Genomic DNA, 48185 nt, shown 5'->3' with positions numbered 1-48185 from the left:
CTTTGTGCAGGTCAGCCAGCAGCTCGTGCGCCAGCTTGGTCATGCGCACTTCGGTGTATCGCATCGCCGCAGCGTTGTCGCCGTCGACCGAACCGAAGTTGCCCTGACCGTCTACCAGCAGGTAGCGCAGGGAGAAAGGCTGGGCCATACGAACGATGGTGTCGTACACCGCGGTATCACCGTGCGGGTGATACTTACCGATCACGTCGCCGACAACACGGGCAGATTTCTTGTACGGCTTGTTGTAGTCGTTACCCAGCTCGCTCATCGCGAACAGTACGCGACGGTGCACGGGCTTGAGGCCATCGCGCGCATCCGGCAGTGCACGGCCGACGATTACGCTCATCGCGTAGTCGAGGTAGGACTGCTTCAGCTCGTCTTCGATATTGACCGGGAGGATTTCTTTGGCCAGTTCGCCCATGAGAAGCCTGATTCCTTTTTCTGGTGAAACTTCGTCATATCCATATGGGACCAACGAAGCTCGTCGGGGCCGGCCGAGTGCCATGCGCCGACTTACGACAAATCAACATTGGAGCGTGGATTTGCGCAGTAAAGACAGCTTCGTGAAGCTGCCTCGGAAAACGCCGGATGTTATCACAAAGGCCGCCACGCACCTATCCCCCAGATGCGCATGGAGCATAGTTAGTTGACCGGTGACAGGCTTAACGGGGACGAGAGAGGCTTAGAGCTTCTTTGAATGCAGAAATGGGGCTTGGTTTAGCGATGTTTATTGACATTTAGGGCCTCATCGCGAGCAGGCTCACTCCTACAGGTTCTGCGTTCGATGCAAGACCTTGTAGGAGTGAGCCTGCTCGCGATAGCGGTCTTCCATGCGCCACAGCCAATCAATGCAGGCGTTTGCGGCACATCAACTGGGCCATTTTCGCGGTATCCGGGCGCTCGACGATGCCTTTCTCGGTGACGATCGCGTCGATCAGATCCGCCGGCGTCACGTCAAACACCGGGTTGAACGCTTCAACGTCGGCACCGACGCGCTTGCCGCCGACTTCCAGCAACTCGGCGCCATCGCGTTCTTCGATCGGGATGTCGTCGCCGCTGGCCAGGTTCATGTCGATGGTCGAACTCGGCGCCACCACCATGAAACGCACGCCGTGGTGCATGGCGTTGACCGCCAGTTGATAGGTGCCGATCTTGTTGGCCACGTCACCATTGGCAGTGATGCGGTCAGCACCGACGATCACCCAGGTCACGCCTTTGGTTTTCATGATGTGCGCAGCGGCGGAGTCGGCATTCAGGGTCACCGGAATGCCTTCGTTGGCCAGTTCCCACGCGGTCAGACGCGAGCCTTGCAGCCACGGACGGGTTTCGTCGGCGTAAACGCGCTCGACCATGCCTTCAATAAAGGCTGCGCGAATCACACCCAGCGCGGTACCGAAACCGCCTGTGGCCAGCGCGCCAGTGTTGCAATGGGTCAGAATCGCCTGAGCATTGCCCTGATGCTTGCGGATCAGGTCGACGCCGAGCTGCGCCATCGTCAGGTTGGCCTCACGGTCGCTTTCATGAATAGCGATCGCCTCGGCTTCCAGCGCCGCCAACGGATCGGCGTTTTCTCTCACGCGATCCAGGCGATCGTGCATACGACCGAGCGCCCAGAACAGGTTGACCGCAGTCGGACGGGAATCGGCCAGCAAGGCGAAATCCTCTTCCAGCGCCGCGTACCAGTCGCCACCCTCAGCGATCCGCGCGCGCGCGGCGAGCACGATGCCATAGGCCGCACTGATGCCGATGGCCGGCGCGCCACGCACCACCATCGAGCGAATCGCCTCAGCCACGCCGGCGGCGCTGGTGTAGGCAATCCACGTTTCTTCAAACGGCAAAATACGCTGATCCAGCAGGTGCAGCGCGCCGTCTCGCCAATCGATGGCCTTCACTTTCTCCGCAGCCAACAGTCGATCGCGCATCCCACACCCCGCACTCATGAACAAAAGCCGCCGATTATAGCGATCCCCCCGCGAAGACGCTCGGGTATACTTCGCCATCCTTTACAAAAGCACTGGAACCGACCCTCGATGCCGAAACCTGCCATTGCGCTCGACTTATTATTGCTGCCGACCTGGCTGGTACCCGTCGAACCTGCAGGCGTTGTGCTCAAAGAGCATGGCCTGGGCATCCGCGACGGTCGCATCGTGTTTATCGGCCCGCGCGCCGAAGCATTGAAGTGTAACGCCACGGAAATCCGCGAGTTGCCGGATGTGCTGCTCGCCCCCGGCCTGATCAATGCGCACGGTCACGCGGCGATGACGCTGTTCCGCGGCCTGGCCGATGATCTGCCGCTGATGACCTGGCTGGAAAACCACATCTGGCCGGCCGAAGCGAAATGGGTCAGCGAAGATTTTGTCCGTGATGGTACCGATCTGGCCATCGCCGAGCAGATCAAGGGTGGCATCACCTGTTTTTCGGACATGTATTTCTTCCCGAAAGTCGCCAGCGAACGCGTGCACAACAGTGGCATTCGTGCACAGATCGCCATTCCGATTCTTGATTTCCCGATCCCGGGCGCGAGCAGTGCCGATGAAGCCATTCGTCAGGGCGTCGAGCTGTTCGGCGACCTGAAGCATCACGACCGCATCAAGATCACGTTCGGCCCTCATGCACCGTACACCGTCGGCGACGAGAATCTCGAGAAAATCCGCGTAATTGCCGAGGAGCTGGACGCAGCGATCCACATGCATGTCCACGAAACGGCGTTCGAAGTCCAGCAAGCACTGGAGCAACACGGCGAACGCCCGCTCGCCCGCCTCGGCCGCCTAGGCTTGCTCGGCCCGCGTTTCCAGGCCGTGCACATGACCCAGATCAGCGATGACGACCTGGCGTTGCTGGTAGAAAGCAACACCAGCGTGATCCATTGCCCGGAATCCAACCTCAAACTCGCCAGCGGCTTCTGCCCGGTCGAGCGTTTGTGGCAGGCTGGGGTGAACGTTGCGGTCGGCACCGATGGCGCGGCGAGCAACAATGATCTGGATTTGCTCGGAGAAACCCGCACCGCTGCGCTGCTGGCGAAAGCCGTCGCCGGTTCGGCCACCGCGCTGGACGCCCATCGTGCGCTGCGCATGGCCACCCTGAACGGCGCACGTGCGCTGGGCATCGAAGCGCAAGTCGGCTCGCTGGAAATCGGCAAAGCCGCCGACATCGTCGCTTTCGACCTGTCCGGTCTGGCCCAGCAACCGGTGTATGACCCGGTGTCGCAGCTTATATACGCCACCGGCCGCGACTGCGTAAAGCATCTGTGGGTCGCCGGCAAACAACTGCTCGACGACCGCCGCCTGACGCGACTGGACGAAGCACAACTGGGCGCCACAGCCCGGGCCTGGGGCCAGCGCATCAGCGGCCACAAAGAATCGTAAAAACCCCGGAACACAAACCGGGGCTACAGCCTTTTTCAAGTTTTAGAGGATTGAACATGAGCAACGTCGACCACGCCGAAATCGCCAAATTCGAAGCCCTGGCCCATCGCTGGTGGGATCGTGAAAGCGAATTCAAACCGCTGCACGACATCAACCCGCTGCGGGTCAACTGGATCGACGAGCGGGTCAATCTGGCCGGCAAGAAAGTCCTCGACGTCGGTTGCGGCGGCGGCATCCTCAGCGAAGCCATGGCCCAACGTGGCGCCACCGTGATGGGCATCGACATGGGCGAAGCGCCGCTGGCGGTCGCGCAACTGCATCAGCTGGAATCCGGCGTCAACGTCGAATACCGCCAGATCACTGCCGAAGACCTCGCTGAAGAAATGCCTGAGCAGTTCGACGTCGTCACCTGCCTCGAGATGCTCGAGCACGTGCCAGATCCATCGTCGGTGATCCGTGCCTGCTTCCGCATGGTCAAACCGGGCGGCCAAGTGTTCTTCTCGACCATCAACCGTAATCCGAAGGCGTACCTGTTCGCGATCGTCGGCGCTGAATACATCATGAAGTTGCTGCCGCGCGGCACCCACGACTTCAAGAAATTCATCCGCCCGTCCGAGCTCGGCGCCTGGAGCCGCATGGCCGGCCTGACCGTCAAAGACATCATCGGCCTGACCTACAACCCGCTGACCAAGCACTACAAACTGGCCAGCGACGTTGACGTCAACTACATGATCCAGACCCTGCGCGAGGAGTAAGCCGATGGCCATCAGAGCGGTTCTCTTCGACATGGACGGCACCCTGCTCGACACGGCGCCGGACTTCATCGCCATCTGCCAGGCAATGCGCGCCGATCGCGGCCTGCCGCCGATCAACGACAAGCACATTCGCGACGAGATTTCCGGCGGCGCCAAAGCCATGGTCGCGGTGACGTTCTCGATGGATCCGGAATCGCCGGGCTTCGAGGAATTGCGTCTTGAGTTCCTTGAGCGCTATCTGGTCGGTTGCGCCGTACACAGCAAGCTGTTCGACGGCATGGGCGAACTGCTCGCCGACATCGAAAAGGCCAACCTGATCTGGGGCGTGGTGACCAACAAGCCGCTGCGCTTTGCCGAGCCGATCATGCAGCAGTTGGGGCTGGCCGAACGTTCGGCGCTACTGATCTGTCCGGATCACGTAAAAAACAGCAAGCCGGATCCGGAGCCATTGATCCTCGCGTGCAAGATGCTTGATCTGGATCCATCGACGGTTCTGTTTGTGGGCGATGATCTGCGCGATATCGAATCGGGGCGCGACGCCGGTACGAAAACCGCGGCGGTGACGTTTGGCTATATCCATCCGGACGACAACCCGCGGCATTGGGGCGCGGACGTGGTGGTGGATCATCCGTCGGAGTTGCGCAAGGTGCTCGATAGCGCGCTCTGCAGTTGCTGATCTGAATCAGATCTTGTGGCGAGGGGATTTATCCCCGTTGGGCTGCGAAGCGGCCCCCGCTTTCATCCAGGCGATGTGGCACACAGGTTTTGCGACGGCTTCGCCGCCGAACGGGGATAAATCCCCTCGCCACAGGGTGAAGCAGATCTTCATGAATGGATTGTGAGGTTTTTATGTTTGATTACTCCGCTCGTCCCGAATTGCTCAAGGATCGGGTCATTCTGGTCACCGGTGCCGGTCGTGGCATTGGCGCGGCTGCGGCGAAAACCTACGCCGCTCACGGCGCGACCGTGCTGCTGCTGGGCAAGACCGAAGCCAATCTGACGCAGGTCTACGACGAGATCGAAGCGGCGGGCCATCCGCAGCCGGCGGTGATTCCGTTCAACCTCGAAACCGCCCTGCCCCATCAATATGATGAACTGGCAGCGATGATCGAAGCTGAATTCGGCCACCTCGACGGCCTGCTGCACAACGCCTCGATCATCGGCCCGCGCACGCCGATCGAGCAGTTGTCCGGCGAGAACTTCATGCGCGTCATGCAGATCAACGTCAACGCCATGTTCATGCTGACCAGCACCCTGCTGCCGCTGCTCAAGCTGTCGCAGGATGCTTCTGTTGTGTTTACCTCCAGCAGCGTCGGTCGTAAGGGCCGCGCCTATTGGGGCGCTTATGGCGTGTCGAAGTTTGCCACCGAAGGTTTGATGCAAACCCTCGCCGACGAAGTTGAAACCGTGGCGCCGGTGCGCTCCAACAGCATCAACCCCGGCGCCACTCGCACCAGCATGCGTGCTCAGGCGTATCCGGGGGAAAATCCGCTGAACAACCCGACGCCAGAAGAGATCATGCCGGTCTATCTGTATCTGATGGGCCCGGACAGCACCGGCATCAACGGCCAGGCTTTCAACGCTCAGTAGTGCCATACGTCGGCTTTGTTGCCGCGGCGGATTCCCGTCGCGGCCAACATTTGCCGCTCGCGACCGTCACAATTTAGTCAATTATCCAGCGCGAATTTTCCCCGCAAGCTCGCAAGCCATTGAATAAAAACGGTTTTAACAAATATGAACCGAATGGCACGACTTTCGCTCTAATTTTCCTCAAAGCAAGCCGCGTGAAGGCAATGGGGCGAGGCCGATTTCGATAGCTTACTAATCGTCATCAGGCAGACTAAACTTACGCCAAACGTCCTACGGGACTGATGGATCAGTATGACGCGCAGCCCATAGCCGCTCTCACCCAGCCTGTAAGACAGACTTACTGCTAAGGGTTCACGCCATATGAAATCACCCTCCCAGACCAATGCAATTGACTTCGACAGCGCCAAATTGCAACGCCTGGGCTTCGGTCAACTGCCTCCCTTGCTGGAGCGACCGACCAGTCTTGCGCAGCTGCGCCAGCAACTGAGCCTGCAACTGCAAACCAGTCTTGAACCGCAACGTATCCTCGGGCTGTTTTTCCGTGAGGTTCAACGCCTCGTGCCGCTGGACGCCTTGAGCTACGTGCATCAGGGCAGCGACCTGCGCCTGGAGTTCGGCGCTCGCGGTCACCATTCGGTCAGCTACAGCTTGAGCCACGAAGGCGAGCACATGGGCGAACTGGTGTTCCGCCGCAATCAGCGTTTCAACGAACAGGATCAGGGCAACCTCGAATCACTGCTGTCGTCGCTGCTGTACCCGATGCGCAACGCCCTGCTTTACCGCGCCGCGACGCAAAGTGCTCTGCGTGATCCGCTGACCGGCGCCGGCAATCGCATCGCCATGGAGCAAACCCTGCAACGCGAGATCGACATGTCGCGCCGGCACAGCCAGCCGTTGTCGGTGTTGATGCTGGATATCGACCACTTCAAACGCGTCAACGACAGCCACGGGCACAGCGCCGGTGATGACGTGCTCAAAGCCGTGGCGGCGTCGATCAAGGGTCAGCTGCGCAACGTCGACATGGTCTTTCGTTATGGCGGCGAAGAGTTTTTGATTCTGCTGTCCAACACCAGCCGCGAGGCGGCGGCGATGGTTGGCGAGCGACTGCGTTATGCGGCGCAGGCTGCCGAGTATTACGCCGATGGCCAGTTGATCGAGTTGACGGTGAGTCTGGGTTGTTCGACGCTGCTGCCGGGGGAATCGGCGGAGAGCCTGTTGCGCCGCGCGGACAGTGCGCTGTATGTGGCCAAGCGCGAAGGTCGTAACCGCTTGGCGATGGCGGGCTAAGCCCTCCCATACACCACAAAACAACTGTGGGAGCGGGCTTGCTCGCGAAGGCATAGTGTCAGTCAGCAAATCAGTTGACTGACACACCGCTTTCGCGAGCAAGCCCGCTCCCACATTTTTTTATTGCGTAACTACCGCCCTGCGCTCACGGCTTACCAGCAATCGCTCGGACGTTTCCAGTTGCATGCACCGCTCGAGGAACAGGTACATATAGTCGTAGCTCTTGCACACCGCCTGACGCAGCTCGGTCTGCAAGGCCTTGCTTGGGTTCATCCCCGCCAGCGTGCAGATGATCTCCAGCGCTTCCCATGGATGCGCATCATCGTACTGCGCATGCATCTTCAGCCACTTCATCGCGCGCTTGCGATCCTCTTCGGGGAACGCGGCGGCGTAAACGCCCGTGGAGCACACCACCGCCGACCACTCACCCGTTGCGCCTTCAATTGCATAGTTAGTGGCGGCAATGGCCACGATCAGCGAATCGGCGGAACTGGTGTGCCAGCACCAATGACTCAAGGCATGCAGTTCCGGCGGTACTTGCTGTGCTTGCAGGTCTTCGAGACTGACACCGTGCGCGCGACTCCAGTGCACCCAATAATCGGCGTGGTTGAGTTCGACGCGGATATTGCGCATCAACCAACGCCGCGCCATGTCTTCACCCGGGTGGCGGGCGAACTTGGTTTTGGTCAGGTTCTGCGCCATGTACAACGCGAACTGCTCAACTACCGGCCAGCCCCCGACAAGGTACTGACGCATGGTTTTTGCGCTGAGCTTGTTATCACGCATGCGCAGATACAACTCATGTTCGACAACCCGGCGCTTGCTCTCGCTGCAATCCTCAATGAGCTGTTGTGCCCAGGCAGGATAACTTGCAGCTTCCATGAGTGGTCCGGTTCGGTTGAATGTGTCGATCACTGTTCGGCTCCTTTTGATTTGTGATTATAAGGATCGGCAAGAGATTTCAACGGAACGTGCCAGGCGCTTTGAATAACAGCGGCTGCGGTCTGGCGGGCCGACTTTGCAAACTGTCACAGGTAAACAACTGCGGACGCTCAATAACGTAACCCTGAGCGTAATCAACTCCGATCTCAAGCAAGGCTTGTTCGATCTGGGTTGTTTCAACAAATTCGGCAATTGTCTGCTTACCCATGACATGCCCGATGTGATTGATCACTTCGACCATTGCGCGGTTAATCGGGTCGTCCAGCATATCCTTTACGAAACTCCCGTCGATCTTCAGGAAGTCTACAGGTAAATGTTTCAAGTAAGCGAATGAAGACATTCCGGCACAAAAGTCATCCAGCGAAAAGTAACAACCTAAGCCTTTGAGTTCATTAATAAAACGTATTGCACTGCCTAAATTTGAAATAGCACTGGTTTCTGTAATTTCAAAACAAATCATTTCAGGCGGGATGGCATAGTTAACAAACTGTTCCCTCAGGAAGTGCAAAAACGCGTCATCTCCTATAGTAATGCCTGACAGATTAATCGCACACATCGCCAACGGTCCTTCATGTTCTTCTGCAATACATTGAGCAATAATCTTAAATACGTTTTGCACAACCCAACGATCTAACTGACTCATCAATCCATAACGTTCAGCGGCCGGAATGAAACTGTCCGGAAGAATCATCCGGCCGGACTCATCATGCAGGCGCAGCAAAATTTCGATGTGCGCGCGACCGTCTTGCGCAGCACCCAGTGGCGCAATTTCCTGGGCATACAGGCAGAAGCGATTTTCCTCCAGCGCCATGTGCAAGCGTTGCACCCAGGCCATCTCGCCGAAGCGCAGGGACAGCTCGGAATCGTCGGCGTGATAGACCTGCACGCGATTGCGGCCCTTTTCCTTGGCCATGTAGCAGGCCATGTCGGCTGCGCGCAGCGACGCTTCGAGGGTGGTCGGCGTCTGACCGACATGCACCAGGCCGATACTGACGGTGGTCAGAAATGGCCGGCCCTTCCACACGAAATGCAGGTTCTGCACGGTCTGGCGCAGGCTGTCGGCGATCTTCTCCGCCGCGTCCAGCGCGCAGTTCTCCAGCAGGATGCCGAACTCATCCCCACCCAGCCGCGCCAGAGTGTCGCCCTCGCGCAGGCCTGATTGCAGCAACGCGCAGATATGCCGCAACAACTCATCGCCCGCCGCGTGACCGCAGGTGTCGTTGACCAGTTTGAACTGGTCAAGATCGAGGAACATCAGCGCATGTCGCCCGCCCTGCCGCGAGAGATTGTGCAGGGCTTGCTCCAGGCGATATTCGAACTCGCGACGGTTGGCCAGCCCGGTCAGCGCATCGTGGGTCGCCTGCCACGACAGATTGGCGATGTATTGCCGCTCCTGGGTCATGTCGTGCAACACCAGCACCGTACCGCTGACTTTGCCGGCATTACGGATCGGTGCGCCGACCAGCGTCACCGACACCGTGCTGCCGTCGAGTCGCTGAATCAGTTTGGAGTGTTCGCTGCCACCACTGAGTTGGCCGCTGAGAATGTGTTCAATCAGCGTCAGCCCTTCGGCCTGCGCGTTGTCATCGAGCAAATTGAACAATGCCGCCAACGGCAAGCCGGCAGCCTGCTCGGCTTTCCAGTGGGTCAGGGCCTCGGCAGCCGGGTTCATATAGTCGATAGCGCCGTCGACATCCGTTGTGATCACGCCGTCGCCAATCGAATGCAGCGTGACATGCGCACGATCTTTTTCCAGTTGCAGGGCTTCGGCAAACGCGTGGCGTTGTTTGAGCAACTTGCGTGTGCGCAACAGCGCCAGCACGATCAACCCCAGCGCGGTGGCGAGATTGGTAAACAGCAACAGCCGCAGAATCACCCGCGAGCCTTCACCCAAAGCATCACTGAACGCTTTGGCCGCCGGCGTCACGCCGTCGTTGATATCAAAAATCTGCGCTTTCCAGAGGCGAACATCAGCATCGGACGCGGTGTTCTCGGTAATGCTGTGGTGCATCTCGCGAGCCACGTTATCCAGCTCCACCAGATAGGCATCGCCCACCGTCCAGCGGTCGATCGCCCTTTCCAGATAACTGAAATGACGAAAATTGAGGTACAGCCAGATCAGGCTGGAGACGTCATCCGGGTGGTTGCCACCCTTGAGAATGCCTTCACGCGCCGATTCCAGATCCGGCGGCTGACGATCCAGGGCCACGCGCAATTGATGACCGCCCTGCGGCACGGCAATGGCGTCCTGATACTTGAGGAAGATCGCCTCGTCACGACTGTCGGCGTACAGGTTGAGGTAATAAATGGCGTCTTTCTGACCTTTCGACCACAGGCTCTCGCCCGCCACGTAACCACGCACGGCCGACAGGACATAAAGACTCACACCGCCCAATAACGCCTGAAACAACACGACGGCAATGAAAGGCCAGACGATGCCCAACAAACGTGGCGTTCCGAGCGTCCGCTTTTGCTTCATGGGATCCCTTGTATGGCACTGCCTGATCATCCCTTCCGATCAGACCACCCACCAAGACTAGGAGGCGTTTGCGCTCCCGGCAAGCGGCATAGGCGCCATATAAATATGTACCGCCACGAAAAGCACTGACGCTACGAAACTGATGCCTTCCGTTAATTTTCGAAGGCCTTTGCGAATATGCCGCGTTCACCTGCCACACCCTTGCAACAACATCAGGCCGTGCTTGCCGAATACGATGCGCTGCTTGCGCGTTTAAGCGATGCCAAAACGACCGCCAGCCCGCTGTCGAATTACGTCTACGAGCCTGTTGCGCAATCGCCACTGCAACGTGCCCACGCAGACGCACTGGCGGCACTGGCGCCTGTGCTGAACAACCCGGTCTACGTGGCCGCCCTGACTCAACGGGATCTGGCGCCCGACTACCTGGAAGTCTCCATCGCAGCGGACCGGGTGACCTACACAAGCTATTACCTGGATGGCAGCCCTGCCCGCCTCGTACCGGAAGAATTTCCACAACTGGTCAATCTGTTGCGCCCCGTTGAACGGGCTGCCAGAACTATCGGCGGATACCTGTGCAGTGACCCCCTGTTACCGATCAGCGTTGCGCTGAAGTTTTACGATGTGCCACCGGCATTGCTGGATGACGCCGGCGCACTGGATGCGTTGATCGCTTTCCTTGAGGAGGCCCGTGCCATCCATCATCTGCGGTTGGGCACCTGCGTCGATATCGGCCGTTTGTTCACAGCGGATGATCACGCGCGTGTGCTGGATGCGGTCAGCAAACTGCTCGCACAGGGTCAAACCAGCGCCATCGCCAGCCTGGCCGCGCAAGCGTTGCCCGGTGCAACGGTCGAGCAAGTGCGCGCCAGCCCGATGAGCAGCCTCGATCGTTTGCTGAATGGCTCCAAGGCACAGGCGCTGGCCGCGCGTCTGACGCAGTCACTCGACTGGTATGGCGCAACCCTTGACGAACAGCCACCGACAGAGATCGCTGCCCACCTGGTCGCCGAAGCCTTGCGCCTGTGGTATTGCGATTCCTTTGACGACCCGGCCGACAGCCTGTTCGGCTTTCGCCTGGACACGCCTGAGCATTGGGGCAAGAGCTATCAGGCGATACGCCGCGACTTCGAAAAGCACCTGTCAGCGTGCGGGATGATCGCTGAAACAGACACGGACACCCTCGAGGAAGTGATGCTCGGTCACCTGCTGCTGTCGAAATACGCCAGCGACTTTGCGGTGCCGGACATTCCACCCGACCTGCCCTATGCCAGCTCGATGACCTGGGTCAACTTCGCCCACGGCGTCAACCTTGCTCAAGCGCTTGAACCGGGGCTGCTGCAGCGGTTGGCCTTCCAGCAACTGATTGACTTGCCGCTGCGCCAGAGTGAAAACGCTTCAGACCAGATGTTGCAGCTGATTGCCTTGACCCGCCTCGAACCGGCGCAACGCTGGGCCGCGGCCACGGGCAATGTCTATCCGGTCTCGATCAGCGAAGCGCTGTCGACGCTGGACAGCTCGACCCTGGAAATGAATCAGGCCATCCGCCAACTCGGCGCGCAACCTGAACACAGACTGGACATTGCAAGGGCGGTCATTGACCGAGGTTTTTTTCCCAACAAAATGCCCGAAGGTCTGCGGCTCACAAAAGCCGTCACGGGCAGAAGCAAGCGCGCAATCATCGACCTGCCCGACTTTAAACCCGACACCTATGAATTTGCCGAGGTCTACGCCGGAGGCGGGTTCAACAATAGCCAGAAATGGTCGGTCATCCTCGATGGCATCCCCCGCACAAACTGGATCGTTCTGAGCGGCGATCGCCAGGTTCAGACGGACGACGGCTGGGACGGCTTTCAGACGCTCGGATTGCCGCGTTTTCATGGCGAGTTGCTGCCGGACATCGAATCGCTGTTCAACGAGCATTTCCAAGGCTATTTGCGTGACAGTCAAAACGCTTACGCCTGGCTGATCAGGACGTTGCTGGTATCGCTGCCGTGGGATGATCGTCAGGCACTGACACAGCAGGAAGTGCGCATTCATTCACTCAGGCAGATCACTGATGAGATGGCAGTGCTCGCCCTCGGCGAAACCACCGCGCCTTCAAGGCTCGCGCGGATGGGATTTTTGCTGGAAGCAAAACCGCAGCGCGGCGATTCGCGCTTCTATGAATGCCTGCCACGCGCCGGCATCATCCGCCGCAGAAGCGACATCAGCGCCGAACACCTCGGGCCCGCCAGCAAAAACGTCCTGATCTTTAAAGACGTGCAACCGCTCAGCGCTCCGATCAACAGGCATTTACCCCTCGATTGGGAGGCTTACCAGCAAGGGACCGTGCCACTGCCTGGCGCCACGTGCCGCGCGTTTATCGCTGCGTTGGGCTCACTGACTGCGCCCACACCGTGGGTTAACGACGGCCTGACACTGCGCGCCGCTCGCACTCAGCAGATCGCCACCCTCGTCGCCGAAGAGTTGTTCTATTACGACATCGACGAACTGCGCTCGACCGCGTGGGGCGAAACGGTGTTCGACCGCGATCAGGCCAGACCGCACTGGTTACAGGCGATCAAACCTTTGCTGCCGTTCTGGGGCAGCCTCGATGACCTTAAATCCGACGATTTCGGCACTCGTCTGCTGGGCGTGCTCGGCCTGTTTATAGATGTGGTTTCGTTTGCCGTGCCGCTGGGAAAGTTTGCAGCAGGCTCGATCAGGTTGGTTGCGACTGCCGGCCGTATCGGTATTCGTTCAACGCTGCCCGCGTTCAGCAAGGTGTCGGGCAAGCTCATCAAGGCAACGCTGGAGAACCTCAATCCTTTCGCGATCGCCGCCGCCGGCTTCAAGCTGTCACGTCAATCCCTGTTGCTGACGGGGCGCGGACTCTATCGGGCCGGGCGCTTGAGCCTGAGCGGGGTTCGCACGCTGATGGGGGCGACGGCGCATTACGATCTGGTCAAGGGATTCACGCAAATTACCGACCCCGGACGCTGGAAGCCGCTGGTGCAGGGCGATGAACTGGCATCGTTCAAGGGTGTCGACGATGTGCCGGTGCGCAAAATCAACGCGGCCAAGGACAGCCGCTATTGTCTGATCGATCCGCTCTCGCTCAAGCCCTACGGCCCTCGTCTGCTGATGAGCTCGCCTGATCTGGCGCCGGGACGCTCCACTTTCAACTCGGCGGGGAGTGCCGATGGCCATGTCTTGGTGGAAGTCCCTGCAGAAGCGCAGATTCGCGAAATGCTCGAAGTCGATGGCCGGACAACCTTACTGATCGACGACGTGGCTTATCGTCTGGAGGGCGATGTTCTGCGCCGCGCTGACTTGATCGACGACAGTCAGCGATTGAAAACGCTGCCCTGCCGGCAACGCCGCGCACCCGGCAATCAACTCTGCCAGACCCGCTACGTCACCCGCGACCCGGCGCCGGTGCCAGCGCTCGGCAGTTTTGATGAACGCAAAGGCTGGGCGACCTGGTTGGGTGACAGTATTTACACCCCGGCTGCCGGACACAGCCCGATGCGCGTGGCCGACATCGCGCGGTTCACCGAATTGAGTGCTTTCATGGAATTTCAAAAAGGCATCTATGGCCGGGTCAGCGTCAGCCTGCCGAGGCCTGCCGGTTCGCTGGGCGACACCTTTCAGGTCGGCGCGACAATCGCTCAAGCCATGGATGACTCCAGGCGTTACGTGTTCTTGCGTCTGAACGCGGGAAACTTTTATGTTGCAGAACTTGCCAACGGCAAAAGTCTCAGAGACCCGCTGCTGTTCAAGCAGGCTGCAACGCTGCCGGATCCACTGCGTCAGGAGTTGATGACGGTCTACACCGGCTCGTTGAATGCCAACAACATTGCACGGATCTACGGCCCGACAGCGGTAGAGCGAGCGATGAAAGCCATGGATGAAATCGCGATTCCGATGGGTGGGCATGCGCATCCGCCCGACACGCTGCAATGGCTCAAAGTCGACACCAGCCCCGCAGAAGCGATTCTGTTCGACCATTCCACGCGAATGATTGTCCGGCGCTCCACTGACGGCGCCGCGACTTGGTCGTTATCGCGCTCAGCGCCAGACGCCACTCGAGACACCACCGCGCGGGTGTTCAACGCACTGTTCGAAAAAACCGTGATCACCGTAGACTTGACGGCCGCCGGGGCGAAAGCGCTGAAGATCGACGACACCATGCAGCAGCTGCAGAAACTCATCAGCGCGCGAACCGGTAAAAAACTGCACAGCCCGAGAAACATTGCCTTCGCTGAAATTATCGACAAAACCGGGAAACGCGAAGTCTATGTCAGCGTCTCCGGACAGCAGGGCGATACCGGATTTTTACCGCTGTTTGCGCGTAATCAACACTCGTCACAGGTGACTGTGGGTGAAACCACTTACGTCAATGTCGACCACGACAGCAGTTTCAAAGCAACCTCACTCAGCGTCTCCGACTCGGGGAAGATCCGCGCCATTCCGCACACCATCGATAATATCGAAACCTATTCGCCAGCCCTCACGGCACGCCCGACGTCGCTGGACACCGAGAGCAAACTGATTCGGGTGATTCGTGGCAAGTACCCCGACCCCAAGGAAATAGAGTCGATCACCATCGCCACGACCATGGCGCCGTGCGATTCCTGCGCGGTGGTGATGAAACAGTTCGGTTATGACGGCAGCCCGGACGCGATGAACGTGCTCTGGAAGTGAGCACTCAGTGGCGTTGCAAATGGCCATAGAGCTTGGCGTACAAACCACCATCGGCGATCAGTTGTTGATGATCGCCGTCTTCAGCCACTTGCCCGCCGTCGAACACCAACACGCGATCGGCCTGCTTCACCGCTGACAAACGGTGGGCAATGATCAGCGTGGTGCGACCGTTGAGAAAGCGCGCCATGGCCTGATGCAGGTTGTATTCGGTGGCGGCATCGAGGGCCGAGGTGGCTTCGTCGAGGATCACCACTTTTGGCTCGGCGAGGATCATCCGCGCAATCGCCAAACGTTGGCGCTGACCACCGGAGAGGCGCACGCCGGAGCGGCCGACGATGCTGTCGAGGCCATCCGGCAAGGCGCGGATGGTTGCTTCGAGCTGGGCGATTTCCAGCGCCTGCCAACAGGCTTCGTCGTCGCGCGTGCGACCCATGGTCAGGTTGGCGCGCACGGTGTCGTTGAACAGCGCCGGGTGTTGCAACACCACCGCGACGTTCTCGCGAACGGTGTCGAGGCCGATTTCCTGCTGGGTCGAACCGCCGAAACGAATGGTGCCGGACAGCGGCGTGTACAACCCCAGCAGCAATTGCACGAGAGTACTTTTGCCGCCGCCACTGGCACCGACAATCGCGACTTTCTCACCGGGGGCAATCGACAGATCGAGCTGATCGAGCACCAGTTCATCGCCGTAACCGAAGCTCAACCCTTGCACCTGAATACCCACGGTGTCGCGGCCCTTGAACGGATCGACGCCGCCGGGATATTGCGGCTCGTCGGCCCGCGCCAGCAGCTCGTTGATGCGCGTCAGCGCGCCACCCGCCGCGTAATAGGCGTATTGCAGGTTGAGCAGTTGTTCGACCGGGCCGATCATGAACCACAGGTAACTGAACACCGCGAGCATCTGGCCGATCGACAGGTCGGAAAACAGCACGGTGAGCATCGCCGCCGCACGGAAAATATCGATACCGAACTGAAACAACAAGCCGCTAGCGCGGTTGGAAGCGTCGGTTTTCCACTGCGAGTTGACCGCGTAATTGCGCACTTCCTGCGCGCGCAGGCCGAGCCTGCCGAGGAAAAACCCCTGCCGGTTGCCGGCGCGAATTTCCTGAATCGCATCGAGGGTTTCACTCAGCGCCTGAGTGAAGCGCGCGGTGCTGTCGTTCTCGAGTTTCTTCAGGTGTTTGACGCGTTTGCCCAACTGCACCGTGCCGTAAATCACCAGCGGGTTGAACAGCAAAATCAGCAGCGCCAGCTTCCAGTGCATCCACATGAGGATACTCGCGGTGCCGACCAGGGTCAGCATCGCTACGAGAAAACGGCTGAGGGTTTCGCCGACGAATTTGTCGAGGGTATCGAGATCGGTGACCAGATGCGTGGTCACCGTGCCGCTGCCGAGACTTTCGTATTCGCCGAGGGAAATCCGCTTGAGCCGTTCGATCAGGCGCACGCGGATGCGGTAAACGATGTCCTTGGCCAGTCGCGCAAACAATCGCGACTGCAACACGCCAAAACACAGCGAGCTGCAACGCAGCGTCAGCGTCACCACCAGCATCAGGCCGATGTAACCCGCCGCTTGCTGCCACATGCTGGGCAACACGTGGTTCATGACTTTCAGTGCCGCATCGCCGTGGCCGAGCAAGACTTCATCGACCAGCAACGGCAGCAGCAGAGGAATCGGCACGCTGCACAGCGTCGCCAGAACAGCCACGCCGTTAGCGATCCACAGGGATTTTTTGTGTGTGAGAGCCAATCGCCGGACTTCTGCCCAGCTCAGCCGGTCGACACGCTTTACGGCTGGCGTGTCATCGGCCGGATCATGCACAGGCAGCGCGCTCCAGCCAGCGGCCGAGCAACGGCGACAGTTCGCTGAGCGGTTGATAGCCATTGGTCAGTAGCGCCAGTTGACCGTTACGCTCGGCGAGCAAGGTCGGGAACCCGGCGATGCCGAGATCCTGCACCCAATTGAAATCAGCCAACGTGGCTTCGTGCTGATCGGCACGGTCGAACAATGCAGCAAATTCGATACGCGGCACGCCGGCCTGCTCGGCCAGTTCCACCAGCACGCTGGCTTGGGTGACATCACGACCTTCAGCGTAGAAGGCGTGCTGGATCAGTCCGACCAGTGTCCACGCGCAATCCGGCGCCAAGCTGCGCGCGGTGACGATCGCACGGCAGGCAGGCTCGGTGTCGTAGACAAAACCGTCGGGCAACGCGCCGTCGAACTTGAACGGCTGGCCAGTAGCCTCGGTGACCGCTTGCCAGTGTTCAAGAATGTAGCGCCGCGTGGTCGGCTCCAGCGCCGAGCCACTGCCGGTGCGCAAACCGCCGACCACCAGATGCAGCTCGACCCCGGCTGCCTGCGCCTGCTCCACCAATGCCTTGGCCACCGGAGCGAAACCCCAGCACCACGAACACATCGGATCCATCACATAGAGCAGGCGTGCAGACATGATTAAGCCTCGGTGGATGCTTGCTTATAGTTGTAGCCGATCGGGTGCGGCTGGTTGCGCGCCTTGGCCAGTTCGATCTGCTTCTGCCGGTCGATGGCGCTGCGGCGGGTCTTCTCGCTCAGCTTGTCCCAGCAATGCGGGCAACTGATGCCGGCGACGTAATGCTCGCTGGCGCGATCTTCAACGCTGACCGGTGTGCGGCAGGCATGACATTGATCGTAGTCGCCTTCGCTGAGGTCGTGACGCACGGTCACGCGGTTGTCGAACACGAAGCAGTCACCCTGCCACTTGGTTTCTTCCTGCGGCACCTCTTCGAGGTACTTCAGAATGCCGCCCTTGAGGTGGTAAACCTCTTCGTAGCCCTCGCTGAGCATGTAGCTCGAGGCTTTCTCGCAGCGAATACCGCCGGTGCAGAACATCGCGACTTTCTTGTGCACGGCCGGGTTGAAGTGTTCTTTGATGTAGTCAGGGAATTCGCGAAAACTGGTGGTTTTCGGATCAATGGCGCCTTCGAAGGTGCCGATCGACACTTCGTAATCGTTGCGCGTATCGATCAACAGCACTTCCGGGTCGCTGATCAACGCGTTCCAGTCTTGCGGATCAACGTAAGTGCCGACCTTTTTGTTCGGGTCGACGCCTTCGACACCGAGGGTGACGATTTCTTTCTTCAGTTTGACTTTGGTGCGATAGAACGGCTGCTCGTCGCAGTACGACTCTTTGTGATCGATGTCGATCATGCGTGGGTCGTTCTTGAGCCAGGCGAGCAGGCCGTCGATGCCTTCGCGAGTGCCGGACACCGTGCCATTGATGCCTTCTTCGGCGATCAGCAGGGTGCCTTTGATCTGGTTGTCGACCATCGCTTGCAGCAGTGGCTCGCGCAGGTTGACGTAATCTTCGAGGGTGACGAACTTATACAGTGCCGCCACGACAATCGGTTGTGTCATGGGTATTTCTCCAGGTGGCTACCCTCGCAAAGGGTGAACCGGATTCAAAAAAAAACGCGCCGGGTGAGCGGCGCGTTGCGGATTCTAGCAAAAACACGATGTGTTTTGGATGTACTGGGCTTTCTGTGACAACACAAAACCTGTGGCGAGGGGATTTATCCCCGCTGGGCTGCGAAGCGGCCCTGAAACCATAGAACTCGATAGACCTGAAAGACCGCATTCTCAGGGTTTGGGGCTGCTTCGCAACCCATCGGGGATAAATCCCCTCGCCACAAAAATCCCGCCACATCCAAAATCAGTGTTTGCTTCCGCCGGCACAGGTCGGCGACGCCGGGGCGGCGCCGGTCTCTGCCCATTCCTGCGGGGTGTAGGTGTGCAGCGCCAACGCATGGAACTCGCCCATCAGCTCGCCGAGCGTGCCGTAGACTTTCTGGTGGCGCTTGACCCGGTTCAGGCCTTCGAACTGCGCGCTGACCACCACTGCCTTGAAGTGGGTCTGCAACCCGCGACTGTGCATGTGGCTTTCATCCAGCACTTGCAGATGCTCAGGCTGTAACAGGCCCAGCGTAGATTCGATGCGTTGTTGCATGCTCATCACGAACTCCGCTTACGGCTTTTTCTTGGCCGGAGCAGCGCCTTTCGGGGCCAGCTCGTTGGTCATGTCTTCCAGCAGCTTGTTGACTACCGGTACCGCGCTTTCCAGCTTGGCCTGGGTCATCTGGGCCGATTGCTGAGTCAGCTGCGGCATTTTTTCCAGGACTTTTTTACCCAGTGGCGACTGGTAGAACGCGACCAGGTCTTTCAGCTCGGATTCGCTGAAGTTGGTGGTGTACAGCTTGACCATGTCCGGCTTCAGCTTGTTCCAGCCAATGGCCTGATCCAGCGCGGCGTTGGCCTTGGCCTGATAGGTTTCCAGCACGGCTTTTTTAGCTTCAGGGGCTTTGGTCTGCTCAAAGCGCTGAGCGAACATTTGCTGCACTTGCATGTACACCGGAGTGCCCAGTTTGTCAGCGTGTGCCAGGGTCAGGAAAGCTTCGGCACTGGCGTTGTGGCTGGCGGTATCGGCAAGCACCTGGCCGCTGGCGCAAACCAGTGCAACCGCGGTACAGATGGCACGAAGACGAGTCATCGAGTTTCCTTTTAAGCAAAGCGAGGTAAAACCCCAAGGGCGACCATTCTGCGCCTAAAAATCGCTGCGGCTCAACCCCCCAAGCCTTGCCGCGCTTGATTGGCGGGGTTTTACCGGTCAACAATCGATTCGATGGAACCACCCGGGCCGAACCCGGCCTAAACTGCGCAAACAGACCAACAGGAGTGTGCACGATGAGCCGTATCGAAACCGACAGCCTGGGCCAGATCGACGTCCCGGACGATGCTTACTGGGGGGCTCAGACGCAACGCTCGCTGATCAACTTCGCCATCGGTCAGGAACGCATGCCGCTGCCGGTACTGCACGCCCTGGCCCTGATCAAGAAAGCCGCGGCACGGGTCAACGACCGCAACGGCGACCTGCCCGCCGACATCGCCCGCCTGATCGAACAGGCCGCCGACGAAGTCCTCGACGGCCAGCATGACGACCAGTTCCCGCTCGTCGTTTGGCAGACCGGCAGCGGCACCCAGAGCAACATGAACGTCAACGAGGTGATCGCCGGTCGCGCCAACGAACTGGCCGGCAATCCGCGCGGCGGCAAGACGCCGGTGCACCCGAACGATCACGTCAACCGCTCGCAAAGCTCCAACGACTGTTTCCCCACCGCCATGAGCATCGCCACCGCGCAAGCCGTGCAGGAACAACTGCTGCCGGCGATTGCCGAGCTGTCCGGAGGTCTCGCCGAACTCGCCGCGCGGCACATGAAACTGGTGAAAACCGGGCGCACGCACATGATGGACGCAACGCCGATCACCTTCGGTCAGGAATTGTCCGGTTTTATCGCGCAGCTGGATTACGCCGAACGGGCGATCCGTGCCGCGCTGCCGGCGGTGTGTGAACTGGCACAGGGCGGCACCGCCGTCGGCACCGGGCTGAACTCGCCGCACGGTTTTGGTGAAGCGATTGCTGCCGAACTGGCGGCGCTATCGGGTCTGCCATTCGTGACCGCGCCAAACAAGTTCGCCGCCCTCGCCGGCCACGAACCGCTGACCAGTCTCTCCGGCGCACTGAAAACCCTCGCCGTGGCGCTCATGAAAATCGCCAACGACCTACGGTTGCTCGGCTCCGGCCCACGCGCCGGTTTTGCCGAAGTGCGTCTACCGGCGAACGAACCGGGCAGCTCAATCATGCCGGGCAAGGTCAACCCGACGCAGTGCGAGGCACTGTCGATGCTGGCGTGTCAGGTGCTGGGCAACGACGTGACGATCGGCATTGCTGCCAGTCAGGGTCACTTGCAGTTGAACGTGTACAAACCGGTGATCATCCACAATCTGCTGCAATCGATTCGCCTGCTCGGCGACGGCTGCAGCAACTTCCAGCAGCACTGCATTGCCGGGCTGGAGCCGGATGCGGAAGTCATGGCGCGGCATCTCGAGCGTGGGTTGATGCTGGTGACGGCGTTGAACCCGCACATTGGTTATGACAAGTCGGCGGAAATCGCCAAGAAGGCTTACAGCGAGGGGCTGACGTTGCGTGAGGCGGCGTTGGCGTTGGGCTATCTGACCGATGAAGAGTTTGATGCGTGGGTGCGGCCGGAAAACATGATTGAGGCTGGGGCCAAGGGCTAAAAACAAAAGATCGCAGCCTGCGGCAGCTCCTACATTGGAATGCGTTCTCTGTAGGAGCTGCCGCAGGCTGCGATCTTTTGATCTTCAGGCCATACGCATGCGCCGCGCCTTGAGCCCGGCAATCAACGAAGGCCCCAACGCCACCAGCGCCGAGCCCAATACCACCAACACCGCCCCGCCATACCCAAGCCCATTGATCTGCTCGGCATGCACGTACTCCGGCCAGATCCCCGCCGCAATCGCCACCGCGCCAAACGTCACCAACGGTGTAATCGCCAACGTCGCACTGACCCGCGACGCCTCCCAGTGCGCCAGCGCTTCGGCAAACGCGCCATAGGCAATCAACGTGTTCATGCAGCACGCGAGCAGCAACCAACCCTGCAACGGACTCAACTCCAGCGCTTCGAGCGGGTGTACCCACGGCGTCAGCAACAACGCGCAGAACAGGTAAATCACCATCATCACCTGCAACGAATTCCACACCGTCAGCAATTGCTTTTGACCCAGCGCGTAAAACGTCCAGACCGTCGACGCCAGCAGCACCAACAACACGCCAGCGGTGTAATCCGACAGTGAGGTCAGCAACTCAGCCAGACGCTGATTAAAGAACAGCACAAAACCGACCAGCAGCACCAACAACCCAATGCCCTGGCCAATGCTGAAACGCTCCTTGAACACAAATAGACTGGCGATCAGCAACATGATCGGCCCCATCTGCACCACCAGTTGCGCGGTGCCGGGGCTGAGCAGGTTGAGGCCCATCAGATACAGCACGTAGTTGCCGACCAGGCCAAGCACCGCCATCAGCACCAGCCAGCCACCCTTGGGCCCCAGCACTTTGCGGCTCGGCAGGCGTTTGACCGCGGCCAGATAAATGAACAGGCAGCTGCCGGACACCATCAAGCGAAACCAGGTCACCGTGACCGGATCCATCACCAGCAACACCTGTTTGAGTTTGATCGGCAGGATGCCCCACAGAAACGCGGTCAGCAGCGCCAGGAACAAGCCGTAAACCCAGCGACCGGATGAAATGTGCATGCGAACCCCAAAAGCCTGCTGACGAGTGCGCTCATTCTAGGCGTGCCGCCGGGCGCGACACAGGGACAGTTGGGGCCAGGACGTGAATGAAACTGTGCAGGTCGCAGCATTAAATTGACGCGCTGCCGTTGATCGGCTGGCCGCGCGGGTTAAGTGCTTCAGGCATAAGCTGATTGGATCCCGTCCAGCGCCTCAGCCAAGGAGACCGATCATGTTAGGCATGCGCGCCCAAGACAACGCCCCCGCCACGCACTTTCGCAGCGACCGCGTGTGCCGGGTCAATGGCGAACTGTATTTCAGCACTCGGGAAAACACCCTTGAAGGGCCGTTTGAGAGTGCCGAGCAGATTGAGAAGGAAATCCAGGCTTATATTGCGCGGATGCAGGGGCTGGATTCCAACCGGATATCCGGTTGATGCCATCGCGAGCAGGCTCACTCCTACAGGGGAATGCATTCCAATTGTAGGAGTGAGCCTGCTCGCGATAGCGGTCGATCAATCAACAAATCTTTCAGGGTTCAGCGCACCGCTTCAAACAACCCCGTCGCACCCATCCCGCCGCCCACGCACATCGTCACAATCCCGTAACGCAAATTACGCCGCTGCAACTCCCGCACCAGATGCCCGACCTGCCGCGACCCGGTCATGCCGAACGGGTGGCCAATCGAAATCGAACCACCGTTGACGTTGTACTTGTCGTTATCGATATCCAGCCGATCACGGCTGTACAGGCACTGCGAAGCGAACGCCTCGTTCAGTTCCCACAGATCAATGTCCGCCACCTGCAAACCTTTCGCCTTGAGCAGTTTCGGCACCGAGAACACCGGGCCGATACCCATCTCGTCCGGCTCGCAACCGGCCACGGTAAACCCACGGAAAAACGCTTTCGGCTTCAGCCCCAATTCCAGGGCTTTTTCCAGACTCATCACCAGCGTCATCGACGCGCCATCCGACAGTTGCGACGAGTTGCCCGCCGTCACCGAACCGTCCTCAGCGAACACCGGTTTCAACCCGGCGAGGCTTTCATAGGTGGTGTCCGGACGGTTGCAGTCATCGCGATCAACCACGCCGTCGAGAATTTGCACTTCGCCAGTGTTCTTGTCTTCAACGCGATACTTCACCGACATCGGCACGATTTCATCGTTGAACAGCCCGGCCGCCTGCGCCTGCGCGGTGCGGATCTGGCTTTGCAACGAATAGCGATCCTGCGCTTCACGGCTGACGCCATAACGTCGCGCAACCACTTCGGCAGTCTGGCCCATCGTGTAATAGATGCCCGGCGACTGTTGCTTGAGCAGCGGGTTGATCAGGTGATCGGTGTTGACGCTTTTCATCGTCAGGCTGATCGACTCGACGCCGCCGGCGACGATGATGTCGCTGCAACCCGAGGCGATCTGGTTGGCGGCAATCGCAATCGCTTGCAAGCCCGACGAGCAGAAACGGTTGAGGGTCATGCCGGCGGTGCCGGTGCCCAGACGCGAGAGCACCGCGACGTTGCGGCCGATGTTGTAGCCCTGCGCGCCCTCGTTGGAGCCGGCGCCGACGATGCAATCCTCGACGCTGGCCGGGTCGATGTCATTGCGCGTCAGCAGCGCGTTGACGCAGTGCGCCGCCATGTCATCGGGGCGGGTCTGGTTGAACTTGCCGCGAAAGGATTTGGCCAGGCCAGTCCGCACGCTGTCGACGATCACCACTTCACGCATGGCATACCTCATTATTGTTGTCGGTTGAGAGTGAACCGAGCATAAGTCCACCCCATTGCCGACCGCGACAATCATTCACCCCGCGTATGCGTGTCCATCGGTTCAGTCCTTGTGCTTTTTCGCGTGCTTGTCGGATTTCTCGAACGCGTCTTCGAGCGCGCGGTTGATCGTGCGCAGCACTTTCACTCGCGCCCAGCGCTTGTCATTGGCCTCAACCAACGTCCACGGCGCGATTTCGGAACTGGTGCGATCGACCATATCGCCGACGGCGGCGCGGTAGTCGTCCCACTTGTCGCGGTTGCGCCAGTCGTCCTCGGTGATCTTGAAGCGCTTGAACGGGATCTCTTCGCGCTCCTGGAAACGCTCCATCTGCGTGTCCTTGTCGATCGCCAGCCAGAACTTGACGACGATCACCCCGGCGTCGGCCAGTTGCTCCTCGAAGTCATTGATCTCGCCATACGCACGCAGCCAGTCCGCCGGTGTGCAGAAACCTTCAATGCGCTCCACCAGCACTCGGCCGTACCACGAACGGTCGAACACGGTGAATTTGCCGCGCGCCGGAATATGTCGCCAGAAACGCCAAAGGTACGGTTGCGCACGCTCCTCTTCGGTCGGCGCGGCAATCGGCACGATGTTGTATTGGCGCGGATCGAGCGCCGCCGCCACCCGACGGATCGCCCCGCCCTTACCCGCTGCATCGTTGCCTTCGAACACCGCGACCAGTGCATGGCGACGCATGCGTTTGTCGCGCATCAGCCAGGACAGGCGCGCCTGTTCGGTGATCAGTTGCTCTTCGTAATCTTTCTTGTCCAGACGCTGGGTCAGGTCGAGGCTGTCGAGCAGGTTCAGATGATCAACCGGCGTGCCCAGCGGCGCAGCGCTGACATCATGGGGATGCACGTCCGGGCGTTTCAGCGCACTTTGCAAACCTTCAAGGAGAATCTTGCCGACCGCCAGACTGCGGTAGTTCGCATCCATGCCTTCGATCACATGCCACGGCGCGTAATCGCGACTGGTGCGGCGCAGCACGCGCTCGCCGTATTTGACGAATTTGTCGTAGGTCTCCGATTGCTGCCAGTCGAGCGGGCTGATGCGCCAGCTGTGCAGCGGATCGTCGGCCAACGCTTTGAGTCGCGCTTTCATCTGCTTCTTCGACAGGTGAAACCAGAATTTGAAGATCAGCGCGCCTTCATCGCAGAGCATCTTTTCCAGACGCTCGGCGCCAGCGATCGCTTGATCCAGGCGTGGATCCTTGAACAAACCGTGCACCCGCCCCTGGAGCATCTGGCTGTACCAGTTACCGAAGAAAATCCCCATCCGCCCTTTGGCCGGGAGCATCCGCCAATAACGCCAGGCCGGTGGCCGCGAGAGTTCTTCGTCGCTCTGTTGGTCGAAAGTGCGCACCTCGATCAGGCGCGGATCCATCCACTCGTTGAGCAACTTGACCGTCTCGCCCTTGCCCGCGCCTTCGATGCCGTTGATCAAAATGATCACCGGGAAACGCTTCTGTTGCTGCAACTCGAACTGGGCTTCCAGCAGCGCTTCACGCAGTGCCGGGACGGCGGCCTCGTAGGTGTCTTTGTCGATGGCGTGACCGATTTCAGCGGATTCAAACATTGGACGGCTCCTTCCAGGGTTCAGCAAGACTAGCGGATGATGACAACCTCTGAACAGATCGCAGCCTGCGGCAGCTCCTACACTGGAATGCAATCCACCCTGTAGGAGCTGCCGAAGGCTGCGATCTTTTGACATTTTCCCTGGCCCCCTGGATCAGACCTTGCCATGGATCAAGCACCCCTCGCCTGATCGGCTAGAATGGCCGCCTTGTCGTTGCCGAGCCTGCCATGAAACCCGTATTGCCCCACGCCCAACTCGATTGGGATGAACAGGGACGCCCGCGTTCGCGAGTGTTTGATGACGTGTATTTTTCCGACAAGTCCGGTCTGGATGAAACCCGTTATGTGTTCCTCGAACAAAACCGCCTGGCCGAGCGTTTTGCTGCGCTGCCGGCAAGCGGTCGCCTGGTTATCGGCGAAACCGGTTTTGGCACCGGGCTGAATTTTCTCTGCGCCTGGCAGTTGTTCGAACAACACGCCGTGGCCGGGGCGCGGTTGCATTTTGTCAGCGTCGAAAAATACCCGCTGAGCCCGGCCGATCTGCAACGGGCATTGGCCTTGTGGCCAGAACTCAAACCGCTGGCCGATCAGTTACTCAAGCATTACGTAGCCATCCATCAAGGCTTTCAGCGCATCACCCTGGCCGACGGTCGCGTGACGCTTACCCTGTTGATCGGCGATGCACTGGAGCAATTGCCGCAACTCGATGCGCAGATCGATGCATGGTTTCTCGACGGTTTCGCCCCGGCGAAAAACCCCGACATGTGGACGGCGGAACTGTTCGTCGAATTGGCACGACTCGCGGCACCCGGGTCGACCATCAGCACCTTCACCAGTACCGGTTGGGTGCGCCGTTTGCTCAACGCCGCCGGCTTCAAAATGAAACGCACGCCGGGCATTGGCCATAAGTGGGAAATTCTGCGTGGCGAGTTCCTCGGTTGGCCGTCAGACGTTGCGCCACCCGCCGCGGAAAAGCCGTGGTTCGCCCGCCCTGCCCCAGTGGCAGGCGAACGTCGTGCACTGGTAATCGGCGCCGGACTGGCCGGTTGCGCCACCGCTTCCAGCCTCGCCGCGCGCGGTTGGCAAGTGAGCTTGCTGGAGCGCCACGATGGCGTGGCGCAAGAAGCCTCGGGCAATCCGCAGGGCGTGCTGTATCTGAAGCTCTCCGCCCACGGCACCGCGTTATCGCAATTGATCGTCAGCGGTTTCGGCTACACCCGTCGCTTGCTGGAAACCCTGCAACGCGGCACCGATTGGGACGATTGCGGCGTGCTGCAACTGGCGTTCAATGCCAAGGAAGCCGAGCGCCACGCACAATTGGCCGCAGCCTTCCCCGAAGATTTACTGCAATGGCTCGATCAGCCCGAAGCGCAACACCGCGCCGGCATCGGCCTGGATCACGGCGGTTTGTACTATCCCGAGGGCGGCTGGGTGCATCCACCGGCGCTGTGTCAGGCGCAAGCCGCGCAGCCGAGCATCGAACTGCTCAGCCATCGCGATGTATTGGAACTGCGCAAAGTCGACGATCAGTGGCAAGCCTTCGACGGTGACCGCTTACTGGCCAGCGCACCGGTCGTGGTGCTGGCCGGCGCCGCCGAGATCAAACGTTTTGCGCAAAGTGCCGAGCTGCCGCTCAAACGCATTCGCGGGCAGATCACTCGCCTCGCCGAGACCACGGAAAGCCAAGCGCTGACCACCGTGGTCTGCGCCGAAGGCTACGTCGCACCGGCACGTTTGGGCGAACACACCCTCGGTGCGAGCTTCGATTTCAACAGCGACGACCTGACCCCGACCATCGCCGAACACGAAGGCAATCTGGCGATGCTCGAGGAAATCTCCGCCGACCTCGTTTCACGCCTGCACATCCATGAACAACCCGTCGATAATCTTCAGGGCCGCGCCGCATTCCGTTGCACCAGCCCCGACTATTTGCCGATCGTCGGCCCCCTCGCCGACCGTGAAGCGTTCCTCGCCGCCTACACCGCACTCAGCAAAGACGCCCGCCAGGTTCCCGATATCGACTGTCCGTGGCTAGACGGCTTGTACGTCAACAGCGGTCACGGTTCTCGTGGTTTGATCACCGCACCGCTGTCGGGTGAACTGCTCGCGGCATGGCTCGACAATGAGCCACTGCCACTACCTCGCAGCGTCGCCGAAGCCTGTCACCCGAATCGCTTTGCCTTGCGCAACCTGATACGCGGCACCCGCTAACGCACCGGGCATAGCGCACTGGAACGCACGTCTTGTTGTTCCAGTGCGCGCTCGGTCAATCGCGCAAATTGCCCCTCACGAGCCTCGCGGTAGTCGGTTTGCAGGGCGTGCACATCACGTTGGTAAGTCGCAGCATCCGGCGCCAGCGCCTCCATTCTGGCCAGAAGGGGTTGGGTGATTGTGGCAAAGTCCGAGGCGAATTTTCTCTTCAGGTGCTGACGCCAAAAATGCTGTCGAACCAGAAACCCTTGCACCGCAGCGGACATCTCCCCTGTCGTCACATCCGCAAGCGCCTCGGCGAGATCCTCACTGCTGACACCGCCGACCTGCGTGTACAGGATATTTTTCGGTTGGCCGGGCAGCGCCAGCGAGTCGGCCAAGCCTTGACGAAAGGCGAGCCGCACACCCAGCCGGTCTACGACGTTGTGCCGTTCACTGAAGCGGTCCGCGAACGTATCCAGCCGATCCAGGCGAAACAGGCCGCGCCCCAGATCGATCAGGGTTTTATCATCCGGTACGGCCATTCCGGAGGCGTGCACAGCCTGGTCGATCATCACGCTGACCTCCATTTCGCTGAAGGTGAACGCGGCCGCGTCCACGCAGTTGGGCTCCCCTTCCGCCAGCGAAAACAGCAGACCACGCAGCTCATCGTCCGCCGCGGCGGCTTCCAGCACTGTCCAGACCCGGCGCACCATTTCCTGGTGAACCAGACGGTTGTCTTTGCTGTGTACCAATTGATAGAACACTTTGAAAAAGTCGCTGGAGCGCCAATCGTCCTTGAGTGCCTGCCAGGTCGCCGCGCGTGCCAGATAGCCCTCCGCCGTATCCGCCGCCAGCCAGACCTCCCGTACGCGCTGATCACTCAGCAGACTGATTTCATCTTCCAGGTAGCCCATGCCAACGCCACTGCGATCCCGGTACTCAGCCAGTTTGGCCTGGCTTTGGACGGACAGCGGGTTAAGCCGCAGATTGATTTTTTCGGTCAGCGCGATCGGCGCAGCAAAGAGTTCATCGGGCAAGTTCTGGATATCGTTCTCACGCATATCCATGCTTTCAAGCCGCAGCAAAGTGAGCAATCCATGAGGCAGATCCCTGGCTCGGGTGTTGCGCAGATCAAGCGCCATCAACGCCTTCATCCGACTGACATCCGGCGTGTCGCCCAACGGGTTATCGCTCAGGTCCAACGCGCGCAGATTGTCCATATGAGCGAGTTTTTGCACCGTCTGAGCGTTCAGGCTCAAGGCGTTGTTGTGCAGACTCAGACGGTGCAGCGTCGGCATGTGCGAGAGCACTTCAGGCAGGCGCGTGATGCGGTTGCCATCCAGTTCCAGTCGGTTGAGCTTTTTGAACGCCTTGAGGAAATACCCGACGTCATCGCCCAACTGCATGTTTTGCAATGACAGCCGCTGAACATGGCTGAAGTCGACCTCGCCACTGAACACCGGCAAGCTGCCGACGCGCATACCGTCAAGTTTCAGACCTGGCATCGGGGTACCGTTCTCCCCAGGCAGAAAGGTCTGATGGCGCCAGCAATTTTCCAGACGCAAGGCCACGGTTTGCCGTGCCGCCCGATACTCTTCCAGCCAGCCCGGCAGTTTGCCCATGGCCACTTCATCGTTGCTCCAGACGTTTAATTCCGTCTGCAATTTGGCCAGTTTGCGTTGCAGCTGTCTGACCGCAATAGCGCGCTCAAAATGCGTGGCACCCAACGCGGCGAGACGGCTGTCAAGCTGTGCATCGGTGAACCAGGGATAGAGTTTTTTGAGTTTGCGCAGCAAACGCGGTGGATGGTTGACGGGAACGCGCACCGGCTCGTCGGCAACCATGCACAGCGGTTGTTCAAGCACTGTCGTCGCCGGCTCCCAGGCAAGAATTCGCGCGCATTTCGCTCGATCCAACGCCCTTGTCGACAGACTGATCTGCAACCGCTCAGCGTCCTCGATTGTTGTCCCGGCAATGCCCATCGCACTGCGTTCGGCAGGTGACAGCGTCTGAAGCAGCGTCCGGTAAAAAACGTGCATGCCACGCCGTGGTGCGCCGGAAGGCACTCCAGCAGCATCCAGCGCTTGATAGCCACTACCGTTTTTGACAATCAGCCGACGATTGAGCGCTGAGGGATCGCCGACAGCATCGAGCACGGCCCCCTTGAGATCGTCTTGCACGACCTCGATCCGCAATTCGCGCGGCCAACCAGGCTCCTGCCCGAGCAGGCCTAAGGCCAACGTGCGCGTACGATCATCGAATTGCGCGGGTAAAAACAGCCCGCTGATGGCCCGATCGATGAGGATCTCGGTCTGTGCCTTTCGCGCACGCTGGGCGAGGGTTAACGGGATGCGCAGCGTCTCGCGCAAATGGCCTCGATCAACACTGCTCAGCTCTGCGAGCAGTTCATCGAGCACCGCAACCGGCAAGTCGGGATATTGCTGCCTGAGCACCGTGTGCCGGGGAGTATTCAAAGTGTCGTGGGTCGGGTACAGACGCTTGAACAGCGACTGCGAATCCTCTTTCAGTAACCGCGCCATGCGCCGCGCCAATAACGGTTCCGGTGCTCGCCCGGCAAGCGGTTCACCCAGCAGCGACTCCAGCTCACTTGGGTAGATTCCGGCAGCGGTCACCTTTAATAACTCGCCGGCCTTGAGCTGCGCCTGGGTCACATGAATGCTCAGGTCATCCTCATTGAGCAGCGGCGGCTCCGGGTAGCGCGCAACGAGTTCATCTTCCTCGTCGAACACTTTGAAGAAGCGTTTTTCTGGCCAGCCCGGCAGATCGGGCAAGGCATGCAATTGCAACATTGCAGCATCGGCACTCGCCGCGCCCGGTTGCTCCATGTGCCAGATGAAGTCGCGGATGTTCTGGTCGAGGGCATAACGTTGCGCCATGTCGCCAAAGCGCGCTGACACCGCTTGATTACGTTCGGCCAGTTGTTGCAAGTGCGCCAGCGAGGTGTCCGTCAACGCACAGATCTGCTCCAGTTGTTCATCAGGAATCAATGCGGTATCGGGGTAGAGACGGCGCACGGCATACGGTAGATGCTGCCATTGAGCGGGATGCTCGTGAACATGTTGCCAGCCTCGGCCATTGAACTTCACCGGTGGGCGATAACGCGAAGGGATTCCCGGATGCGCGATGCGCCAAGAGTCCAGGGCCTTGTCAAACCGGGCGAGGTACGCCGACTCGTCCATTTTCAGGTACAGATCATCCTCGGCCCGCAGATTCGCGGGATTTATTTCCTTGAGTTTTGCACTTCGTGCCTGCCGCAAACGGTAGGGCCGCAAATCGGCCTTCCATAAACGCGTATGCCCGTCGCGGCTTTGCACCGGCTCAAACCCTTCAAAGAATTCGGGTGCGGTGATGGCCGTGCCCCTGATCGAGTGTATGACCTTGCCACCCGCTGCAAACAGCGCCATGGCCGCGAGGTTTTCCACCACCGAAAAAAGATGCCCCAGTGCTTCGGTTTTGTCGCCTTCGCGCCAGTCCTGCACGCCTTCATAGACCTCGCCCAGCAGCTCGCCGACCGCTACACCCATCATCAACTGCCCCAACACCGGCACGAAAAATCCGCCAAGGTTGGCAACCGCCAATGCTATTTCCAGTCGTCGCTCTTCGAGCTTGCGTTGCTGATCGGCGTCGAAATCGGCCGTCGATACCGCCAACGTCCGCGCATCAATTTGCAACCGGCCAATAAAGCTGTTGAAAAAGAACTGAAAGAGCCCGGCATCGATGGGTTTGCGTTTGATTTGCTCGAGTTTCCGGTTGCTTGCAAACGCCTGCCTGAATGCGACCCGGTCGGGTTGCGCAAGGTAACGTTCGAACTGTCGGGAGTAGGCTTTGACCTGTAATTTGAGTTCCAGATAAACCCTGAAATCATCGATCGACGGGTACTCGAACAGCCGCCGATGTGCATCGCCGGGCATGTACACCAGGCACTTGCCGTTAGCGAGTTCACGAGGACCGGCAGACAACACCAGCGCACCCCAGATGCAGGTATCGAGGATCTCCAGACTTTCCCAGGTGACAGGTTTGCCATCATAGAAAATGCCCTGTGCGCACGCTGTCGCTTCCCTGAGATCGGTGCCCATGGACGTCAGTTCGAGCAGCATCTGGTGCGCTTGCAAACTGATGTCGTTTTTCTGATAGGCGAAGTGAGAGTCGATGCGCAACTCATACAGATGCAGCCAGCAGATGTTTTCCGCATCGGGGTTGCTGACCCATTCGTCTCTCACCGGCACCCACAAATTGAGGGTCTCTTGCAGGTAGGTTTGATAGCGCTGCCCGAGATCCAGCGCTCGACAACACTTGGCAAAGGCTGCCGCGCTCAGTTCAGGCACCGGTACTCCCTCGACACCCCGCCGAACCGAGCTTTCGTGGCCCAGATCCTTCCCCTCGGCCTGGTCTGACGAAAAATTCTGCATCGCCGCTTGCAGCAGGCTGCGCTTTTCTATGCGCGAGTAGACCACCCAGAGTGCCGGAACCTTGTTGGTGTTCAGTTCATATTTGACGTGGGTGATCCACAGCGAATCATTGCTGACATCCAGATCCAGCGAAAACTGCTCCTTCAACGTGAGCGTCAAAAGGCGCGCGCAAAATGCTTCCAGGCTTTCGACCTTGCGCAGCAGTTTTTTCACCTCGCGCTCATAAAACTGCGCGTTGCGATGCGCTTCCTTCACCTCGTGAAGCCAGACGGCGTCCGCTTTCAGCAGCCATGGCGGCAGGCGTTCGTGCAGCACTTGCGCCTTGTCCAGATCCCCGGTGAGTTCCAGCAAACCGCTCAGGCGATCCTCGGTTCCGGCAGCACTTCCTTGTCCTGTCATGCGCAAACTTCCTGATTGCAATCGGTGGACAACCACCCTATCGCGTCAGTCATTGCAGCCAATAATCAAAATCCTGTCGGGTTCAGCCGGTATCTACATGGATTTTGTATAGATGCGATAACTATGTACCGCACATTTTCCAAAACAGGCTTTTGCGTCACCTAACGCCGGACCACCGCCCGTCCTTATAACTCATCGATCTAAAACTCCTGAATTTCGCACGGGTCAGTTTCTGAGTACCGGCCATGTCGGCCATTGAAGAAACACCCTCCCCAACGGAAAAACCGGTAAGGACTTTATGTGCGGATTAGCTGGCGAGTTACGTTTTGATCAACAACCTGCAGACCTTGCAGCCATCGAGCGGATCACCCATCACCTGGCGCCTCGCGGCCCTGACGCGTGGGGCTTTCATGCTCAAGGGCCGATTGCCCTGGGCCATCGTCGCCTGAAAATCATGGACTTGTCGGACGGTTCGGCGCAGCCGATGGTCGACAGTCAACTCGGCCTGTCGCTGGCCTTCAACGGCGCGATCTATAACTTCCCGGAATTGCGCGCTGAGCTCGAAGCGCTGGGTTATGCCTTCTATTCCGGTGGCGACACCGAAGTGCTGCTCAAGGGCTACCACGCCTGGGGCGAAGCGCTGCTGCCGAAACTCAATGGCATGTTCGCCTTTGCCATTTGGGAGCGCGACGCCAAGCGTCTATTTATCGCCCGTGACCGTCTCGGCGTGAAGCCGCTGTACCTGTCGCGCACCGGTCAGCGTTTGCGTTTTGCCTCGGCCCTGCCGGCGCTGCTCAAGGGCGGCGACATCAACCCGATCCTCGATCCGGTGGCGCTTAATCACTACCTGAATTTCCACGCCGTGGTGCCTGCGCCGCGCACCTTGCTGGCTGGCATCGAAAAACTGCCGCCAGCGAGCTGGATGCGCGTTGAAGCCGATGGCACCACCGAGCAGAAAACCTGGTGGACGCTGCCTTACGGCCCACACGACGACGAGAAAAATCTGACGCTGGAAGACTGGGTCGACCGCGTCCTCGACAGCACTCGCGAAGCGGTGGCGATTCGTCAACGTGCCGCCGTCGATGTCGGCGTGCTGCTGTCCGGCGGTGTCGATTCGAGCATGCTCGTCGGTCTGTTGCGTGAAGTCGGCGTGGAGAATCTGTCGACCTTTTCCATCGGTTTTCAGGATGCCGGCGGTGAGCGCGGTGACGAGTTCCAGTACTCCGATCTGATCGCCAAACACTACGGCACGCAGCACCATCAGCTGCGCATCGACGAAAAAGAAATCATCGAACAATTGCCCGCCGCGTTCCGCGCGATGAGCGAGCCGATGGTCAGCCATGACTGCATCGCCTTTTATCTGCTGTCGCGTGAAGTAGCCAAGCACTGCAAGGTGGTGCAGAGCGGCCAAGGCGCGGATGAGTTGTTCGCCGGTTATCACTGGTACCCGCAAGTCGACGGCGCTGCCGACCCGTACGCGGCGTATCGCAACGCGTTTTTCGACCGCAGTTACGACGACTACGCGGCCACCGTGCAACCGAAATGGCTGACCGCGAATGACGCTGCCGGCGACTTCGTGAAGGAACATTTCGCACAGCCCGGCGCCGACGCTGCCGTGGACAAAGCGCTGCGCCTGGACAGCACGGTGATGCTGGTCGACGACCCGGTCAAACGCGTCGACAACATGACCATGGCCTGGGGCCTGGAAGCGCGTACGCCGTTTCTCGACTACCGACTGGTTGAACTGTCGGCCCGTGTACCGGGCAAATTCAAGCTGCCGGATGGCGGCAAACAGGTGCTGAAAGAAGCCGCGCGCCGGGTCATTCCGAGTGAAGTGATCGACCGTAAAAAAGGCTACTTCCCGGTGCCGGGCCTCAAGCATTTGCAAGGCGACACGCTGAACTGGGTGCGCGAACTGCTGCTCGATCCGAGTCAGGATCGCGGCCTGTTCAACCCGGCCATGCTCGACAAACTGCTGACTGATCCGCAAGGCCAACTGACGCCGTTGCGCGGTTCGAAACTGTGGCAACTGGCGGCCCTGAACCTGTGGCTCAGTGAACAAGGAATCTGATCGATGAAACCCCATGCCACGGCCATCAATCAGCGCCTGATTCGCGGTCAGACTCCGTCCTATGAACGCTTGCAGGCACGGTTGGCCGAAGATGGCAGCACCCTCGCCGCCGACCCGATCGCAGTACATTGCGGTTGGGGCCGGTTGCTGATCGGCCACACCTTTCCTGACCCGGCGTCACTGGCGCAGGAACTGCTCAACGAGCAACCCGGCGAACGCGATATCGCGTTGTACGTGGCCGCGCCGCAGCAGATTCTCGGGCTGGAACCGACGCAGCTGTTTCTCGATCCTTCCGACACCTTGCGTTTGTGGTTCAGTGATTATCGTCAGGCTACTCGCGTGTTTCGCGGCTTCCGCATTCGCCGCGCGCAGAACGAGGCGGATTGGCAGGCGATCAATCTGTTGTATCAGGCGCGCGGCATGTTGCCGATCGATGCCACGCTGCTGACCCCGCATCATCAGGGCGGCCCGGTGTATTGGCTGGCCGAGGATGAGGACAGCGGCGCGGTGATCGGCAGCGTCATGGGCCTGAATCATCACAAGGCGTTCAACGACCCGGAAAACGGCAGCAGCCTGTGGTGCCTGGCGGTTGATCCGCAGTGCTCGCGGCCGGGTGTCGGCGAAGTGCTGGTGCGTCATCTGGTCGAGCATTTTATGAGTCGCGGGTTGAGCTATCTCGATCTGTCGGTGTTGCACGACAACCGTCAGGCGAAAAACCTCTACGCCAAGCTCGGTTTTCGCAACCTGTCGACCTTCGCGATCAAGCGCAAAAACGGCATCAATCAGCCGCTGTTTCTTGGCCCTGGGCCGGAAGCACAGTTCAATCCGTATGCGCGGATCATCGTTGAAGAAGCACATCGGCGCGGCATTGACGTGCAGGTCGACGACGCCGACGCCGGGTTGTTTACGCTCAGCCATGGCGGCCGTCGCGTGCGTTGCCGTGAATCGCTGAGCGACCTGACCAGCGCGATCAGCATGAGCCTGTGTCAGGACAAAAGCCTGACGCACAAAGTACTGAAAGCGGCCGGTCTGAACCTGCCCTCGCAGCAACTGGCGGGCAATGCCGACGACAATCTGGCCTTTCTCGATGAGCATCAACGGGTGGTGGTCAAGCCGCTCGACGGTGAACAGGGCCAGGGCGTTGCGGTGGATTTGCAGAATATCGAAGAGCTGCAGCAGGCCATCGAAGCGGCGAAACAGTTTGATAGCCGAGTGCTGTTGGAGAGTTTCCACGAAGGCCTTGATCTGCGAATTCTGGTGATCGGTTTTGAAGTGGTCGCGGCAGCGATTCGCAAACCGGCGGAAGTGGTCGGCGATGGTCAGCATTCGATCGGTGCGTTGATCGAGGCGCAGAGTCGGCGTCGCCAGGCGGCCACCAGTGGCGAGAGCAAGATTCCACTGGATCACGAAACCCAGCGCACCTTGCATGCGGCCGGGTATGACTACAGCAGCATTCTGCCGGCGGGTGAGCATTTGTTTGTGCGCCGTACCGCGAATCTGCACACCGGTGGCACGCTGGAAGACGTCACGGCGATTCTGCATCCGACACTGGTCGACGCGGCGGTGCGTGCGGCGCGGGCGCTGGACATTCCCATGGTTGGCCTCGATTTGATGGTGCCGGCGGCGGATCAGCCGGAGTACGTGTTTATCGAGGCCAACGAGCGCGCCGGGTTGGCCAATCATGAACCGCAGCCGACGGCTGAGCGGTTTGTTGATTTGTTGTTTCCGCACAGTCAGCCGGCCATTTAACCCCTTCCTGATCGTTCCCACGCTCTGCGTGGGAACGCCTCACCGGACGCTCCGCGTCCATTTGGGACGCAGAGCGTCCCGGGCTGCATTCCCACGCAGAGCGTGGGAACGATCAGTGCTCAACCCATCAGGAGTTTCCATGACCCCACAAATCCCCGAACCGGATCTCAACTACCTGCAAAAAGTCCTCCTGGAAATGCTCGCCATTCCCAGCCCGACCGGGTTCACCGACACCATCGTGCGTTACGTCGCCGAGCGTCTCGAAGAACTCGGCATCCCGTTCGAAATGACCCGGCGCGGCACCATTCGCGCCACGCTCAAGGGCAAGAAAAACAGCCCTGACCGCGCAGTCTCCGCGCACCTCGACACCATCGGCGCCGCCGTGCGCGCGGTGAAGGACAACGGTCGTCTGACCCTCGCCCCCGTCGGTTGCTGGTCGAGCCGTTTCGCCGAGGGCAGCCGTGTCAGCCTGTTCACCGACAACGGTGTGATTCGCGGCAGTGTGTTGCCGTTGATGGCGTCCGGGCATGCGTTCAACACCGCCGTGGATGAAATGCCGATCAGTTGGGATCACGTCGAACTGCGTCTGGACGCCTACTGCGCGACCAAGGCCGATTGCGATTCGCTGGGCATCAGCGTCGGCGATGTGGTGGCGTTTGATCCGCTGCCGGAGTTCACCGAAAGCGGCCACATCAGCGCCCGTCACCTCGATGACAAGGCTGGCGTTGCTGCGCTTCTGGCGTCGCTGAAAGCCATCGTCGACAGCGGTCAGGAACTGATGATCGATTGCCACCCGCTGTTCACCATCACCGAAGAAACCGGCAGTGGCGCGGCGGCGGCATTGCCGTGGGACGTCAGTGAATTTGTCGGCATCGACATTGCGCCGGTCGCGCCGGGACAGCATTCCAGCGAACACGCGGTGAGTGTGGCGATGCAGGATTCCGGCGGGCCGTATGACTATCATCTGTCGCGACACTTGTTGCGGCTGGCCAGTGAAAACGAGTTACCGGTAAGGCGCGATTTGTTCCGCTATTACTTCAGCGATGCGCATTCGGCAGTGACCGCCGGGCACGATATTCGTACCGCCCTGCTGGCGTTTGGTTGCGATGCGACCCATGGTTATGAGCGTACCCACATCGACAGTCTGGCCGCGCTGAGCCGATTGTTGGGCGCGTACATTTTGAGCCCACCGGTGTTTGCCAGTGATGCGGCGCCGGCGAATGCTTCGCTGGATCGCTTCAGTCATCAGATTGAACATGACACGCAGATGGAGAGCGAAACGCGGGTGCCGCCGGTGGATAGTCTGGTAGGGCAGCGCTCCGACAATTAATGTGACCATTAGGCCGCCTTCGCGAGCAAGCTCGGCTCCTACAGTTGACCGCGTTTCCTGTAGGAGCTGAGCTTGCTCGCGATGAGGCCGGTACTGACTACACAAAACTGGCAGCCAACCGGCATTCGCCGTAGCATCCCGACATTGATTCAGCCGAGGTGCCCATGCTCATCCCTTACGACGCTCTTGAAGTCGACACCCTCACCCGCCTCATCGAAGATTTCGTCACCCGCGACGGCACCGACAACGGCGATGACACGCCGCTGGAAACCCGCGTGCTGCGCGTGCGTCAGGCGCTGACCAAAGGCCAGGCGTTGATCGTCTTCGACCCGGAAAGCGAGCAGTGCCAGTTGATGCTCAAGCACGACGTGCCCAAGCATCTATTCGACTGAAATTCTCAGCGGGCCCCTTCGCGGGCCTGCTTGCGCTGGATTCGGTCATAGACTTCGGCGCGGTGCACATTGACCTTCTTCGGCGCTTCGACGCCAAAGCGCACGCTGGAACCGTTGACGGACAGGACACGCACGGAAATGTCGTCACCGATGGAAATCAACTCACCAACTACACGGCTGAGTACAAGCATGAGGTTCGTCCTTCAGGGGGTGGCAAACCCTGAAGATGCGCGGCTTGCCGGCGCGCCACAATGTGTGGCCGGCAAATCAGTTTTGCCTTACAGGCTCGCAAGCCCTCAGCTGTCGGACACTTCCCACAAATCGAACAATTCAGGCAGCGGAGAAGCGCGGCCCGAACAGAATCACGCTGGCGCCGATCACGCACAGCGCCACGCCGATCCAGTCTGAACCCAACGGGCGAACTCGCTCGACCACCATCAGCCAGCCAATCGACGCGACGATGTAGATCCCGCCATAAGCGGCGTAGGCGCGACCGGCATAGTTGGCTTCAACACGGGTCAACAACAACGCGAACAGGGTCAGGCTGAGCAACGCCGGGATCACCCACAACGCACTTTTGCCCTGACGCAGCCACATGAAGAAAGCGTAACAACCGGCAATTTCAAACAGCGCCGCGAGGAAGAACCACAAGTAATTGAGCATTGACGCGTCTCGACAGGGTGACCATTGCGGCCACCCTAACGACGCAATCCGCTGCGGGCAAGGTCAGCCGTTGTTCTGTTTGGCCTTGGCGCGCATTTTCTCCGCCATCGAGGTCATTTCGTTGTAGAGCAGTTGCGGGTTTTTCTGCTTGATCGCCCACGCCATGCGCCCTTGTTCGTGAGGCAGGATCATGAACTCGCCGGCAGCGACTTGCTGGTAAATGTAATCGGCGATGTCCGCGGCGGTAATCGGCGAACTCTCCAGCAACTTGCCGACCGCCGCCTTCATTGCCGGGGTCGGGCCACGGAAAGAATCAAGCAAGTTGGTCTGAAAGAACGAAGGACAGACCACATGCACGCCGACTTCCTGTTGCGCCAGTTCGATCAACAGACTTTCCGAGAGCGCCACGACACCAGCCTTGGCGACGTTGTAGTTGCTCATTGCCGGGCCCTGCATCAGCGCGGCCATCGAGGCGATGTTGATGATCTTGCCTTTGCTTTGTTCGAGCAGCGGCAGGAACGCTTTGCAACCCTTGACCACACCCATCAGGTTGATCGCGATCTGCCAGTCCCAGTCTTCCAGCGACAGTTCGCTGAAGAAACCGCCCGACGCGACGCCGGCGTTATTAACGATGATGTCGATGCCGCCAAGTTTTTCTTCGCAAGCCTGTGCGAAGGCTGTGAGTTGGCTGTAATCACGCACATCGCAGCGCTGGATAAAGCCGTCGCCGCCCGCCTCGCGCACCATTTTCAGGGTTTCCTGCAGGCCGGGTTCGCTGACGTCGGACAAGGCCAGTTGCCAGCCTTCACGCGCCCAGCGCAGCGCGATTTCGCGACCCAGGCCTGAGCCCGCGCCAGTGATCATCATGCGATTTTGCATAGCACACAGCCTTGTTGTTCTGGGGAAGATGCGCGGAGTGTAGCGAAGGTTGTGTGTGCGCCCACGCTCCATCAAGTTGCTGAATGGAGGATCAAAAGATCGCGCCGTACACGAATTCCTGTAGGAGCTGCCGAAGGCTGCGATCTTTTGATCTTTGGCCTTAAAGGAAATAAGCCTGAAATCTAAATACATTAAAAAAACATTGAATTTTTTTTCATTCGCACCAGTCGGATTTTGTAAGCCGTCTGGAATTACTTAGTCTCCAGTCGCCCCTTGAACACCAAGACTTCTCGAACTCTCTCAACAAGGAAATCGACATGGGCACAATTCTTATCATTATCCTGATCCTGTTGCTGATCGGTGGTCTGCCGGTCTTCCCGCACTCCAGAAGTTGGGGTTATGGTCCGTCGGGCATCATCGGTGTGGTGCTGGTCGTGCTGTTGGTGCTGTTGCTACTGGGTCGGATATAACCCTCTAGCCGGCAAAAAAAGAGGCCCTTTTCAGGGCCTCTTTTTTATTGCGCGGACTTTTACTTTACAGCGCTTAGTCCGGCTTGCCGTTAATCACACCGGCGGTGTTGTCCATCAGGCTCTTGGTCGCCGTTTGCAGGAACGCTTCGAGTTTGTGTTTCAACTCGGCAGCGCGTGGTGCATCCGGAATAACCTCGGCACTTGGGGTGGCGCCCAGTTGGTACTGATAGACCTTCGCCGACATGTCCTTGTCTTTCGGCAGTACCAGAATCTGGTCTGCGGTGACGATGGCAGTGGTCTGCTCGCTGCCCGACGGTTTGATCACACCGAAACCGGTGTCGCCTTCCGGCAGGTTGAGCAGGTCACGGCCCCAGCACTGGTGACGCACTTCGCCACCGAGGCGACCCATGATGGTCGGCACGATGTCGATCTGCGTGCCCACGGTGTGGTCACGAGTACCGAACTTCTCCTGGATGCCCGGCGCGATCATCAGCATCGGCACGTTGAAGCGGCCCAGATCCATTTCAGTGATCTGACGCTCATTGCCGAAACCGTGGTCACCGACGATGACGAACAGGGTTTCCTTGAAGTACGGCTCTTTGCGCGCCTTCTCGAAGAACTGACCCAACGCCCAGTCGGAGTAACGCATGGCGGTCAAGTGTTCGTTGAGGCTGCCACGATCGGTGACGCGCTCGACCGGCAATGGCGACGGCAAGGCGTATGGCGTGTGGTTGGACAGGGTTTGCAGCAACGCATAGAACGGCTTGCCGTTTTCACGTGCCTTCAACTCGACCAGACCGCGATCGAACATGTCCTGGTCGGACACGCCCCACGTTGGATCGGAGAACACCGGATCGACGAAATCGTTACGGCCAACGAAGTTGGTCATGCCCTGGTTGCTAAAGAAACCCGACTGGTTGTCCCAGGCGAAGTCACCGTTGTAGACATACACGTCGTCGTAGTCACGGTGGCTCAGCAATTGCGGCAGGCCGGACAGTTTGTGGCTGCCTTCCGGGGTCTGCATCAGGTATTCGAAACCCGGCAGGTTCGGGAAGCAGGCCATGGTGGCGAACATACCCTGGTGGGTGTGCGTGCCGTTGGAGAAGAAACGGTCGAACAGCAGGCCTTCCTTCGACAGTTTGTCGAGGTAGGGCGTGATGTTGCCCGGCGCGCCCAATGCACCGACCGAGTGACCGGCCATGCTTTCCATCAGGATCACCACGACGTTCTTGATCGGCAGGGTCTTGTCGGCCGGCGGCGTGTAGTCACGGCGCACGGCAGCGATGTCGGCATCGACCAGTTTGTCGTCCGGCATCACCAGCATCTCGCGCACCACTTTCTGCGCTTCTTCTTGCGGCAGTGTGGCTTTCCAGATGTTGTCGCGGTCTTCGCCCATGCGGTCTTTCGCAGCGGCGATCAGCGACAGCGTACCGTTGAGGCCGAGCTGGTTGGCGAAGTTGGAATCGGTGGTGTAGACATCACCCCAACGCATTGGCGGGCCCTGACGCAGGGTGCCACGCGCGGCAACCACGCAGATCAACAGGCACACCACGAATACCGCAGCGCGGGTGTACCACGGCGCCACCTGACGGCTGCTGACGGTACCGCCGCTGAACGGCCCGCGCGGACGCGTTGCACGATCAGCGCCTTTGAACGCCAGGGTCAGAATCACCGTGCCGACGACCCACGCCAGCAGATAACGCACCACCGGGAAACCGTACCAGAGCATGCTCATCACGGTTTTCGGGTCTTCTTTCACGTACTGGAACACCAGACCGTTAAGGCGCTGGTGGAACTCACGGTAGAAGTCCATCTCCATCAGGCCGAGGAACAGCGCGATGCTCGAAGCGATGGTCAGCCACAGACGGAAAAAACCGCGTGCTGCCATGGCCCGTGCGCTGAACAGCGCCAGTACCAGCGGAATGCACAGGTAAACCACCAGGCGCAGGTCGAAACGCAGGCCGTTGGCGAAAGCCTCGAGGAAGGTCGAGGCCGGGGTGTCGAGGATCATCTCGCGGTTGTAGACCAGCAGCGCGAGGCGCAGCACGGAAAACATCACCATCATGACCAGCGCACAAAGCAGCGTGTAGGCCAGATGCGATTTGACGGTCGGTTGCAGCAGGCGAGCAGAAGATCGCTGCTGATTCAGGGCGTCCGGGTTTGCCATGTCGTTTTAGGACCCATTAGTTGAAGTTGCAAAAATACAGCGGCGCCCTGCCCTCTATTGGCCATTCCAGGCCCCGGGGCGTGCGCGGTGCGCAAATGTTGCACGATCGTTCGCACCATTGCCATTGATTACTGCCCCGCCGCCTGACAGTTTCATTTCAAGCGGCAGCAGACAGCGGCAACGTGCAAACAGCGCGGGCGAATTGTCTGGAACACTTTGTGAAAATTTCGTGCAACGCATATCTGGAAACACAATATAGCTACAAAACAAAACGCCCCGAATCGGTCGGGGCGTTTTGTGTAGAGCGGGCTGATTACTTCTCGGCGCGTTCTTTCAGAGCTTTGAGAGTGTTGAACGGTGCGTCGACCACGAACTTGTTGGCAACCATCGCCGGCACGCTGCCGCCTGGCTCAGTGTGAACCTGATAGGTCACTTCAACCTGATCACCTTTCGGTACGAACTTCCAGAAGCCTTTGACCTGTTCAACACGAACGAAGCCCTTTTCTTCCGGAATGTACTTCGGCAGGCCTTCCAGGTTGCGGGTCAGGCTGCCGTCGGCGCCTTCAACGGTGGTGACCTTAAGTACCGAGTCACGCGGGGTGACTGGCCAAGGCGTGTTGAACTGGGTGTAAGTCCAGCTCTGATCGCCTTCGTGCTTGAGCAATTTCTGGGTCTTGCACTCGTGAATCCAGGCGCAGGCGCCGGAAACGTCTTCCTGCAGTGCGCGCAGTTTGGCGACGGTGGTCTTCATCAGCGCGACGCCCTGATAGGACTTGTAGTCCGAACCCGGCACTTCGCTCAGGGAGACTTTGATGCCGTCTTCGTTCTTGGCGACTTTCCAGTCTTCCGCCTGGGCAACCGAGGTGGCCAGCACAGCGGTCAAACCACACAACACAGCGATACGATGCAGCGAACCCATAGTCTTATTCCTTATTGTTGAAGTTCCGTTCGTTTGACACATCACGCCGCCGTCATTTGTTCCCACCAGCCGATCAGCCTGATCGCTTCTTCCGAGCTGCTGCCGCAGACTTCAATGTCGGCAGAGAAGCCGGAACAGACTGCCGGGCGCTCGGGGCGGCCGAAAATATTGCACAGGTTTTCGACCGAGAGTTGCACGCAACGTTCGCCGGCAGGTTTGCCATCAGGCATGCCGGGAATCGGCGAACTGATGGAAGGGGCAATGCAGCAAGCGCCACAGCCTTCACGGCATTTCATGACGGACAAATCCTCGCGACGGGCGATGTGTAAAAGGGACGCGGAACAGAGTAACCGCTAAAACGGCTGTTTTAAATTGCCTGAACCGGGGTTTTTAGCGATTACTGAATGTGACTGACCAGTCTCCGACAAAGCGTCTGGTCTGCGGGTCACAGCGACGTGCTGTTTATTGCTTGAATTCGAAATCGAGCGCCGCGCCTTCCACTTCCCGACGCTCTTCGTTGCGCAGCTGCAACTGCATTTCATTGCTGAGCAGACGGCCATTAAGCTGGAACCCGCTGTTTTTCTCGCCGAACATTTGCGGCAGGATCGGCTCGCGCTTCGGCATCTCGACAGTGCCCTTAGGCTTCAACTCTTGAACCATGTCTTTGGGCAGGCTCAGATCGAGTTTGGTCGACGGCAGCGGGGTTTTCGCCACTTCACGGGCGGACTTCGATTTGGAGGCCACCGGTGGGCGTTTCTTCACGATTTTCTGCTGGGCTGGTTTCGCAGGTGCGGCCTTCTTCACTGCCGGCGCTTTTTTCGCCGGCGTGGCCGCCGCCGGTTTTTCCGGGCCAGACGCCATGACATCGGGCACATGGCCGATCATCAGCAGGCAAAGCACAACCCAGGCGGCAGGAAAAATCGCTTTCATGAACTCCAACGACATTAACGGCAGAGGGCCATATGCTGGCCTGTTGCACGTCACATGACAAGCATGACGCGCCGTTCGTTCAGAAACCGCCCGCCGTTTCCTGACACAGTTGCGTTGCCAGCAAGCCCAGAGTCATCAACGCCCGCTCCGCCTCGCGGTTCCACGGAATGCCGCAATTCAGGCGGATACAGTGGTTGAACTGCTCGGTATTACTGAAGATCAGCCCCGGCGCGATACTGATGCCCTGCTGCAAGGCGCGCACGTGCAAATCCTGCGTATTCACCCTCCCCGGCAGACTCACCCAGAGAATGAAACCGCCCGTAGGCCGGGTCATTTGCGTGCCTTCGGGGAAATACTGCTGCACCGCCAACTGGAAAGCGCTGAGATTCTTGCGGTACTCCTGACGGATGTAGCGCAAATGCCGGTCATAGCCACCGTTTTCCAGATACGCAGCAATCGCCATCTGCGTGACGCTGCAGGCTGAATGGGTGCTGAAAGTCTGCAGACGCTGGATTTCCTGCTGATATTTACCGGGAATCATCCAGCCGATGCGCACGCCGGGCGACAAGGTCTTGGAAAAACTCGAACAGTAAATGACCCGATCCAGTCGATCATAAGCCTTGAGCGCTTTGGTCTTGCCCTGCTCGAACATCAACTCGCCATAGATGTCGTCTTCGACGATCTGGATATCGAAATCCGAGGCCAGTCGCAGCAACTGTTTCTGGCGCTCTTCGGGCATGGTGCCGCCCAACGGATTGCTCAGGCGCGTGGTCAGCACCAGCGCTTTGATCGACCATTGGTTGGCCGCCAGTTGCAGGGCCTCCAGGCTCATGCCGGTGGCCGGATCGCTTGGGATTTCGATGACTTTCAAGCCAAGCAGATCAGCCAGTTGCAGCAAGCCGTAATAAGTCGGCGACTCAGCGGCGATCAGATCACCCGGGCGGGTCAGCACGCGCAGCGACATCTGCAAGGCATCGACACAACCGTGGGTGATCACCACTTCTGACGGATCGACGACGACACCGGCGTCGCGCATACGAATCGCCACTTGCCGGCGCAACGGTTCGAAACCGGGGCTGAACATGTAACTGAACGCGCGCGGGCTATGGAATCGGGTGACTTTGGCCAGTTGCTGATGCAGTGCGCGCACCGGCAAATAATCGACGCTCGGCACGGCGGCACCCAACGGGAACACACCTTCGCGGCGCGACTCGACCAGTACCTGTTGAATGATGCTGCTGCGCGTCACCAGACCGGGACGCTCAACCCGTGCAATGTCCGGCGTTGGCGCGGTCAGTGCGGGGGTCTGGTGTACGTAATAGCCGGACTGCGGACGGGCGCGAATCAGCCCCTGATCTTCGAGATTGGCGTACGCCTGCAACACCGTGGCATGGCTGACGTTGAGCTGCGAACTCATCTTGCGCACCGAAGGCACGCGCTCCCCCGGTTGATAGACACCACGGCGGATGTCTTCGGCCAGTTGCTGAGCAATACGTTGGTAGAGCAAGAGATTGGTCATGACGCAGCACTCGATTTCACGGGCATTTTATTCTTGTGTGAAACAATACCGGAACAGTTTAGAAGTGTACTGGGACAGTTGCCACAATACTCGACCATACAGTGCAGTGTCTGCCCCCGACTGTACCGATTTGCGAGCCAATCGACAGACGTAAAAAAGCCCGGCGCTGCATGACAGGCCGGGCTTTGTAGGAGCTGTGTAGGAGCTGCCGAAGGCTGCGATCTTTTGATCTTCAAAAAGAAAAGTCAAAAGATCGCAGCCTTCGGCAGCTCCTACAGGGTTTTGCGTTGCTTAGCGGGCGGCGCCGAGCTGGCCTTTTTCGTCGGAGAAGACAATTTCCACGCGACGGTTCTGCGCGCGCCCACGCTCGGAAGCGTTGACGTCCACCGGGTATTCGTCGCCGTAGCCTTCGACCTGAATGCGTTTGTCCTCGATACCAAGATCCATCAGCACGTCGGCCACCGCTTGCGCGCGGTCGCGGGACAGCTTGAGGTTTTCCTGCTTGCCGCCAGTGCTGTCGGTGTAACCCTCGATGCGCACTACGCGTTTCGGGTTCAGTTGCAGGAACTGGACGATTTTCAGCACGACACGGTTGGCCGAGTTTTTCAGCTCCGCTTCGCCAGTGTCGAACAGCACGTCGCCGAGGGTCATTACCAGACCACGGTCGGTCTGCGTGGTGGCCAGTGCAACGATCTGCTCTTCGAGCCATTTGCCTTGCTGCTGCACGCTGAGCAGTTTCGATTCGCGCAGGGCCAGTTGCAGGCGCTGACGTTCGAGTTCGAGCTTGGCGATGCGTTCTTCGTTGAGCACCTGATTGGTGTGCTCGCGGGCGATTTCGCTGTAGCGCTGGCTCAGGTAGGCGTAATGCACCACGTCCGAACCGCTGCCCCAATAGGTCGACAGGCGATCGGCGCGGGCCAGGGATTCCCCGGCGCGGATCACGTCTTTCGGCGCGATGCGCAGCACGTTCGAGTCTTCTTTGACTTTCTGGAAGTCAGCGCCCGCTTCTTGCAGCGCGGATTCGCTGTGTTGGCCGGCGCAACCGAAAAGGCTGGCGCAACCGGCGAGAATCAGACCGCCAAGGACTTTCGACTTTAGGCTCATTGGGCATCCCCCAGTTGCTTGCGCAGACGGACGATACGGGTGTTAAGCACATTCACCTGTTCTTCACTTTTTTGCGTCAGCACTTTGGCTTCGGCCAGACGCGCATCCAGTTCGGCCTGTTCGGCACGCATCCGCGCATTGCGGTAGGACTCGTCGGCCATGTTGCCCTTGGCTCGATCGTATTTGGTTTCGGCCAGTTTCATTTCCGGCACATCATCAGCGGTGGCACCGACAGCCTTGGCCTGGGTGATGGCCTGCTCGGTGAGGCGCATTTGTTCGTTGGGTGCCGGATCGCTGGCGCAACCGGCCAGAGCCAGAACGGCCATCGCCGCGAAAAGAGGTCGAATACTCACTAAGAATCCCTACTGTTTTGGGGCACTGACAGGTTGTTGCGGCTGTTGCTGCTGCGCCTTCCAGCGCTCGATATTGCGTTGCAGCACAGCTTCCGTCAGTCCGGACGCGGGCAATTCTGTCATCTTTTTGGCTAGCTGTCCGCGCAACCACGGATCGTTGCAGGCCGAGTTGTGGGAAACCGCGAGGAACAGGCCCGGGCGGTCGATGGGTTGCTCGAACGCCAACAGATCATTGGCCATGCCCAATGCCTGCGCGGCGGCCATGCCCGAGTAGCGGCCGGCGAGTACATATTCCACTTCACCGAGGAGCAATTTCTGCAGGGCCTGGGTGAGGTTGGCTGTCTTGGTCAGGGTCAGATTCTGCTCGGCGAAAGTACCGAATCCTTGCGTCATTCGAGACTTTTCCGACAACGCGCCTGCGTGACCGTGCAGGTCTTTGGCTTCGCTGTAGACCAGTGTCGAGCCTTTGCGCGTCCACACCAGGTAGTCGTTTTCCAGCAGCGGCGGGTAGATGTAGTCGAGGCTTTCCAGCTCGTTGAAGATCAGCGGCGCGTCGGCGAGCATGTCCATGCGCCCGCTGCGCACTTCGTCGAGGGCTTGCGAGCGTTTACCGGCGTAGAGCAACTCGACTTTGAGGCCGAGATCCTTGGCCACTTGTTGAAGCAGGTCGGCACTGGCGCCGATCAGTTGCTTGGGATTTTGCGGATCCTGCCACAGGTACGGCGGCGCATCCGGGCTGCCGGTGACGACAAGGCGCTCGCACTTGCCAGCGGCCATCGCCAAACCGGGCAACAGGGCCAAACCCAACAACCATCCGCAGCGCAGATCCATGGCGAAACGCTCCCACTCAAATCCAAGACAAAAAAAAGCCCGACCAACAGGTCGGGCTCTTTATAAGTGAAGCCGCCGGTTTAAACCAGCTTCTCCAGCTCAGGTACTGCTTCGAACAGATCCGCCACGAGACCGTAATCGGCCACCTGGAAGATCGGCGCTTCTTCGTCCTTGTTGATCGCAACGATCACTTTGGAGTCCTTCATGCCGGCCAG

Annotated in this window: 38 protein-coding genes and 1 pseudogene; 14 read left to right on the top strand and 25 right to left on the bottom strand. The window is 59.4% G+C overall.

The features are described from left to right. Positions 1-421 (bottom strand): DNA gyrase subunit A (locus tag ACIP1X_RS15695; protein WP_400753366.1); only part of this gene is annotated, 421 nt, incomplete at its 3' end. Positions 422-845: 424 nt separating this feature from the next. Then, on the bottom strand, positions 846-1922 hold the full coding sequence (mtnA, locus tag ACIP1X_RS15690) for an S-methyl-5-thioribose-1-phosphate isomerase (protein ID WP_212549005.1): 1077 nt from the start codon (positions 1920-1922) through the stop codon (positions 846-848). Between the two features lie 108 nt (positions 1923-2030). On the opposite strand from mtnA, the gene ACIP1X_RS15685 reads away from it, so the two are divergent. The 5 genes from ACIP1X_RS15685 to ACIP1X_RS15665 all read left to right on the top strand — a co-directional run bounded on the left by ACIP1X_RS15685 (position 2031) and on the right by ACIP1X_RS15665 (position 6997). Then, complete coding sequence (locus ACIP1X_RS15685) at positions 2031-3365, top strand: TRZ/ATZ family hydrolase (RefSeq protein ID WP_400753363.1); 1335 nt, start codon at positions 2031-2033, stop codon at positions 3363-3365. Between the two features lie 56 nt (positions 3366-3421). Continuing rightward, positions 3422-4120: a bifunctional 2-polyprenyl-6-hydroxyphenol methylase/3-demethylubiquinol 3-O-methyltransferase UbiG gene (gene ubiG, locus ACIP1X_RS15680; protein WP_008079776.1), complete on the top strand. Its 699-nt coding sequence runs from the start codon at positions 3422-3424 to the stop codon at positions 4118-4120. Positions 4121-4124: 4 nt separating this feature from the next. Next, entirely contained in the window at positions 4125-4796 is a 672-nt protein-coding gene (mupP, locus tag ACIP1X_RS15675; RefSeq protein WP_038364376.1) for an N-acetylmuramic acid 6-phosphate phosphatase MupP, read from the top strand. A 173-nt stretch (positions 4797-4969) separates the two neighbouring features. Beyond that, positions 4970-5710 (top strand): YciK family oxidoreductase, encoded by a 741-nt coding sequence (locus ACIP1X_RS15670; RefSeq protein ID WP_400753361.1) that lies wholly within the window; start codon positions 4970-4972, stop codon positions 5708-5710. Between the two features lie 360 nt (positions 5711-6070). Further along, positions 6071-6997, top strand: a complete 927-nt coding sequence (locus ACIP1X_RS15665; protein WP_400753359.1) for a GGDEF domain-containing protein — start codon at positions 6071-6073, stop codon at positions 6995-6997. A gap of 120 nt (positions 6998-7117) precedes the next feature. Here the strand turns inward: ACIP1X_RS15665 and ACIP1X_RS15660 are convergent, their stop codons facing one another. Together ACIP1X_RS15660 and ACIP1X_RS15655 are read right to left on the bottom strand one after the other, a co-directional pair. Beyond that, complete coding sequence (locus tag ACIP1X_RS15660; RefSeq protein WP_218959131.1) at positions 7118-7879, bottom strand: TenA family transcriptional regulator; 762 nt, start codon at positions 7877-7879, stop codon at positions 7118-7120. 79 nt (positions 7880-7958) lie between these two features. Beyond that, positions 7959-10418, bottom strand: a complete 2460-nt coding sequence (locus tag ACIP1X_RS15655; protein ID WP_400753356.1) for an EAL domain-containing protein — start codon at positions 10416-10418, stop codon at positions 7959-7961. A 177-nt stretch (positions 10419-10595) separates the two neighbouring features. Here ACIP1X_RS15655 and ACIP1X_RS15650 point away from each other — a divergent pair, with 177 nt between their 5' ends. Further along, on the top strand, positions 10596-15104 hold the full coding sequence (locus ACIP1X_RS15650; RefSeq protein ID WP_400753354.1) for a deaminase domain-containing protein: 4509 nt from the start codon (positions 10596-10598) through the stop codon (positions 15102-15104). A 4-nt stretch (positions 15105-15108) separates the two neighbouring features. On the opposite strand, the gene ACIP1X_RS15645 is transcribed toward ACIP1X_RS15650, so the two are convergent. From ACIP1X_RS15645 to ACIP1X_RS15625, 5 genes are all read right to left on the bottom strand, one after another. Beyond that, positions 15109-16926 carry an ABC transporter ATP-binding protein gene (locus ACIP1X_RS15645; protein ID WP_400753352.1) on the bottom strand — a complete coding sequence of 606 codons (1818 nt, stop codon included), beginning with the start codon at positions 16924-16926 and terminating at the stop codon, positions 15109-15111. Next, entirely contained in the window at positions 16919-17521 is a 603-nt protein-coding gene (locus ACIP1X_RS15640) for a DsbA family protein (RefSeq protein ID WP_400753368.1), read from the bottom strand. Before ACIP1X_RS15640 ends, ACIP1X_RS15645 begins: the two co-directional genes overlap by 8 nt. A 35-nt stretch (positions 17522-17556) precedes the next feature. Further along, complete coding sequence (locus tag ACIP1X_RS15635) at positions 17557-18498, bottom strand: rhodanese-related sulfurtransferase (RefSeq protein WP_053122483.1); 942 nt, start codon at positions 18496-18498, stop codon at positions 17557-17559. A 295-nt stretch (positions 18499-18793) separates the two neighbouring features. Beyond that, complete coding sequence (locus tag ACIP1X_RS15630) at positions 18794-19093, bottom strand: BolA family transcriptional regulator (RefSeq protein ID WP_008079766.1); 300 nt, start codon at positions 19091-19093, stop codon at positions 18794-18796. 12 nt (positions 19094-19105) lie between these two features. Further along, complete coding sequence (locus ACIP1X_RS15625) at positions 19106-19627, bottom strand: DUF2059 domain-containing protein (RefSeq protein ID WP_053122485.1); 522 nt, start codon at positions 19625-19627, stop codon at positions 19106-19108. 194 nt (positions 19628-19821) lie between these two features. On the opposite strand from ACIP1X_RS15625, the gene ACIP1X_RS15620 reads away from it, so the two are divergent. Continuing rightward, positions 19822-21216, top strand: coding sequence for a class II fumarate hydratase (locus tag ACIP1X_RS15620; protein ID WP_053122487.1), 1395 nt, complete (start codon positions 19822-19824; stop codon positions 21214-21216). Positions 21217-21300: 84 nt separating this feature from the next. On the opposite strand, the gene ACIP1X_RS15615 is transcribed toward ACIP1X_RS15620, so the two are convergent. After that, positions 21301-22254: a DMT family transporter gene (locus ACIP1X_RS15615; protein ID WP_159811530.1), complete on the bottom strand. Its 954-nt coding sequence runs from the start codon at positions 22252-22254 to the stop codon at positions 21301-21303. A 211-nt stretch (positions 22255-22465) separates the two neighbouring features. On the opposite strand from ACIP1X_RS15615, the gene ACIP1X_RS15610 reads away from it, so the two are divergent. After that, positions 22466-22669, top strand: a complete 204-nt coding sequence (locus ACIP1X_RS15610) for a DUF6316 family protein (protein WP_159811529.1) — start codon at positions 22466-22468, stop codon at positions 22667-22669. 101 nt (positions 22670-22770) lie between these two features. Here ACIP1X_RS15610 and ACIP1X_RS15605 read toward each other — a convergent pair whose 3' ends face one another. Together ACIP1X_RS15605 and pap are read right to left on the bottom strand one after the other, a co-directional pair. Beyond that, on the bottom strand, positions 22771-23955 hold the full coding sequence (locus ACIP1X_RS15605) for a thiolase family protein (protein ID WP_400753349.1): 1185 nt from the start codon (positions 23953-23955) through the stop codon (positions 22771-22773). Positions 23956-24057: 102 nt separating this feature from the next. Next, complete coding sequence (gene pap, locus ACIP1X_RS15600; protein WP_400753346.1) at positions 24058-25572, bottom strand: polyphosphate:AMP phosphotransferase; 1515 nt, start codon at positions 25570-25572, stop codon at positions 24058-24060. 227 nt (positions 25573-25799) lie between these two features. Here pap and mnmC point away from each other — a divergent pair, with 227 nt between their 5' ends. Continuing rightward, positions 25800-27782 carry a bifunctional tRNA (5-methylaminomethyl-2-thiouridine)(34)-methyltransferase MnmD/FAD-dependent 5-carboxymethylaminomethyl-2-thiouridine(34) oxidoreductase MnmC gene (mnmC, locus tag ACIP1X_RS15595; protein ID WP_400753343.1) on the top strand — a complete coding sequence of 661 codons (1983 nt, stop codon included), beginning with the start codon at positions 25800-25802 and terminating at the stop codon, positions 27780-27782. On the opposite strand, the gene ACIP1X_RS15590 is transcribed toward mnmC, so the two are convergent. Next, on the bottom strand, positions 27779-32593 hold the full coding sequence (locus tag ACIP1X_RS15590) for an NEL-type E3 ubiquitin ligase domain-containing protein (protein WP_400753340.1): 4815 nt from the start codon (positions 32591-32593) through the stop codon (positions 27779-27781). The two genes, mnmC and ACIP1X_RS15590, sit on opposite strands and share 4 nt — an antisense overlap. 298 nt (positions 32594-32891) lie before the next feature. Between ACIP1X_RS15590 and ACIP1X_RS15585 the strand changes: the two genes are divergently transcribed. From ACIP1X_RS15585 to ACIP1X_RS15570, 4 genes are all read left to right on the top strand, one after another. Then, positions 32892-34664, top strand: coding sequence for an N-acetylglutaminylglutamine amidotransferase (locus tag ACIP1X_RS15585; protein WP_212548994.1), 1773 nt, complete (start codon positions 32892-32894; stop codon positions 34662-34664). 3 nt (positions 34665-34667) lie between these two features. After that, entirely contained in the window at positions 34668-36413 is a 1746-nt protein-coding gene (ngg, locus tag ACIP1X_RS15580) for an N-acetylglutaminylglutamine synthetase (protein WP_400753336.1), read from the top strand. A gap of 139 nt (positions 36414-36552) precedes the next feature. Next, positions 36553-37743, top strand: coding sequence for an osmoprotectant NAGGN system M42 family peptidase (locus ACIP1X_RS15575; RefSeq protein ID WP_212543763.1), 1191 nt, complete (start codon positions 36553-36555; stop codon positions 37741-37743). A 164-nt stretch (positions 37744-37907) separates the two neighbouring features. Then, positions 37908-38135, top strand: coding sequence for a YheU family protein (locus ACIP1X_RS15570; protein ID WP_003192759.1), 228 nt, complete (start codon positions 37908-37910; stop codon positions 38133-38135). A gap of 5 nt (positions 38136-38140) precedes the next feature. Here the strand turns inward: ACIP1X_RS15570 and csrA are convergent, their stop codons facing one another. From csrA to ACIP1X_RS15555, 3 genes are all read right to left on the bottom strand, one after another. Next, positions 38141-38326 (bottom strand): carbon storage regulator CsrA, encoded by a 186-nt coding sequence (gene csrA / locus ACIP1X_RS15565; RefSeq protein WP_400753333.1) that lies wholly within the window; start codon positions 38324-38326, stop codon positions 38141-38143. Positions 38327-38465: 139 nt separating this feature from the next. Next, a complete protein-coding gene (locus ACIP1X_RS15560; RefSeq protein WP_053122508.1) occupies positions 38466-38798 on the bottom strand; it encodes a YnfA family protein in 333 nt (110 codons plus the stop codon). A gap of 63 nt (positions 38799-38861) precedes the next feature. After that, positions 38862-39677 carry an SDR family oxidoreductase gene (locus tag ACIP1X_RS15555; protein WP_053122510.1) on the bottom strand — a complete coding sequence of 272 codons (816 nt, stop codon included), beginning with the start codon at positions 39675-39677 and terminating at the stop codon, positions 38862-38864. Between the two features lie 311 nt (positions 39678-39988). On the opposite strand from ACIP1X_RS15555, the gene ACIP1X_RS15550 reads away from it, so the two are divergent. Beyond that, a complete protein-coding gene (locus ACIP1X_RS15550) occupies positions 39989-40147 on the top strand; it encodes a DUF3309 family protein (protein ID WP_169432680.1) in 159 nt (52 codons plus the stop codon). 73 nt (positions 40148-40220) lie between these two features. Here the strand turns inward: ACIP1X_RS15550 and ACIP1X_RS15545 are convergent, their stop codons facing one another. From ACIP1X_RS15545 to ACIP1X_RS15505, 9 genes and pseudogenes are all read right to left on the bottom strand, one after another. After that, on the bottom strand, positions 40221-42314 hold the full coding sequence (locus tag ACIP1X_RS15545) for an LTA synthase family protein (RefSeq protein ID WP_053122512.1): 2094 nt from the start codon (positions 42312-42314) through the stop codon (positions 40221-40223). Positions 42315-42627: 313 nt separating this feature from the next. After that, complete coding sequence (locus ACIP1X_RS15540; RefSeq protein WP_053122514.1) at positions 42628-43233, bottom strand: START domain-containing protein; 606 nt, start codon at positions 43231-43233, stop codon at positions 42628-42630. 41 nt (positions 43234-43274) lie between these two features. Continuing rightward, positions 43275-43529: a YkgJ family cysteine cluster protein gene (locus tag ACIP1X_RS15535; RefSeq protein WP_053122516.1), complete on the bottom strand. Its 255-nt coding sequence runs from the start codon at positions 43527-43529 to the stop codon at positions 43275-43277. 166 nt (positions 43530-43695) lie between these two features. Beyond that, on the bottom strand, positions 43696-44163 hold the full coding sequence (locus ACIP1X_RS15530; protein ID WP_400753330.1) for a translation initiation factor 2: 468 nt from the start codon (positions 44161-44163) through the stop codon (positions 43696-43698). 79 nt (positions 44164-44242) lie between these two features. Then, entirely contained in the window at positions 44243-45682 is a 1440-nt protein-coding gene (locus ACIP1X_RS15525) for a PLP-dependent aminotransferase family protein (protein WP_053122520.1), read from the bottom strand. Positions 45683-45973: 291 nt separating this feature from the next. After that, entirely contained in the window at positions 45974-46786 is an 813-nt protein-coding gene (locus ACIP1X_RS15520) for an OmpA family protein (RefSeq protein WP_122592114.1), read from the bottom strand. Next, the gene (locus tag ACIP1X_RS15515) at positions 46783-47139 is read right to left on the bottom strand and encodes a DUF4398 domain-containing protein (protein WP_172680141.1); all 357 of its coding nucleotides are present in this window, start codon (positions 47137-47139) and stop codon (positions 46783-46785) included. Before ACIP1X_RS15515 ends, ACIP1X_RS15520 begins: the two co-directional genes overlap by 4 nt. Before the next feature lie 9 nt (positions 47140-47148). Then, positions 47149-47970: a substrate-binding periplasmic protein gene (locus tag ACIP1X_RS15510; RefSeq protein ID WP_400753327.1), complete on the bottom strand. Its 822-nt coding sequence runs from the start codon at positions 47968-47970 to the stop codon at positions 47149-47151. Between the two features lie 80 nt (positions 47971-48050). Then, a pseudogene (locus tag ACIP1X_RS15505) lies at positions 48051-48185 on the bottom strand (electron transfer flavoprotein subunit alpha); the annotation flags it as partial.

Source organism: Pseudomonas sp. NPDC088885, assembly GCF_044750025.1.
GTDB classification, from domain to species: domain Bacteria; phylum Pseudomonadota; class Gammaproteobacteria; order Pseudomonadales; family Pseudomonadaceae; genus Aquipseudomonas; species Aquipseudomonas rustica.
The sequence above is the reverse complement of the archived record's forward strand: the minus strand, read 5'-3'. Positions and strand labels throughout refer to the sequence as shown.

Excerpts from the sequence above, each read along its gene's own strand:
- mupP (WP_038364376.1), top strand. The coding sequence starts at position 4,125 with ATGGCCATCAGAGCGGTTCTCTTCGACATGGACGGCACCCTGCTCGAC.
- ACIP1X_RS15545 (WP_053122512.1), bottom strand. The coding sequence starts at position 42,314 with ATGGCAAACCCGGACGCCCTGAATCAGCAGCGATCTTCTGCTCGCCTG.
- ACIP1X_RS15555 (WP_053122510.1), bottom strand. The coding sequence starts at position 39,677 with ATGCAAAATCGCATGATGATCACTGGCGCGGGCTCAGGCCTGGGTCGC.
- ACIP1X_RS15620 (WP_053122487.1), top strand. The coding sequence starts at position 19,822 with ATGAGCCGTATCGAAACCGACAGCCTGGGCCAGATCGACGTCCCGGAC.
- ubiG (WP_008079776.1), top strand. The coding sequence starts at position 3,422 with ATGAGCAACGTCGACCACGCCGAAATCGCCAAATTCGAAGCCCTGGCC.
- ACIP1X_RS15590 (WP_400753340.1), bottom strand. The coding sequence starts at position 32,593 with ATGACAGGACAAGGAAGTGCTGCCGGAACCGAGGATCGCCTGAGCGGT.
- ACIP1X_RS15625 (WP_053122485.1), bottom strand. The coding sequence starts at position 19,627 with ATGACTCGTCTTCGTGCCATCTGTACCGCGGTTGCACTGGTTTGCGCC.
- ACIP1X_RS15535 (WP_053122516.1), bottom strand. The coding sequence starts at position 43,529 with ATGAAATGCCGTGAAGGCTGTGGCGCTTGCTGCATTGCCCCTTCCATC.
- ACIP1X_RS15570 (WP_003192759.1), top strand. The coding sequence starts at position 37,908 with ATGCTCATCCCTTACGACGCTCTTGAAGTCGACACCCTCACCCGCCTC.
- ACIP1X_RS15560 (WP_053122508.1), bottom strand. The coding sequence starts at position 38,798 with ATGCTCAATTACTTGTGGTTCTTCCTCGCGGCGCTGTTTGAAATTGCC.
- ACIP1X_RS15630 (WP_008079766.1), bottom strand. The coding sequence starts at position 19,093 with ATGAGCATGCAACAACGCATCGAATCTACGCTGGGCCTGTTACAGCCT.
- ACIP1X_RS15615 (WP_159811530.1), bottom strand. The coding sequence starts at position 22,254 with ATGCACATTTCATCCGGTCGCTGGGTTTACGGCTTGTTCCTGGCGCTG.
- ACIP1X_RS15525 (WP_053122520.1), bottom strand. The coding sequence starts at position 45,682 with ATGACCAATCTCTTGCTCTACCAACGTATTGCTCAGCAACTGGCCGAA.
- ACIP1X_RS15670 (WP_400753361.1), top strand. The coding sequence starts at position 4,970 with ATGTTTGATTACTCCGCTCGTCCCGAATTGCTCAAGGATCGGGTCATT.
- mtnA (WP_212549005.1), bottom strand. The coding sequence starts at position 1,922 with ATGCGCGATCGACTGTTGGCTGCGGAGAAAGTGAAGGCCATCGATTGG.
- ACIP1X_RS15605 (WP_400753349.1), bottom strand. The coding sequence starts at position 23,955 with ATGCGTGAAGTGGTGATCGTCGACAGCGTGCGGACTGGCCTGGCCAAA.
- ngg (WP_400753336.1), top strand. The coding sequence starts at position 34,668 with ATGAAACCCCATGCCACGGCCATCAATCAGCGCCTGATTCGCGGTCAG.
- ACIP1X_RS15610 (WP_159811529.1), top strand. The coding sequence starts at position 22,466 with ATGTTAGGCATGCGCGCCCAAGACAACGCCCCCGCCACGCACTTTCGC.
- ACIP1X_RS15510 (WP_400753327.1), bottom strand. The coding sequence starts at position 47,970 with ATGGATCTGCGCTGCGGATGGTTGTTGGGTTTGGCCCTGTTGCCCGGT.
- mnmC (WP_400753343.1), top strand. The coding sequence starts at position 25,800 with ATGAAACCCGTATTGCCCCACGCCCAACTCGATTGGGATGAACAGGGA.
- ACIP1X_RS15575 (WP_212543763.1), top strand. The coding sequence starts at position 36,553 with ATGACCCCACAAATCCCCGAACCGGATCTCAACTACCTGCAAAAAGTC.
- ACIP1X_RS15685 (WP_400753363.1), top strand. The coding sequence starts at position 2,031 with ATGCCGAAACCTGCCATTGCGCTCGACTTATTATTGCTGCCGACCTGG.
- ACIP1X_RS15585 (WP_212548994.1), top strand. The coding sequence starts at position 32,892 with ATGTGCGGATTAGCTGGCGAGTTACGTTTTGATCAACAACCTGCAGAC.
- ACIP1X_RS15540 (WP_053122514.1), bottom strand. The coding sequence starts at position 43,233 with ATGGGTTCGCTGCATCGTATCGCTGTGTTGTGTGGTTTGACCGCTGTG.
- ACIP1X_RS15530 (WP_400753330.1), bottom strand. The coding sequence starts at position 44,163 with ATGAAAGCGATTTTTCCTGCCGCCTGGGTTGTGCTTTGCCTGCTGATG.
- ACIP1X_RS15655 (WP_400753356.1), bottom strand. The coding sequence starts at position 10,418 with ATGAAGCAAAAGCGGACGCTCGGAACGCCACGTTTGTTGGGCATCGTC.
- ACIP1X_RS15665 (WP_400753359.1), top strand. The coding sequence starts at position 6,071 with ATGAAATCACCCTCCCAGACCAATGCAATTGACTTCGACAGCGCCAAA.
- ACIP1X_RS15635 (WP_053122483.1), bottom strand. The coding sequence starts at position 18,498 with ATGACACAACCGATTGTCGTGGCGGCACTGTATAAGTTCGTCACCCTC.
- ACIP1X_RS15660 (WP_218959131.1), bottom strand. The coding sequence starts at position 7,879 with ATGGAAGCTGCAAGTTATCCTGCCTGGGCACAACAGCTCATTGAGGAT.
- ACIP1X_RS15520 (WP_122592114.1), bottom strand. The coding sequence starts at position 46,786 with ATGAGCCTAAAGTCGAAAGTCCTTGGCGGTCTGATTCTCGCCGGTTGC.
- pap (WP_400753346.1), bottom strand. The coding sequence starts at position 25,572 with ATGTTTGAATCCGCTGAAATCGGTCACGCCATCGACAAAGACACCTAC.
- ACIP1X_RS15650 (WP_400753354.1), top strand. The coding sequence starts at position 10,596 with ATGCCGCGTTCACCTGCCACACCCTTGCAACAACATCAGGCCGTGCTT.
- csrA (WP_400753333.1), bottom strand. The coding sequence starts at position 38,326 with ATGCTTGTACTCAGCCGTGTAGTTGGTGAGTTGATTTCCATCGGTGAC.
- ACIP1X_RS15640 (WP_400753368.1), bottom strand. The coding sequence starts at position 17,521 with ATGTGTTCGTGGTGCTGGGGTTTCGCTCCGGTGGCCAAGGCATTGGTG.